Genomic DNA, 57,671 nt, shown 5'->3' with positions numbered 1-57,671 from the left:
CGTTCGCGAAACCTGCGTAGCAGTACAGTCCCAGCGCGGCGCCGAAGAGCGTCTCGCGGAGCGATCCGGTGTCGCCGAGCAGCGGGAGCGCGACGTAGCCGTTCGGCAGCCACATCCGGTTGAGCACGGGCACGGGGCGCAGCGCCTCGGGAGGCCGGGGCACCCATGGCCAGAGCAGGCCGGGCAGCCCGCCGGTCGTGAGGAAGTCGCCGGCGAGGTGCGCCGCGAACCCGAGCGTGACCGCGAGCGGGAACCAGGCGAGCTGCTCGGGCGCGAACACCACGATGAACGCCCCGAGCAGCGCGCCGAGCATCCAGGCGAGCCACCACGTGCGCACGAACCCGCGCGCCTTCAGGCCGAAGCACGTGAGCGCCGCGGTGCCGATGCCCGCGCCGACCGCGAGCGTGCCGAACTGCGCGGTCGTGAGGGTGAGCAGCGTGAGCGCCCACGCGCCGAGTGCCACGAGCGCCGCGCCGACCAGCGAATGCGCGCCGTGGCGATGCCCGCCCGAGAGCGTCTCGACCACCTCGGCGCTCGCGCGACCGAGCAGCGGGACCGACTGCGCGATGGTCGCGCTGTGGTGGTCGGCGTCGGGCAGGAGGGCGGCACCGGCGCACACCGCGGCGCCCGCGAGCACGCCGACGGGATCGAGGGGATACGCCCCGATGGTCAGGTACGGCAGCGTGCCGGTGATGGCGATCCACGCTGCGGCGCCACTCGTGGCGTGGGTCATTCCCATCATCCGGTGCTGGTCTCCTCGCTCGGCCGAGCACCCAGTCTGCCGGTCGCCGGCGACATCGCCCGACGGCCGCGCCGCGGCATCCGCGGGATGCTCAGTCGTCGAAGCCGCGCGCGGTGAGCGCCTCGCCGAGGTGGTCGGCGGTGCGCAGGGCCCGCACGATCACGGGCACCGCGAGGGCCGTGAGCGACCCCTCGGCGCCGCGGGCCCTGCGTGCCTCGAGCACCTCGCGCACGAGGTCGGCGAGCAGCGGCACGCAGCGGATCGTGAGGGCGAGCGCGAGGCCCACCCGGTCGGCGTCGACCCAGCGGCGGAACGGGCGCAGCAGCGCCTGCATGGCGTCGAGCGTCGCGGTCACGGGCGTCGTGAGGGTGTACACCGCGGCGAGGGCGACCGCGAGCACGAGCCGCACGGCCATGACCGCTGCGGCCTCCCAGCCGCCGAAGAGCACCTGCACGGGCACCGCGACGGCGAGCACCCAGAGGATCGGCACGACCTGCGACCAGGCCAGCCGCAGCGGGATGCGGGCGACGGCGACGAGCACGATCACGAGCACGGATGCCGCGCCGAGCACGATCGGCGACGGCGCCATCGCGACCACGGTGACGATCAGGGTGAGGAGCCCGAGCTTGAGGAGCGCGGGAGCGCGGTGCACGAGCGAGGTGCCGGGATGGAAGACGCCGATCATGGGTGCATCCGCCTCCTCATGCGATCAGCGCACGGTAGGCGTCGAGCGCCGGTCGCGGGGCGTCGTCGGCGACGACGCGGCCCGCCTCCATGACGATGACGCGGTCGAACCCCTCGAGCAGCTCGAGGTGGTGGCTCACGACGATGAGCTGCTGCTCGAGCGACGCGAAGTGCTCGGCGATGCGGCGGGCGTTGCGCGCGTCGAGCAGGGTCGTCGGCTCGTCGGCGACGACGATGTCCGGCTCCGCGACGAGGACCGACGCGATCGCGAGCAGCTGCTTCTGCCCGCCCGAGAGGCGGTGCGCCGGGCGGTCGGCGAGCTCGGTGAGCCCGAAGCGGTCGAGGACCGCGTCGACGCGGGCCGCGGCATCCGTCGCAGGCAGCTTGTGGCGGCGCAGCGTGAACGCGACGTCCTCGCGCACCGTGGGCATGACGATCTGGTTGTCGGCGTTCGTGAAGACGAAGCCGACCCGGCGGCGCACCTCGCGGGCGTGCCGCGCGAGGTCGAGGCCGTCGACAGTGACCCGGCCCGCCGTGGGCAGCACGAGGCCGTTGACCATGCGGGCGAGCGTGGACTTGCCCGAGCCGTTCGCGCCGACGATGCCGATGCGGTGCTCGCGCAGCACGAGGGAGACGTCGTCGACGACCGTCTCGGCGTCGAAGCGGTGGCTCACGTGGTCGAAGGCGATCTGGCTCATGCGGCACGCTCCACGATCATCGCGACGCCCTGGCCGCCGCCGATCGAGCACGCGGCGAGCCCGGCGCGGGCGTCGTCGGACGCGAGCATGCGCGCCGCGAGGCGCACGAGCAGCACGGCGCCCGATGCCCCCCACGGGTGACCGAGCGCGATGGCCCCGCCGTCGGCGGAGATGAGCTCCTCATCGAGGCCGAGCTCGTCGCTCACGGCGAGCACCTGCGCCGCGAACGCCTCGGTGATCTCGACGAAGCCGAGGTCGGCCGCGGTCATGCCCGCCCGGGCGAGGGCGGCGCGGGCCGCGGGCGCCGCACCGAGCCCCGGCAGGGCGGGATCGCCGCCGGCGACCGCCGCCGCCCGGATCCGCAGGGCGGGGAGGCCGAGCTCGAGCGCCACCGACTCGGCCGTCACCGCCATGGCGGCGGCGCCGTCGGAGAAGCCGCACGAGTTGCCGGCCGTGACCGTGCCACCGCGCCGGGCGCCGTCGCGTGCGTTCGACGCCGACGCCGGCGTGAACGCGGGTGCGAAGCGGGCGAGCCGCGCGAGGTCCATCGACGCACGGGGGCGGTCGTCGCGTGCGACGCCGTCGACCGGCACGATCTCGGCTTCGAAGACGCCGGATGCCTGCGCCGCGGCGGCGCGCGCGTGCGATCGCGCCGCCCACGCGTCCTGGCGGGCGCGCGAGATGCCGCGCACGGCCGCGAGCCGGTCGGCAGCCGGCCCCATGTCGGGGTCGGGGAACCCGCCGGGCGCGAACGGCGCACGCGTGTACCGCTCGCCCGAGTCGGGCCAATGGCGGTGCGGCGCCGTGGAGGCCGACTCGGCGCCGCCCGCGAGCACGAGCGCCGCATCGCCCGCGCGCACCCGCGAGGCTGCCTGCATGACCGCGTCGAGCCCGGACCCGCACTGGCGGTCGACGGTGACGCCCGGCACCGCCTCGCCGAGCCCGGCGCGGAGCGCGGCGACCCGGGCCACGTCGCCGCCCGGTCCCATGCAGTTCCCGAGCACGACGTCGTCGATGGCGAGCCCCGACGGAGCGACCGCCCGCGCCACGGCGGCGAGCACGGGCGCGGCGAGCGCGTCGACCGTGTGCCGGGCGAAGCCGCGGCCGGCGGTGCCGATCGCGGTGCGCCGCGCGGCGACGATGACGGGTGCCGCGGTCATGCGCCGGTCCGCTCGAACGCGATGGGGAAGGCGGGGCCGAGGGTGCCCGCCGCGAGCCCGTCCCGCAGCACGCCGCGGGCGACCTTGCCCGACCCGGTGCGCGGCAGCGCGTCGGCGACGAACCAGCGCCGCGGCAGCTCGACGGGCGAGAGCGACTCGTGCGCCGCGGTCACGACCCCGTCGAGCGCGGCGCCGGACGCGAGCTCGACGACGGCGACCACGCGCTCGCCGAGCAGCTCGTGCGGCTCGCCGAGCACGGCGGCCGCGGCCACGCCGGGCAGCGCGGCGATGCGCGCCTCCACGTCCTCGGCGAGCACGGTGGCTCCCGCGGTCGTGATCGCGGCGTCGCCGCGGCCGAGCACGCGGTACGCGCCGGACGGCAGGCGCTCGGCCAGGTCACCCACGGTCGCGAAGCCGGCGGCGTCGCGGCGCAGCATCCCACCGCCGAGCACGCCGAGGGCGAGGTACGGCGACCCGGCCCAGAGCTCTGTGCCGGATGCCACCGGGCGCAGCTCGACCTCGACGCCGGGGAACGGGCGCAGGCCATCGGCGTGCCCGGCGAGCACGAACGAGAGCTCGGCGGCCCCGTAGTACTCGGTCAGTCGGATGCCGCGGGCCGCCGCCGCGGATCGCACCCCATCGCTCATCGCCGCCCCCGCCACGACGGCCTTCGGCGGGCACGCGGCATCGCGGAGCGCCCGGGCGAGCCGCGTCGGCGTCGCGTGCATCGCGGTCGCGCCCGTCAGCGAGTCGCCCACGGACGCGCCGAGCCACAGTGCGTGCAGCGCCGCGTAGAGGTGCATCGAGACGTGGAGCGGCCCGGTCACCGCGATGCGGTCGGCGGGCGTGAGCGCGGCGAGCTCGGCGAGCGGGGCGGCCGAGGCGAGCCACGACGCGCTCGTGCGGGCGACCACGCGCGGGCTCCCGTCGGCGCTCGACGACCCGGAGGTGCGCAGCGCGAGCCCGGTGCCCCGCGGGAGCACCGTCGCGGTCCGCTCCGCCTGCTCGGCGGTTCCCCCCACGAGCACCGGGCGGCCGCGGTCGAGGCAGGCGAGCACGGTCGTGAGGAGCGCGACGGGATCGAGGCCCACGTCGCATCCGACGAGCCCGTCGCCTGCGGGGAGGCGCACGGCGTCGACCGATCGCGCGAGCTCGCCGTAGCTCACGACGTCGCCGCCGAACGCGAGGGCGACCCGCTTGCTCGAGTCGTGCAGCCAGTCGCTCATGCCGCGTCGGCGGCCTCCACGGCGCGGCGCCCCGGCCACGGCTTCGGCTCGATGAGCCCGGGCCAGGCGCGGTGCACGCCCTTCGCGACGAGCACGGTCACGACGACCTTGACGAGGTCGCCCGGCAGGAACAGTGCCGAGCCGGCGAGCGCGACCCCGAACGGGGTGCCCGTGATCCACGCGAGCAGCGGCACGCCGACCGCGTACACGACCACGATGCCGCCGAGGGCGGTCGCGAGCAGCGCGGGAAGGACCCGGTAGCGCGGCAGGAGCCGGGCCGTGAACCAGCCGATCACGGCGGCGCCGACGAGCCACCCGATGAGGTAGCCCACCGACGGGCCGACGAACACCGCGATGCCGCCGCGACCGCCCGAGAGCAGGGGCAGCCCCGCCGCGACGAGCGCGAGGAACAGCAGCACCGACAGGAACCCCTTGCGTGCGCCGAGGATCGCCCCGGCGAGCATGACCCCGAGCGTCTGGAACGTGATGGGCACCGCCGTGCCGCCGAGGTAGAGCGCGCCGGGCAGGCCGAGCGCGGCGATGAGCGCCGCGAACACGGCGATCTGGGCGAGGTCGCGGGCGGAGCTCCTGGCGGCGCTGCGGGCGGGCGCGGTGGCGGGCGTCTCGGTCACGGTCATCGTGGTCCCCTCGGTCGGCGGTGCGGGCGAAGTGCCCTGCGTTCACGCTACGAACGGCGGGGGAGCGGCCGCGCGAGGTGGCCGTACAAGATTCGGGGTCCGATTTTGAACGCGCGGCGGCGCGGGGTCAGGCGGCGGCGCGGGGAACGGCGTGCAGCGTGGCCACGGGTGCGATGTCGGCGGCGTCGGCCGCGGCATCCGCCTCATTCAGGTCGTCGGATGCGGCGACGTCGAGCTCGACCGGGTCGGCCCACACCACGAGCGGCGCCGGTGTCCAGCTGAGGGCGAGCGTCTGCTCGTCGGCGGGCACGATGACGGCGACGGTCTCGCGCTCCTCGAGGAGCGTGCGGGTGACCTCGGCGGCGATCTGGTGCGTCAGCATCGCGTGGAAGATGGCGTCGGTGTCGTCGGGCTTGCGTCGCACGAGCGACCACTGCCCGGCGGGGCCGATGAACTGGGAGAGCTTCGCGTTCACGAGCTCGAAGATGTGCTCACCACGGAGGTCGGCCGCGGTAGGGCGCGGCGCGGGTGCAGCGGTGTGGGCGGCGGCTTGGGCGGCGAGCCGTGCGCGGCGCCAGCGGCGGAACATCGGTTCCCCTCTCATCGGGTTCGGGTCTCAGGCGTGGCTGCAGGGTGGTGTGGCTTCCAGTGTCGATCACGCCCGCGCGGAACGGGAAACTGACACGCCGCCGCGCCCGGCTCGGCAGCGGAAGTGCCCGACGGAGGGTGAGCGCTACTCGGTGAGCTCGCGGCGCTTCTCGTCGTCGGCGACGGTGCCGATCGCGATCGCGAGGCTGCACGCCCACGACACCCACATGAGCAGGAGACGCCAGTCCCGCGGGCCCGAGATGGTGGCCTTGACGACCCCGATGGCGCCGAGGATCGATCCGAGCACTGCTCCGCTGAAGAGGTACTTGCGCATGCCGCAACGCTACCGGGTGGTCTGCGGGTCTGGGAGTCATCCGTGAATCTGACCGATCGTGCAGTCCCTGACCGATCGGTCAAGCTACCGTCGATTCCATGCCCACCGACACCACCGCCTCCGCCCGTGCGCGTGCGAGCGACGAGCTGCGCGAGGTCGCGCTCGAGCACTTCGCCACCGTCGGATTCGGGGCGAGCTCCCTGCAGCAGATCGCCGACCACGCCGGCTACTCGAAGTCGAGCGTGCTCTACCACTTCGCCTCGAAGGAGGCCCTGCTCGAGGCCGCGATCGGGCCGTCGATCGACGCGCTCGAGGACCTCCTCGGGGACCTCATCGAGTTCCGGCGCTCGCCCGGCGAACGCGGCGCGTTCATCGACCGGTTCGTCGACTTCCTGCTCGCCAACCGGCTCGCCGTGCACACCTTCGTGAACCAGGGGCAGTCGCTCCGCGGCATCCCCGTGATCGAACGGGCCAACGTCGCCATCAACCGCCTCGCGGAGGCCGTCTGCGCCGACGAGGCGACCGCGGCGGAGCAGGTGCGGTTCGGCGTCGCGCTCGGCGGCGCCGCCTTCATCCTCGCCACGGGCAACCTGTATCGCGGCGACGCCCCCGAACTGCCCGAGGACGAGGTGCGCACCGCCCTCGTCGCCGTGCTCTCCGAACTCCTCCTCCCGGTGCCGGCCGGCCGACCCGATCGGGCGTACTGATGGCCCTCCTGCTCCACCGCATCGGACGCTTCGCCTTCCGGCGGGCGTGGCTCGTCATCGCCGCGTGGGCCGTCGCCCTCGCTGCCCTCCTCGGCGCGGGCATCGGCCTCGGCGGCCAGCTCCAGGAGTCCTACGCGATCCCCGGCACCGAGTCGCAGGACGCGATCGACCAGCTCGCCGCGGTGTTCCCGCAGACGGCCGGCGCATCGGTGAAGGCCGTCGTCGAGGCGCCAGACGGCTCGTCCGTCGAGGACGAGCCCTACCGCACCGCGATCACCTCGATGGAGACCGAGCTCGAGGGCGTCGACGGCGTCGCGAGCGTGCTCGGCCCGTTCGACGAGTACGCCGGCGACCAGGTGTCGAGCGACTCCCGCACGGCCTACATCCAGGTGCAGTTCGACACCCCGACGACGGGGGTGAGCGACGCCTCGATCGAGGCCGTCACCGCGACGGGCGAGATCGCACGCGACGCGGGCCTGAAGGTCGCCTTCGGCGGCGAGGTGTTCCAGGACACCGAGTTCGGGCTCACGATCACCGAGCTGCTCGGCGTGCTGTTCGCCGCCGTGGTGCTCTTCATCACCTTCGGGTCGCTCCTCGCGGCGGGGATGCCGCTCATCACCGCGCTCATCGGCGTCGCGGCCGCGTTCGGCGGCATCTCGATCGTGGCGGCCATCGCACCGGTCTCGAGCACCGCGCCCATGCTCGCCGTGATGATCGGCCTCGCCGTCGGCATCGACTACGCGCTGTTCATCCTGTCGCGGCACCGCACCCAGCTCGCGCGCGGACAGGATCCCGAGGAGAGCGCAGCCGAGGCCGTGGCCACCGCGGGCGGCGCGGTCGTCTTCGCCGGCCTCACCGTGATCATCGCCCTGCTCGGCCTGCTCGTCGTGGGCATCCCCTTCCTCAGCGTCATGGGCGTCGCGGCGGCGTTCGCCGTGTTCATCGCGGTGGTCGGTGCGGTCACGCTCCTGCCGGCGCTCCTCGGCGTGTTCGGCCGGCGCCTCGTGCCCAAGCCCACGAGCCGCGCGCACCGTCGCGCGAACGCCGACGACGACACCGGCCGGCACACGATGGGCCGCCGCTGGGTCGACCTCGTGCTCAAGGCGCCCGTCGTGTTCGTCGTGCTCGTCGTCGGTCTGCTCGGCGCCGCGGCGATCCCCGCGGCGAGCCTCGACCTCAACCTGCCGAGCGGCGGCGCCGACACCTCGGCGGCGAGCGACGCGAACGCGAACGACCTCATCGCGAACGGCTTCGGGCCCGGCTACAACGGCCCGCTCATCGTCACGGTCGACATCACGCAGACGACCGACATCTTCGACGACCTCGACGCGATCGGCGCCCGCCTCGGCGAGCTCGACGACGTCGCCTACGTCGGTGACGGCGTGCCGAACCCCACGGCCGACACGGCCATCATCCAGGTCGTGCCGAGCAGCGCGCCGAACACGCCCGAGACGAAGGCGCTCGTCGAGAAGATCCGCGAGCTCGCGCCCGGCATCGAGGCCGACTACGGCACGCCGATCGCGGTCACCGGCTACACGGCCGTGGCGATCGACATCTCGAACCGGCTGACGAACGCGCTCGTGCCGTTCGCGCTCATCGTCGTGGGGCTCTCGATCGTGCTGCTCCTCATCGTGTTCCGCTCGGTATTCGTGCCGTTCAAGGCGGCCCTGGGCTTCCTCCTCTCGGCGTTCGGGGCGCTCGGCGTGACGGTCGCGATCTTCCAGTGGGGGTGGTTCTCCGACTTCCTGAACGTCGAGCCGGGGCCGATCCTGAGCTTCCTGCCGATCCTGCTCATGGCGGTGCTGTTCGGCCTCGCCATGGACTACGAGGTGTTCCTCGTGTCGGGCATGCGCGAGGAGTTCGTGAAGACGCGCGAGCCGCGCACCTCGATCGTGCACGGCTTCCAGCACGCGTCGCGGGTCGTCACGGCCGCGGCCCTCATCATGTTCTTCGTCTTCTTCGCCTTCGTGCCCGAGGGTTCCGGCGCCATCAAGGGCATCGCGTTCGCCCTCGCGATCGGCGTCGCGTTCGACGCATTCCTCGTGCGCATGACGTTCGTCCCTGCCGCGATGGCGCTCGCGGGCAAGGCGGCCTGGTGGCTGCCCGCGTGGCTCGCCAAGCGCCTCCCCGACGTCGACATCGAGGGCGAGGGGCTGCGCGCCCACCTCGCCCAGGAGGAGTGGGCGGCGTCGCGCCCGGCGGCGCTCAACGCCGACGACACCGTGTTCGGGCTCCCCGAGCGCACGGTCGGGCCGCTCTCGGTCGAGCTGCCGAACGGCGGCGTGCTCGTCGTCCGAGGCGACGCGGTCGAGCGGCAGGTCGTCACCTCGACGTTCGCCGGCCGGCTCGCGCCCGTGTCGGGCCGGCTCGCGGTGCTCGGCTCGCCGCTGCCGTCGGATGCCACGGCGGTCCTGCGCCGGGTCGCGCTGGCCGATGCGTCGGCGGATGCCGCGGGCGGCCTCACCGTCGGCGAGCTCATCGGCGCGCGGCTCGACGCCACCGGCTCGTGGTTCCGGTTCGCGCCGAAGCGCTCCGACGTCGTCGAGTGGGTGCGCCGCGTCGCCGACGCCACCGGGGCGCGGGGAAGCATCACGCCCGAGACGCCCGTCGCGTCGCTCGGCGCCGTCGAGCGCGTCCTCGTCGCCACGGCGGCGGCCCTCGCCGAGCGACCGCGCGCCGTCGTCGTCGACCTGGGCGACGAGCCCGAGGTCGTGGCGACCGCGTGGGCGCCGCTCGCGCGACTCGTTCCCGCCGGCACCGCCCTGCTCGCCGCGATCGGCCCCGACGCGGCGCCTCCCGTGCCGGACTCCGCGCTCGCCGAGCGCGGCATCCGCACCCTCGACGTCACCCTCACGCCGGCCGCCGTGGTCGCCCCGCTCGCCGGGCTCGCCACGACCGCCGCCCCCGCACCGCTTCCCGAGGAGGCCCTCCGATGACCACCCCCGCAACGCCGCCCCGGCCGGCCCGCACCTCGGGCCTCGCCCGGCTGTTCGGGTCGACCCCCGCACAGCGACGCCTGCGCGCGGCCCTGCTCGCGTTCGCCGTGGTCGCGGTGCCGCTCGCGGTGGCCGGCGTCGTCGCCGGGGCGATCGGCGGAGCCGACGACCGGCTCGACGCGATCCCCGCCATCGTCGTGAACGACGACGAGATGGTGACGATCACGAACGCCGACGGCAGCGAGCAGCCCGTGCTCGCGGGGCGCCTGCTCGTGACGGAGCTCACGGGCGGCGGCGAGACCGGCTTCGACTGGTCGATCTCGAACGACGAGGAGGCCGCGCAGAAGCTCGCCGACGGCGAGGTCTACGCCGTGCTCACCATCCCCTCCGACTTCTCGGCCTCGGTCACCTCGCTCTCGGGTGCCGACCCGACGGTGGCGCAGCTCGACATCCGCACCGACGACTCGCACGGCTACCTCGCCGGCACCGTCGCCGACTCGGTCGGGCAGGCCATGTCGACGGCGTTCGGCCGCGAGATCGCGCAGACCTACCTCGCCGGGCTCTACGGCGGCATCGCCCAGATGGCCGGCGCGCTCGCCGACGCGGCCGACGGCGCGGGATCGCTCGCCGACGGCGCCGACTCGCTCGCGGGCGGCCTCGGGCAGCTCTCCGACGGCATGGCCTCGTACGCCGCCGGCGTGGGAGAGCTCTCGTCGGGCGTCGGTGCCTCCGCAGCGGGCGCGCGGGAGGCGGCGAACGGCGCATCGGACTACGCCGACGGCGTGGCGCAGTACACCACCGGCGTCGAGGGGCTCGCGTCGGGCCTCGGCCAGCTGAACGCCGGAGCCGCAGGGCTCGACGGCATCTCCGACGGGTGGGACCAGTACGTCGGCGGCATCACCGCGGGCGTCGACCAGATCGAGACCAACGTCGGCCCGGTCGCCGACCGGCTCGACGCGTTCATCGCCGACCCCGCCAACGCCGACGTCATCGCGCAGTACCCGCAGATCGTCGAGGCCGCCGGCGCCATCGACGCGACCCTGGGACAGCTCGACCAGCTCTCCACGGGCGGGCAGACGCTCGCTGCTGCGACCCGGTCGGGCATCGACGGCATCCAGGGCGGCATCTCCGACGCCGCGGGCGGCGCCGCGCAACTGTCGGCGGGGTCGGCCTCGATCCGCGACGGCGGCTACGGCCTCGCCTCTGGCATCGGCGACCTCGCCACCGGCCTCGAACAGCTCGCGGGCGGTGCCGCCGCGACCGCCGACGGCGCGAACGAGCTCTCGGCGGGAGTGGCGGGCAGCGCCGACGGCGCCTCGCAGCTGGCCGGGGGAGCCGACGCGCTCGCGAGCGGCCTCGCCAAGGGCGCCGACGCCGCGGCGCCGCTCGGCGAGATCGACGCCAACGCGACGGCAGCGGTCGTCGCCCAGCCGGTCACCTCCACGGCGACCCGCGACAACGAGATCGGCTCGATCGGCGAGGTGATCGCGATGCTCTTCGCCCCGATCGGACTCTGGCTCGGCGCGATGGCACTCTTCCTCGTCTACCGGCCCTTCCGGCGCGACGTGCTGGGCAGCACGGCGTCGACCGGCGGGATCGTGGGCCGCTCCCTCACGCGGGCGGGCATCATCGCCCTCGCCCAGGTGGTCGGCGTCGTGGCGCTCATGCACACCGCGCTGGGCGTCGACGTCTCGCTCCTGCCGCAGACGATCGCGTACGCGACGCTGCTCGCGCTCGCGTTCACCGCGGTGCACGCATTCCTCTCCGCGTGGCTCGGCCGGGCGGGCACGATCGTCTCGCTCGTGCTCCTTGTCGTGCAGCTCGTCGCGACGGGCGGCCTCATCCCGATCGAGGTGCTGAGCGCGCCGTTCCAGGCGATCAGCGTGTTCCTTCCGCTCAGTTGGGCGGTGCAGGGGATGCAGGCGATCATCGCCGGCGTGGGCGGTGCCGCCGTCGCCGGTCCGGCCGCGGTGATCGCGCTGTTCGGCGTCGGCGGCGTGCTCGGCACGGCCGTCGTCGTGGGGCGGCGCCGCGGCATCCGCTCGACCGGATTCGCGTCGGCCGCGGTCGCGTAGCGCCGGCGCCCTGACGGGACCGGACGCGACCTGGGGAACCGGGGCGGGCCGATGCGACGCCACCCCCTGACCGAGGGGTGGGGGACTGTTAGCCTGAACTGATCGCCAGGAGGGGACCGACGACGATGCAGGACGCCCGAAAGACCGAGCCCGACGACGCCTCGGCCGCCGCAGCGTACGACATGGTGGTGGTCTCCAACCGGCTCCCCGTCGACTACGTCGCGGGCCCCGGCGGCGCGACCCGCTGGAAGAGCTCGCCGGGCGGCCTCGTCACCGCGCTCGAACCGGTCATGCGCGCCGCCGACGGCGCGTGGATCGGCTGGGCCGGCGTGGCCGACCGCGAGTTCGCGCCGTTCGAGCACGACGGCATCTCGATCATCCCCGTGCCGCTCTCGGAGCAGGAGCTCGAGGAGTACTACGAGGGCTTCTCCAACGACACCCTCTGGCCGCTCTACCACGACGTCATCGCGCCGCCCAGCTTCCACCGCGAGTGGTGGGAGTCGTACGTGCGCGTCAACCGCCGCTTCGCCGACGCGGCCGCCGACGCGGCATCCGAGGGGGCCGTCGTCTGGGTGCAGGACTACCAGCTGCAGCTCGTGCCGCGGATGCTGCGCGAGGCCCGCCCCGACCTCGTGATCGGGTTCTTCAACCACATCCCGTTCCCCGCGTACGGCATCTACTCGCAGCTTCCCTGGCGCCGCCAGGTCATCGACGGCCTGCTCGGCGCCGACGTCATCGGCTTCCAGCGGGCGGCGGATGCGGGGAACTTCGGCCGTGCGGTGCGCCGCCTCTTCGGCTACCCCACCCGGGGGTCGGTCATCGACGTGCCCGAGGCCGACGGCGAGACGCGGCACGTGGTGGCCCGGCACTTCCCGATCTCGATCGACGCCGCCTCCTTCGAGGAGCTGGCCCGGCGCCCCGACGTGCAGGCGCGGGCGAAGGAGATCCGCCACAGCCTGGGCGACCCCGAGATCGTCATGCTCGGCGTCGACCGCCTCGACTACACCAAGGGCATCCGCCACCGACTGAAGGCGTTCGGCGAACTGCTCCGCGACGGCCGGCTCGGCGTCGAGGAGGTGACCCTCGTGCAGGTCGCGAGCCCGTCGCGCGAGCGTGTCGAGACGTACCGCCAGCTGCGCGACGAGATCGAGCTCATGGTCGGGCGGCTGAACGGCGACTACTCCACGCTCGGCCACCAGGCCATCGCCTACCTGCACCACGGGTACCCGCGCGAGGAGATGGTGGCGCTCTACCTCGCCGCAGACGTCATGCTCGTCACGGCGCTGCGCGACGGCATGAACCTCGTCGCCAAGGAGTACGTCGCCTGCCGCTTCGACAACGACGGCGTACTGCTGCTCAGCGAGTTCACGGGCGCGTCCGACGAGCTGCGCCAGGCCGTGCTCGTGAACCCCCACGACATCGAGGGCCTGAAGGACTCGATGATCGAGGCCGTGCGGATGCCGCAGCGCGAGCGCGCGCGTCGCATGCGCTCCCTGCGCAAGCGCGTGCGCGACAACGACGTGGCGAACTGGTCGGCGACGTTCCTCGAGACGCTCACGGGCGTCGGCAAGATCGACCCGGGCGTGCCCGACGGGCTGCGCGTCGCACTCACGCAGCTCGCGGAGTCGGAGCGCCTGCTCGTCGCCCTCGACTTCGACGGCACGCTCGCGCCGATCGTCGACCGCCCGGAGGACGCGCGTTCGACCGACCGCGCACGGTCGGCGATCGACCGGCTCCTCTCCGCCGACGACACGCGCGTCGCGCTGGTCTCGGGCCGCGCCCTCGCGAGCCTGCGCCACGTCGCCTCGCCGCCGGTCGCCGCCCTGCTCAGCGGGTCGCACGGCGTCGAGCTCCAGCTCGACGGCGACGGCGTCACGATCGACCTGCGCGACGCGGAGCTCACCCGCCTGGAGCAGCTCACCGAGGTGCTCGAGCAGGCGGTGTCCGACACCGAGGGCGCCTGGGTGGAGCGCAAGCCCGCCGGCGTCGCGCTGCACACGCGCAAGCTCGGCTCCGTCGCCGGCGCGGCGTTGCAGCGCTCGGCGCGCGACCGCGTCGAGAGCGTCGTGCCCGGACTCAGCATCCGCACGGGGAAGAGCGTGCTCGAGTTCTCGGTGCGCGCGAGCGACAAGGGCGAGGCCGTCACCCGGCTGCGCCAGCACGTCGGCGCGTCTGCGGTGCTGTACGTCGGCGACGACGTCACCGACGAGGACGCGTTCGCGATCCTCGAGACGGGCGACGTCGGCGTGAAGGTGGGCCAGGGCAAGTCGCTCGCGGCGCACCGCGTGCGCTCGCCCGAGGAGGTCGGCGAGCTTCTCGAGATCCTCGCGGGGGCGAGGGAGGCCGCGCGCGGAGCGCACCCCCGCTGGACATAGACTCGACGCATGTCGGAGTTCGATCCCAAACCGCGTAGTCGCACCGTCACCGATGGCATCGAGGCCATGACCAGCCGGGGGATGCTCCGCGCGGTCGGCATGGGCGATGCGGACTGGGACAAGCCCCAGATCGGCATCGCGAGTTCGTGGAACGAGATCACCCCGTGCAACCTCTCGCTGGCCCGCCTCGCGCAGGCGGCGAAGGAGGGCGTGCACGGCGGCGGCGGGTACCCGCTGCAGTTCGGCACCGTCTCGGTCTCCGACGGCATCTCGATGGGCCATGAGGGCATGCACTTCTCGCTCGTGTCGCGCGAGGTCATCGCCGACTCGGTCGAGGTCGTCATGCAGGCCGAGCGACTCGACGGCTCGGTGCTCCTCGCGGGCTGCGACAAGTCGATCCCGGGCATGCTCATGGCCGCCGCGCGCCTGGACCTCGCGTCGGTGTTCCTCTACGCCGGATCGATCGCGCCCGGGTGGGTGCGCCTCTCCGACGGCACCGAGAAGGACATCACGATCATCGACTCGTTCGAGGCCGTCGGCGCGGTGCGCGCCGGCACCATGAGCGAGGCCGACGCCAAGCGCATCGAGTGCGCGTTCGCGCCCGGCGAGGGCGCCTGCGGCGGCATGTACACCGCGAACACCATGGCATCGGTCGCCGAGGCACTCGGGCTCTCGCTCCCGGGGTCGGCGTCACCGGCATCCGCCGACCGTCGCCGCGATTACTACGCCCACCGTTCGGGCGAGGCCGTGGTCAACCTGCTCGAGCACGGCATCACGGCGCGCCAGATCCTCACCAAGCAGGCGTTCGAGAACGCCATCGCCGTCGGCATGGCGCTCGGCGGCTCGACCAACATCGTGCTGCACCTGCTCGCGATCGCGCGCGAGGCCGAGGTGGAGCTCACCCTCGACGACTTCAACCGCATCGGCTCCAAGGTGCCCCACATCGGCGACCTCAAGCCCTTCGGCAAGTACGTCATGAACGACGTCGACCGCCGCGGCGGCCTGCCCGTGCTCATGAAGGCCCTGCTCGACGCGGGGCTCATGCACGGCGACGCGCTCACCGTGACCGGCAAGACCCTCGCCGAGAACCTCGCCGAGATGGACATCCCGCCGCTCGACGGCGAGGTGCTGCGCACGCTCGACAACCCGATCCACGAGACCGGCGGACTCACCATCCTGCACGGCTCGCTCGCGCCCGAGGGCGCGGTCGTGAAGACCGCCGGATTCGACGCCGCGACCTTCGAGGGCCCCGCCCGCGTGTTCGAGCGCGAGCGCGCCGCGATGGATGCCCTCACCGCCGGCGAGATCAAGCACGGCGACGTCGTGGTGATCCGCTACGAGGGCCCCAAGGGCGGCCCCGGAATGCGCGAGATGCTCGCCATCACCGCCGCCATCAAGGGCGCCGGCCTCGGAAAAGATGTACTACTCTTGACGGACGGTCGATTCTCAGGCGGCACAACCGGTCTGTGCATCGGCCATCTGGCACCGGAGGCGGTGGACGCAGGTCCGATCGCCTTCGTGCGCGATGGTGATCTCATACGGGTCGATATCGCAGCTCGCACGATCGACCTACTGGTCGACGACGCCGAGCTGGCCGCCCGCCGTGAAGGCTGGGCTCCGCTTCCCCCGCGCTACACCCGAGGCGTCCTCGCGAAGTACTCCAAGCTCGTGCGCTCCGCAGCCGAAGGCGCGACCACGGGCTGAGTGCTGCGTCCATCCGCACACACACCGTCCACCAGAACAGGAACCGAATGTCCACGGAATCAACTGCCGTGCCATCGCCCGCCAACCTGCCCCACGGCACGCCTGAGCTCCTCACGGGAGCCCAGGCGGTCGTCCGTTCGCTCGAGCTCCTCGGCATCACCGACGTCTTCGGGCTCCCCGGCGGCGCGATCCTGCCCGTCTACGATCCGCTGCTCGACAGCCGCAAGCTCCGCCACATCCTCGTGCGCCACGAGCAGGGCGCCGGCCACGCCGCCGAGGGCTACGCCTCGTCGTCGGGCAAGCTCGGCGTCGCGATCGCGACCTCGGGCCCGGGCGCCACGAACCTCGTGACCGCGATCGCCGACGCCCACATGGACTCCGTGCCGCTGCTCGCGATCACCGGCCAGGTGTTCTCGAACCTCATGGGCACCGACGCCTTCCAGGAGGCCGACATCGTCGGCATCACGATGCCGATCACGAAGCACTCGTTCCTCGTGAAGCGCGCCGACGAGATCCCCGCGGCCATCGCCGCCGCCGTGCACATCGCCACCACCGGACGCCCCGGTCCCGTGCTCGTCGACATCACGAAGGACGCGCAGCAGGCGACGTTCCCCTTCCGCTGGCCGCCGAAGCTCGACCTGCCCGGCTACCGGCCGATCATGAAGGCGCACGGCAAGCAGGTCTCCGCGGCGGCCCAGCTCATCGCGGAGGCGAAGCGCCCCGTGCTCTACGTGGGCGGCGGCATCATCCGCTCGCGCGCCTCCGAAGAGCTGCTCGCGCTCGCCGAGGCCACGAACATCCCCGTCGTCACGACCCTCATGGCCCGCGGCGCGTTCCCCGACTCGCACCGGCAGAACCTGGGCATGCCCGGCATGCACGGCACCGTGCCCGCGGTGCTCGCGCTGCAGGAGTCCGACCTGCTCATCGCGCTCGGCGCCCGCTTCGACGACCGCGTCACGGGCAAGGCGGCGCTCTTCGCCCCCGAGGCGAAGGTCGTGCACGTCGACATCGACCCGGCCGAGATCGGCAAGATCCGCACGGCCGACGTGCCGATCGTGGGCGACGCCAAGGAGGTGCTCGTCGACCTGCTCGCCGCGTACCGCGAGGCCGTCAAGCAGACCACGCCCGACCTCGACGAGTGGTGGGCCACGCTCGAGGGGCTCCGCTCGGAGTTCCCGCTCGGCTACTCGCAGCCGTCCGACGGCCTCCTCGCGCCGCAGTACGTCATCCAGCGCATCGGCGAGCTCACCGGGCCCGAGGGCGTCTACGCCGCGGGCGTCGGCCAGCACCAGATGTGGGCGGCGCAGTTCATCAAGTACGAGCGTCCCAACGCCTGGCTGAACTCGGGCGGCGCCGGCACCATGGGCTACGGCGTCCCCGCGGCCATGGGCGCGAAGGTCGCCGAGCCGCACCGCGTCGTGTGGGCGATCGACGGCGACGGATGCTTCCAGATGACCAACCAGGAGCTCGCGACCTGCACCCTGAACGACATCCCCATCAAGGTCGCGATCATCAACAACTCCTCGCTCGGCATGGTGCGCCAGTGGCAGACGCTGTTCTACGACGGCCGCTACTCGAACACCGACCTGAACACCGGGCACGACTCGGTGCGCGTGCCCGACTTCGTGGCGCTCGCCGAGGCCTACGGCGCGCTCGGCATCCGCGTCACGAAGGAGGAGGAGGTCGACGCCGCGATCAAGCTCGCGCTCGAGACCAACGACCGCCCGGTCGTGATCGACTTCGTCGTGTCGGCCGACGCCATGGTGTGGCCGATGGTGCCGCAGGGCGTCTCGAACAGCTACATCCAGTACGCCCGCGATCACTCGCCGGCATTCAGCGAGGAGGACTGACCATGTCGACGCACGTTCTCTCGCTCCTCGTCGAGGACAAGCCGGGTCTGCTGACACGCGTCGCGGGGCTGTTCGCCCGCCGCGGCTTCAACATCGAGAGCCTCGCCGTGGGCCGCTCCGAGATCGAGGGGCTCTCCCGCATCACGGTCGTGGTCGACGTGGAGGACCTGCCGCTCGAACAGGTCACGAAGCAGCTCAACAAGCTCATCAACGTCATCAAGATCGTCGAGCTCGACCCGGCCCAGTCGGTGCAGCGCGAGCACCTGCTCATCAAGGTGCGCGTCGACAACACCACCCGCTCGCAGGTGCTCGAGGCCGTGAACCTCTTCCGCGCCCGCGTCGTCGACGTGTCGACCGACGCCCTCGTCATCGAGGTCACCGGCGACTCCGGCAAGACCACCGCGCTGCTCAAGGTGCTCGAGCCCTACGGCATCAAGGAGATCGCCCAGTCGGGCCTGCTCGCCATCGGCCGCGGCGGCAAGTCGATCACCGAGCGCGTCTTCAAGAACTGATCCGCGGATGCGGCGGCACGGCGCCGCGGCATCCGTCACCTGAACCGAAACCAAGGAGAAAGAACAGCACATGGCTGAGATCTACTACGACAAGGACGCGGACCTCTCGCTCATCCAGGGCAAGAAGGTCGCCGTCATCGGCTACGGCTCGCAGGGGCACGCGCACGCGCAGAACCTCCGCGACTCCGGCGTCGAGGTCGTCATCGGCCTCAAGGAGGGCTCGAAGTCGGCGCCCAAGGCCGAGGAGGCCGGCTTCGAGGTCAAGAGCGTCGCGGATGCCGCGGCGTGGGCCGACGTCGTCGTCATCCTCGCGCCCGACCAGTTCCAGCGCCACATCTACGCCGAGTCCGTCAAGGACAACCTGTCCGAGGGCAAGACCCTCGTCTTCGGCCACGGCTTCAACGTGCGCTTCGGCTACATCACGGCGCCCGAGGGCGTCGACGTGATCCTCGTCGCCCCCAAGGCGCCGGGCCACACCGTGCGTCGCGAGTTCGTCGCGGGTCGCGGCATCCCCGACATCATCGCGGTCGAGCAGGATGCCTCGGGCACCGCGTGGGACCTCGCGAAGTCGTATGCCAAGGCGATCGGCGGCACCCGCGCCGGCGTCATCAAGACCACCTTCACGGAAGAGACCGAGACCGACCTGTTCGGCGAGCAGGCCGTGCTCTGCGGCGGCGTCTCGCAGCTCGTGCAATACGGCTTCGAGACCCTCACCGAGGCCGGCTACCAGCCCGAGATCGCCTACTTCGAGGTGCTCCACGAGCTCAAGCTCATCGTCGACCTCATGTGGGAGGGCGGCATCTCCAAGCAGCGCTGGTCGGTCTCCGACACGGCCGAGTACGGCGACTACGTCTCGGGCCCCCGCGTCATCGACGCGCACGTCAAGGAGAACATGCAGGGCGTGCTCGCCGACATCCAGTCGGGCGCGTTCGCCAAGCGCTTCATCGACGACCAGGACAACGGCGCGAAGGAGTTCCTCGAGCTCCGCGCCAAGGGCCAGGGCCACCCGATCGAGGCCACCGGCCGCGAGCTGCGCAAGCTCTTCGCGTGGAACACGGCGGAGGACGACGACTATGTGGACGGCGAGGTCGCGCGCTAGCCGCGAACCCACCTGCACTCCTGCGCACCCGCACGGCGGGGTCGGCTTCGGCCGGCCCCGCCGTCGGCGTTCACCCGTCGTCCACCGCCCGTTCTCCCCGTGCGCGAATGAGCACGAACCGATCATGCTCAACCCCTTGTCAGGGGGTGCCCGCGTGTGGTCGCATCGTGTCCCATGACCCTGCACACGCACCGTGACCCCGAACCCACTCCACGCTGGTGCTCCTGCGCCGTCCCCGACGACGAACTGGAGCCCACGACCCCCGGCGTCAGCCGACGCAACGTACTGGTCGGCCTGTCGGCCGCCGGCGTGCTCGCGGCGGCCGGATGGCCCGGCTCCGCCCAGGCCGCGCCCGGCGACGACTCCGTGACCATCACGATCATGGGCACCTCCGACCTGCACAGCAACGCCGTGAACTGGGACTACTACAAGGACGCCACCTTCAGCGACAGCGCCGGCAACGCCGTCGGCCTCGCGCGGGTGTCGAGCGTCGTGAACCAGATCCGGGCCGATCGCGGGCGGGAGCACACGCTGCTGTTCGACGCCGGCGACACCATCCAGGGCTCGCCGCTCGGGTTCTACTACGCGCTCGTCGACCCCGTCACCCAATCCGGCGCGATCCATCCGATGGCCGCGCAGATGAACGCGATCGGCTACGACGCCGTCGCGCTCGGCAACCACGAGTTCAACTACGGCCTGGACTTCCTCGACTACTGGATCTCGCAGATGGACGCCGACGTGCTCGCCGCGAACGCCGTGCACGCCGGCACGAAGGTGCCCGCCTTCACGCCGTACACGATCAAGCGGATGAAGGTGAAGGGGCGTCCGCCGATCCGTGTCGGCGTGCTCGGCCTCACCAACCCCGGTGTCGTGATCTGGGACAAGGCGAACGTGAGCGGCAAGCTCGAAGTGCAGGGCCTCGTGGAGGCGGCGGCCCGGTGGGTGCCGGTCATCCGTGCCGCGGGAGCCGATGTCGTGGTCGTGAGCGCGCATGCGGGCGACAGCGGCACCTCCTCGTACGTCGGCGACCTTCCCATCGAGAACGCCGCCGCGCTGGTCGCCGAGCAGGTGCCCGGCATCGACGCGATCCTGTTCGGGCACGCCCACAAGGACGTGCCGCAGCGCCTGGTCACGAACGCCCAGACCGGTCGGCAGGTGGTGCTCAGCGAGCCGAAGAACTGGGGTCAGCGGGTGAGCGTGTTCGACCTCACGCTCGAGTTCGCCCGCGGCAAGTGGAGCGTCACCACGGGCTCGGCGCTGACCGTGAACACGAACACCGTGGTCGACGACCCCGCGCTCGTCGCCGTCGTCAAGGCCCAGCACGAGGCGGTCGTCGCCTACGTCAACACGCCGGTGGCGGTCTCGACCGAGGCCATGTCGGCGGCCGAGGCGTGCTGGAAGGACACGGCGATCCTCGACTACGTGAACGCCGTGCAGACGGCGACCGTCGCCGCGGCGGTGGCGGGCACGCCCGAGGCGGCGCTGCCCGTCGTCTCGATTGCCGCGCCGTTCAACCGCGCGGCCACGTTCCCGGCCGGCCAGGTCACGATCAAGGACGTCGCGGGACTCTACATCTACGACAACACGCTGCTCGCCTCGATCCTCACGGGAGCCCAGATCAAGGACTACCTCGAGTACTCGGCGAAGTACTTCGTGCAGGTGGATCCCGCGGCACCGGTGGCGCCGGCGACGTGGACCAACGCCGGCAACACGCCCGACTACAACTACGACCAGTTCTCGGGCGTCGAGTACGGCGTCGACATCTCCCAGCCGGTCGGCTCGCGCATCGTGGGCCTCGCCTACAACGGTGCGCCCGTCGCATCCGACCAGCAGTTCCTCGTCGCGGTCAACAACTACCGCCAGTCCGGCGGCGGCGGGTTCCCGCACATCGCGGGCGCCCCGGTGGTCTACAACGCCCAGGTGGCCATCCGGGAGGCGATCGTGTCGTACGCCTCGGCGGCGGGCACGATCGATCCGGCCGACTTCCACGTCGAGAACTGGCGGCTCGTGCGGAACGGCACGCCCGTGTTCTGACCTCCGGTCGCACCCGCACCACGCACCACCACCAGCGCGGCGGGGTCGGCTTCGGCCGGCCCCGCCGCCGGCATGCCGAGGGCCCCGGCGACGAGCAGGCGTCCCCGCCTCACCCGTCAGTGGACCCGAACCCGCACGTCGAGCGGTAGGACGCGATCGCACCGAGGTAGGTGTCCCATTCCGCTCGCGTGAGGTCGCGCCCCGCGATCCGGCAGGCAGCCTCGGCCTGCACATCGGGATCGAGGTCCCAGAGCTGCAGTCCGTCCGTGAGTGCCACCGCGAGCTCACCGCCGTCAGGCCTCAGCGAGGCCGCGAATCCGTCGCCGCCGGCCGAGGGGATCGCGTCGCCCAACTGCACGCCGCCGTCGAGATCGAAGAGGGTCGCCGATCCGTCGGTCCCCGTCGCCAGCACCGTGCTGCCGTCGGTGCTCGCCTGCAGCGAGGTGATGCCGGCAGCGGCGCTCGGCAGCGACCCGGTCACGGAGAGGCCGGCCGGGTCGTAGGTCAGGAGGCGCGTCCCGTAGGCGCCGACGAGGGTGTCGCCCGCCGCCGTCGTGATCGATGGTCCGACGAGTTCCGGCGAGACGGCCTCGCCGTCTGCGGCGTCGAGCACCCGGCTCGTCGAGACACCGCCCAGCAGCGTCGTCACGAGGAGGCGCGAGCCGTCCGCGAGCAGACTCACCGAGGTCGGCCGGGCGCCGAGGTCGAACGGTCCGGCGAGCCGTTCGCCCGTGGCCGGGTCGATCACGCGCAGGTCGTTGCCGCCCGCGGCGACCACGGTGCGTCGACCCGCCGGACCGGTCCACGCGGAATCGGTGAGCGACGGTACGCCGTCGCTCGGCTGGAGCTCGCCGGTCGTGGCATCCAGCAGAACGGGGCCGCCGCCCGGCGTGATCCCCGCGAGGAGCAGGTCGTCGCCGGCCCAGAGAGCGCGTGAGGTGGTCTCGGGGAGCACCAGCCTGCTCTCGTCGGCGCTCGTGTCCCAGACGTGCAGCCGCGAGGAACCGTCGGAGACGAGCACCGCGGACCCCGCGGGGTCGTAGCCCACGGCACCATGTGCCCCGGAGGCGATCACGCGGGTGACCGCGCCGCCGCCGTCGAGGCCCCACCTGGAGAACACCGGTTCCGCGACCCCGACGGCGACGAGCTCGCCGCCGTCCGCGCGTGGGAACACCCCGGCCGCGCGTTGCGGGAACCGCGCCGTCGAGGCTCCGGTCGTGAGGTCGTGTTGCACGATCTCGCCCGCCTCGGTCGTGCACCAGACGGCCTCGTGCACCGGGGAGACCGTGAGCGACGTGCACGCAGCGGCCGCCGAGTCGGCGTCGCGCTTCCACATCGGCCCGCCGGACGCGATGTCGATCAGGGTGATGCCTGCATCGCCGGCTGCGACGACGGTCGATCCGGCGGTCGCGATGGTTCCCCCGGCGAACCCCGGCGGCACGGCGAATCGACGGACGACGGTGCGCTCCGCCGGGTCGAGGATCGTGACGGCGTCGGTGGAGCCGATCACGAGTCCTCCGTCGTCGAGGAAGGCGACCGCGATCCGACCCGCTGGCTCGACGTCCTCGACCGACGCGCTCCACATGGTGTCGAGGTCGACGATGCGGATGCGGCCGTCGAGTCCCACGGCGGCGGCGCGCGAGCCGGCGGCATCCACGGCCAGGCCGGCGGCGCCGATGCTCAGGGTCTCCGGGGGTGCGATCGCCTCGCCGGAGCCGAGGTCCACCGCGACGAGCTCGGACGCGGCCGTGAAGTCGAACACGTCGGATCCGATGGCGACGGGGCGCACGATGACCGCCGTGGCGCCTCCGCTGCTCACTGCGACCAGCGGGGGGCGGGCGAACGCAGCCGGGCTCGGCGGCACCTCGAGATCGCGGACGAGTCGCGCGGTCGCGACGTCGTACACCCCGGCGGTGCCGTCCTCGCGCAGCACGACGGCCTCGTCGCCACCGGGCAGCGGTGCTGCGACGATGCGCTCGGTCCCGCCGACGGTCGACGTGCCGACCAGCGCGGGTGCGGCGGTGAACGTGCCCATCAGGGACGCGCGCGTGCGCGGATCCTCGGGCCAACGGGCGTGCGCCTCGACGGCGAGGAGCGCCGCCACCGCCCGCTGCGACGACCGCAGGGAGAGCGACGTGCCGACGAGCGCGCCGATGTCCGCCGACCGACGTTCCCGCGCGGCGTCCTCGGCGCCGCGCACGGCGAAGGCGGTCGCGGTGACGGATGCCACGAGCAGCACGACCGCGCTCGCGAGCGCGCCGCGCAGCACGCGGTTCTGCCGTCGTTCCCGTCGGGCCCGCGCGGTCGCTCGTCGCTCGTCGGCGAACTCCCGCTCGGCCGACGCGTCGAGGAAGTCGGACTCCGTCCGCGTGAGGTCCGGGGAGGAGGTCCCACGCCATTCGAGGGCGGTGCGGAGCCGGGCCCCGCGGTAGAGCTCGTCGGCCGGGCGGCCGGCTTGGTCCCACGACTCGGCGGCCGCGGCCAGCTGCGCCAGAACGCGTGCACCCTCGGCGTCCTGCTCGAGCCACGCGTGCAGCCGCGGCCATGCCGTCGCGAGCGACTCGTGCGCGACCGTGATCGTGTCGTCCACCACGCTCACGAGCCGCGCGTCCACGAGTCGGGCGATGATCGCGGAGCGGTGCGCGTCCTGCCGGAGCGGGCCGACCGCGACCCGGTGCTGCACGGTGCGTCCGTCGGGCGTCAGCGACACGAGCCGCCGGAGCAACGCCTGGCACTGCGCCCGCTCCTCCGTCGTGAGCCCGAGGTACAGTTCCTCGGCCGACCGGGCGATCGCGCCGCCGATGCCGCCGACCGATTCGTACGCCTCGACCGTGAGCACCGAGCCCTCGCGCTGCCGCCAGGTCTCGGCGAGGGCGTGGGAGAGGTGCGGCAGCACGCCCGGCTGCCCGGCGGCGTCGCGGAGGACGAGCTCGGTCAGGCCGTGCTCCACGCGGAGGCCCGCGAACCTCGCCGGCTCCTCGATCGCGAGGCGCAGCGCGTCCGCCGAGGGGGGAGCGAGCACGACGAGGCCCCTCGTGACGAACGGTCCGAGCCGAGGATCGGCGATGCACCGGTCGAGCGCGTCGGAGCGCAGGTCGAGGATGACGTCGTGACCGGCCTCGACGATCTGCGCGACGGCGTCGCAGTACGCGGCCGAGTCGGCCCCGGTCCAACCGGGGTGGAAGGCGTCCTCGAACTGGTCGATGATCACGACGTCGCCGATGCGAAGCCGGTCCTGCGGTGTGAGGATCACCGGCGCGCGGCCCCGGTCGCGCAGCCGCGGCGCCACGCCGGCGAGCACGAGCGAGGACTTGCCGCTGCCCGACGGGCCGACCACGGCGACGAGGTGCACCTGTTCGAGGCGCTGCAGCACCGCGGCGATCTCGGGTTCGCGTCCGAAGAAGTCGCCGGCGTCCTCGATGCGGAAGGGACGCAGTCCCTTGTACGGATTCCCGGCCCGGGTGGCCCGCGGGGCGGACGGGGGGTCCAGTCGCGGGTCCTGGCGCAGGATGTCGGTCTCGAGGGCCGCGATCCCCGCACCCGGGTCGACGCCGAGTCGCGTCTCGAGCTCCTCGCGCAGCCGCCGCAGGGCCGCGAGCGCGTCGGCCTGGCGACCGCTGCGGTAGAGCGCGATGGCGAGGATCGACCAGCGTCGCTCCGAGAGCGGCTCGGCCCGGACCAACCGCTCCGCCTCGGCGATGACGCTGTGGTGCTCGCCGCAGTCGAGGTGCGCCTGCAGCAGCTCCTCCTCGGCGCCGCGTCGCATCTCGTCGAGGCGGGCGGCCTCCACCGACGCGGGCGGCCAGGCCGCGACATCCGAGAACGCCGGACCGCGCCAGAGCTCGAGCGCGCGTTCGTACCCCGCGATCGCGCGCTCCGGATCGCCGTCGCCCTGATGACGCCGCGCCCGCTCCACGAGGTGCTCGAACCGCACCGAGTCGAGCGTCTCGGGGTCGACGCCGAGCGCGTAGCCCTGCGCGGTCGTCACGATGACGCCGGGGCCGAGTCGGCGACGCACACGCGAGACGAGCGCCTGCACCTGCTTCTGCCAGGTGCGTGGGACGTCCTCGCCCCAGCAGGCCTCCGCGAGGTCGCCCGGGCGCACCTCACGACCCGGATCCACCGCCAGTGCGGCGACCACCGCCCGTTCCTGCGGGCTGAGCGCCGCGTCATCCGTCGAGAGCGTTCCGAGCACGTCGATGCCCATGCCTGCAGTGTGCGAGCGGGAGCGACGGGTGTCAATGGCGGCATCCCGACGCTCATACCGCCCTCATACCGGCGGCGGCGTGCCCTCATACCGCCCCTCGCCATCGTGGAGGCATGGAACACACACAGAACACCCGCACCGCCCTCGCAGGCCTCGTGCTCATCGCCGCGGCCGGCCTCGCGTCCTGCGCGACGGCCCCCGCACCCGAGTGGGGCCAGACCCCCGCGGGGCACCGCCAGCTCGTGCGCGCGAGCGCCGACCGCTATGTCGAGGAGCTCCTCGACCGCGTCGACATGCACCTCCGGATCGTCCGGGCGAGTGCCGACCGGTACGTCGACGAGCTCGTCGACCGCGCTCGCACCGCCTTCTGCGAGCCCTCGACCCCCGAGCCGGCCCCGGTCCCCGCCGACCCGAGCCTGTGCGCCGCGGGATAGCCGCCGCCCGGTCACGCCGTGCATGCCCCCGCCCTCGATAGGGTGAGGGCATGAGCGGCGATCCCGACGACGAAGCCCTGCGCTGGGAGGGCGACGACGACCCCACCCTCGCACCCGGATGGAAGCGAGTGGGCCGCCCCGTCGACGTGCCCGCCGAGGCTCGCGACGCCGGTGCCGGCACTCGCGCCGACGCCGGCACGACGGATGCGGCAGCCTCCGGGCCCGTCGACACCGGCGAGCCGGCCGCGGGGGCGGTCGACGCCGATGAGCCCGTCGAAGCGGAGGCCGAGACCGAAGCGGATGCCGCGACGCAGCCCGGCTCCGCCGAGCTCGTGCTGCTCGGGGTCTTCGGCGGCGTGTACCTGCTGTACACGATCGGATGGATCCTCACCGCCACCGGGTTCGGCGCGCTCGGCGGCGACGACCCGGTCGCGTCGTTCATGTTCTCGGTCGGGCTGTGGCTCGCGGTGCTGGCTCCGGCCCTCTGGTACGCCGTCGCGTTCGCGGCGACGCGAGGCCGCCCGCGGGTGCGCCTCGTCTGGCTGTTGGCGGGCGCCATCGTGCTGGTCCCGCTGCCGTTCGTGATGGGGGTGACGGCATGACCGAGGCGGTGGAGCCCGAGCAGGCAGGCGAGCGGTCCGACGTGGGGGAGCAGGCCACCGCGGCCGGGCCGGCGGCATCCGCTCGCCCCGCGTTCTTCCCCCTGCGCGTCGCGCTCGCGGTGCTCTTCGGCCTCTTCTACGCGTACGACGTGTGGGAGGCCGTGGGCAACCTCGTGGGCCTGTCGCAGTACGCGGCGGCGCTCGACACCAGCATCACCGCGGTCGGCTGGGTGCTGCTCATCGCCGCGGTCGTGCTGCCGATCGGCCTGTTCGCCGCGGCCTTCGTGCTCGGCCGACGCCGATCCCTGCTCCTGCAGGCGGGCTTCTACCTCGCGGGCCTCGCCGTCTCGGCGCTGCTGTACCTCGACATCGTGCTCCTGCTCGGGCCGGGCGCGCTCTTCGCCTGAACGCGTCGCCGATCTCGCACGGCGTCACAGAAATCGGCCGGGGCGACCGCCTGAAGTAGAGTGGCTGCGTCATCCGCGCCTCCGACGACGCCGGCGCATTCCCGTGCATCTCGCACGGTTTCCCCGAGCCCGTGAAGGACCCGTTCGTGTCAAAGCCGGTCGTGCTGATCGCCGAAGAACTCTCGCCCGCCACCGTCGACGCCCTCGGGCCCGACTTCGAGATCCGCAACGTCGACGGCACCGACCGTGCGGCGCTGCTCGCCGCGCTGTCCGACGCGCACGCGATCCTCGTGCGCTCCGCGACCAGGGTCGACGCCGAGGCGATCGCCGCGGCGAAGCAGCTCAAGGTCATCGCCCGCGCGGGCGTGGGTCTCGACAACGTCGACATCAAGGCCGCGACCACGGCCGGCGTCATGGTCGTGAACGCGCCGACGTCGAACATCATCTCGGCCGCCGAGCTCACGGTCGGCCACATCCTGAGCCTCGCCCGTCACATCCCCGCCGCGCACGCGGCCCTCGCCAAGGGGGAGTGGAAGCGCTCGGCCTACACCGGCACCGAGCTCTACGAGAAGACCGTGGGCATCATCGGCCTCGGCCGCATCGGCGCCCTCATCGCCGCGCGCCTGCAGGCGTTCGGCACGCAGGTCATCGCGTACGACCCCTACATCACCGCCACGCGCGCCCAGCAGCTCGGCGTGCAGACCGTGACCCTCGACGAGCTCCTCGAGCGCGCCGACTTCATCACGATCCACATGCCGAAGACCCCCGAGACGACCGGGATGATCGCCGCCGAGCAGCTCGCGAAGATGAAGCCCACCGCCTACATCGTGAACGTCGCCCGCGGCGGACTCATCGACGAGTCCGACCTGCACGACGCGCTCGTCGCCGGAACGATCGCCGGCGCGGGCCTCGACGTGTTCGTGTCCGAGCCGCCGAAGGAGTCGCCGCTGCTCGCCCTGCCGAACGTCGTCGTCACGCCGCACCTCGGTGCCTCGACCGACGAGGCGCAGGAGAAGGCGGGCATCTCGGTCGCGAAGTCGGTGCGCCTCGCGCTCGCCGGCGAGCTCGTGCCCGACGCGGTCAACGTCGCCGGCGGCGTCATCGACCCCTACGTGCGTCCCGGCATCCCGCTCGTCGAGAAGCTGGGCCAGCTGTTCGCGGGCCTCGCGCACGGCCCGCTCACGAGCCTCGACGTCGAGGTGCACGGCGAGCTCGTCGACTACGACGTCAGCGTGCTCAAGCTCGCCGCGCTCAAGGGCGTCTTCACGAACGTCGTGAGCGAGACCGTCTCGTACGTCAACGCGCCGCTCCTCGCCGAGCAGCGCGGCATCGCGGTGCGCCTCATCACCGACGCCGAGAGCCCCGAGTACCGCAACGTCATCACGCTGCGCGGCGCGCTCGCCGACGGCACGCAGCTGTCGGTGTCGGGCACCCTCACGGGCACGAAGCAGATCGAGAAGCTCGTGGGCGTCAACGGCTACGACGTGGAGGTGCCGATCGCCGACCACCACATCGTCATGCTCTACACCGACCGCCCGGGCATCGTCGCCGTGTACGGCAGCGAGTTCGGCGAGGCCGGCATCAACATCGCGGGCATGCAGATCGCCCGCCGCGAGGCCGGTGGCCAGGCGCTCAGCGTGCTCACCGTCGACTCGCCGGTCCCCGCCGACGTCATCGAGCGGGTGCGGCAGGCGATCGACGCCGACGTCATGGTCGAGGTCGACATCACCGAATAGTCGCTGCGGCCAACGGATGCCACGAGGCGGGCGGCTCACGGAGTCGCCCGCCTCGTGGCGTCAGGGCGTCACTCGGCGGCGGCCGGCTGTTCGCCGATCGCGGGCGGCGCCGCCACGAGCCGCTCGAGCAGCGCGACGAGGGCGTCCATCTCGGCGGGGCGCGGCGCGTCGACGCCGAGCTCGGGGTCATGGCCGTGCAGCGACGAGTCGTAGTAGAGCCCGTCGCCGATGAGCGTGATGGCGAGGGCGACGGTCGGGTCGGCGACGTGCCGGCGCACGGAGTCGAGCCAGCGCTGGCGCACCGCCCGGATCGTGCGGACCGCGGCGGTGCTGCCGGCCTGGGCGAGGCGGGTGGCGGCGACGCCGGCCCGGTCGAGCGGGTGGCCGACGGCCACGGAGCTGCGCACGTAGTAGGCGACCGCGCCCTCGGGCGCGTTCTCGAGCTGCTCCACGTCGGCCTCGACGAGCGAGAGGAACCGGGCGAGCACGGCGTCGACGAGCGCTTCGCGCGAGCCGAAGTGGTAGAGGAGCCCGCCCTTCGAGACGCCGGCCGCACGCGCGGTGGCCTCGAGCGTGGCGGCGCGCTCGCCGCCCTCGATGAGGAGGCGCTCGAACGCGTCGAGCACGGCGTCGCGTGCGGCGGGTGGGCGGCTCATGAGGTCGATCGTAGCGAGGATGGCTCGGCGCTTCTCTGATACTATACCGACCAGACGGTACAGTTATAGGACACGATCATGATCGAGACGCAGCACCCCACCCACGACCGCACGACCATCGAACCGGCACCGGTCCCCATCGCCCCCCGCCGCGCGCCGCGCCGCGCCTGGTTCGCACTCGCGGTGCTCATGCTGCCGGTGCTCCTCGTGTCGATCGACAACACCGTGCTGAGCTTCGCCCTTCCCGCCATCTCGCGCGATCTCGCGCCCACGGCGGCCCAGCAGCTCTGGATCATCGACGCCTACCCGCTCGTGCTCGCCGCACTGCTCGTCGCCATGGGCAGTGCCGGCGACCGCTGGGGCCGGCGCCGCATGCTGCTCATCGGCTCGATCGGCTTCGCGCTGCTCTCGGTCGTCGCCGCGTTCGCGCCGACCGCCGAGGCGCTCATCGCCGCGCGCGCCGCGCTCGGCTTCTTCGGGGCGATGCTCATGCCGTCGACCCTGTCGCTCCTGCGCTCGGTCTTCGCCGACCGCGAGCAGCGGCGCATCGCGATCGCGATCTGGGCCACGGGCTTCGCCGCGGGCGCCGCCCTCGGGCCGCTCGTGGGCGGCATCCTGCTCGAGCAGTTCGGGTGGGGCTCGGTGTTCCTGCTCGCCGTGCCCGTGCTCGTGCCGCTCGTCGTGCTCGTGCCGATCCTCATCCCCGAGAGCCGCGACCCCGCCCCGGGCCGCATCGACCCGCTGAGCATCGTGCTCTCGCTCGCGGCGATGGGCGCCGTCGTCTACGGCATCAAGTCGCTCGCGACCGACGGGGTCGACGGCTTCGGCGTGCAGGCCGTCGTGATCGGCGTGTTCGCGGGCGTGTGGTTCGTGCGGCGGCAGTTGCGCAGCGCGTCGCCGATGCTCGACGTGCGGCTCCTGCGCCAGGGGTCCTTCGGCGGCAGCGTCGTGGTCAACCTCCTGAGCGTCATCGCGCTCGTGGGATTCCTCTACTTCGTCTCGCAGCACCTGCAGCTCATCCTCGGGCTCTCGCCCGTCGACGCCGGCCTCGCCCTGCTGCCGGGGCTCGTCGTGATGATCGTCGCGGGCGTCGCCGTCGTCCCGGTGGCCCGGCGGGTGCATCCGCGCGTGCTGGTTCCCGTGGCGCTCCTGCTCTCGGCCGCGGGCTACCTCGTGATCGCGTTGACGTCGGCGTCGCAGGCGCTCGCGCCCGTCGTCCTCGCCTTCGTGCTCCTCGGCCTGGGCATCGGCGCAGCCGAGACGGTCTCGAACGAGCTCATCCTCTCGAGCGCGCCGCCCGCGAAGGCCGGTGCGGCCTCCGCCGTCTCCGAGACCGCCTACGAGCTCGGCGCGGTGCTCGGCACGGCGGTGCTCGGCAGCATCCTGGCCGCCTGGTACCGCGATGCGATCGAGGTGCCCGCGTCGCTCACCGAGGCGCAGGCGGATGCCGCGACCGAGACCCTCGCGGGCGCGGTCACGGTGGCCGAGAAGCTGCCGGCCGCAGTGGGCGACCAGCTCGTCGCGGCGGCGGCCCACGCCTTCGACGGCGGCGTCATGCTCACGTCGCTCATCGGCGTGGGACTCATGGTGGCGGCGGCGATCGTCGCGGCCGCGACCCTCGACGATCCGCGCGGCGCCGCCCGTCGGTGACCGGGGGCGGCGCCGCGCGTCGGGCGATCAGACGACGTCGTCGCCCGACGTGGTGCTCTCGTTCCGCGTCACGCGGCTGCCCGTCGCGGGGTCGATCGTCGTCTGCGTCGTCGACACCGCGCTGCGGCGGCGGGCGATGAGGACGATGCCCAGGATGATGACGACGAGGCCTGCGAGCATCAGGATGTAGCCCACGATGTCGAGGTTGATCCAGTCGAGGCTGACGTCGAGCGCGAACGTGAGGATCGCGCCGACGGCGAACAGGAAGATTCCGAGACCGAGACTCATTGGGGGCCTTCTTTCTCTCGGGCGGCCGAGGGCCGCGCGTCGGCGAGACGGCTGCCTCGCCATGAGGCCGAGCCTAGTGATGACGCCCGCGCCGCGGACAGTACGCTGGGAGGGCTGGCGCACGAAGGAGAGTTCATGGTAGGCACGGTCAGGCTCGCGGTCATCCCGGGCGACGGAATCGGCCCCGAGGTCGTCGACGAGGCGCTGAAGGTGCTCGACGCGGCCACGGCGGGCAGCGACGTCCGCTTCGAGCCGACGCGATTCTCCCTCGGCGCCGCGCGATTCCTCGAGACCGGCGACGTGCTCACCGACGACGATCTCGAGTCGATCAAGCGGCACGACGCGATCCTGCTCGGCGCGGTCGGCGGCGTGCCGGGCGACCCGCGCCTGGCGGGCGCGAACATCGAGCGCGGCCTGCTCCTCAGGCTCCGCTTCGACCTCGACCACTACGTGAACCTGCGCCCGTCGGTGCTCTATCCCGGGGTGGCGAGCCCGCTCTCGAACCCGGGCGAGGTCGACTTCGTCGTCGTCCGCGAGGGCACCGAGGGCCCGTACGTGGGCAACGGCGGTGCGATCCGCGTCGGCACGCCCGCCGAGGTGGCCAACGAGGTCTCGGTCAACACCGCCTTCGGAGTGGAGCGCGTCGTGCGCTATGCGTTCGCGCTGGCGAACGCCCGCCGTCGCAGGAGGCTGACGCTCGTGCACAAGACCAACGTGCTCGTGTTCGCCGGCTCGCTCTGGAAGCGGCAGGTCGACGCGGTCGCGGCCGAGTACCCCGACGTCGAGGTCGACTACCTGCACGTCGACGCCGCGACCATCTTCCTCGTCACGGATCCTGCTAGATTCGACGTCATCGTCACGGACAACCTCTTCGGCGACATCCTCACCGATCTGGCCGGCGCGATCAGCGGCGGCATCGGACTCGCGGCCTCGGGCAACATCAACCCCGACGGCCGGTTCCCGAGCATGTTCGAGCCGGTGCACGGTTCCGCGCCCGACATCGCCGGGAAGGGCATCGCCGACCCGACGGCCGCGATCCTCTCGATCGCGCTGCTGCTCGACCACCTCGGCCACGCGGATGCCGCGACCGCCGTCCGCACGGCGGTCACCGCCGACATCGCCGCACGCGGCGAGGTCCGCCGCTCCACCGCCGAGGTCGGCGACGCGATCGCCGCCCGCATCGCCGCACACTGACCACTCCGTTCCGAAGGAGGACACGATGACCACCACGAACCTCACCCTGCAGGCCCCGTCGCCGGCCGGCCTCACCTGGGCGATCACCCGAAACGAGAACGCGAAGAGCGACGCCGAGCGCGACGCGATCCTCGCCGACCCCGGCTTCGGCAACCACTTCACCGACCACATGGTCGACATCTGCTGGTCGGAGAAGGGCGGGTGGCACCGTCCGCGTGTCTCGCCCTACGGTCCGATCCAGCTCGAGCCGTCGGCCGCGGTGCTGCACTACGCCCAGGAGATCTTCGAGGGGCTCAAGGCCTACCGTCACGCCGACGGCTCCGTCTGGACCTTCCGCCCCTACGAGAACGCCGCGCGCATGCAGCGCTCGGCTGCGCGCCTCGCCCTGCCCGAGCTGCCGAGCGAGTACTTCATCGACTCCATCCGGCAGCTCGTCGCGGTCGACGGCGCGTGGGTGCCCTCGGCGCCCGAGACGAGCCTGTACCTGCGACCGTTCATGTTCGCCAAGGAGGCGTTCCTCGGGGTGCGCCCCGCGAAGAAGGTCGCCTACTACCTCATCGCGAGCCCGGCCGGCGCCTACTTCCACGGCGGCGTGCAGCCCGTGTCGATCTGGCTCTCCACGAAGTACGCGCGCGCCGGCAAGGGCGGCACGGGTGCGGCGAAGACCGGCGGCAACTACGCGTCGAGCCTGCTGCCGCAGGCCGAGGCGGCCCAGCACGGATGCCAGCAGGTGCTGTTCCTCGACGAGGGGAAGTACCTCGAGGAGCTCGGCGGCATGAACCTCGTGCTCGTCTACCGCGACGGCACCCTCGTGACGCCCGAGTCGGACTCGATCCTCGAGGGGATCACGCGCGACTCGGTCCTGCAGCTCGCGAAGGACCGCGGCCACACCGTCGAGAGCCGCAAGGTGACGATCGACGAGTGGCGCGAGGGTGCGGCATCCGGCGAGATCGTCGGCGCGTTCGCGTGCGGCACCGCCGCGGTGATCACGCCCATCGGCCGCCTGCTCGCCGAGGACTTCGAGATCGTGCACGGGGGCCCCGAGGCATCCGAGCTCGCCCTGTCGCTGCGCGAGGAGCTCACGGGCATCCAGTACGGCCGCGTCGAGGACCGGCACGGCTGGTTGCTGCGTCTCGACGCGTGACGCGCATCCGCCCGTTCCACGGGGACGACACCGAGGCCGTCGTCGCGCTCTGGCGTGACGCCGGCCTCGTCGTGCCCTGGAACGATCCGTACCGAGACATCGAGCGCAAGCTCACCGTGCAGCCCGAGCTCTTCCTCGTCGCCGAGCACGAGGCATCCGTCGTCGGCACGGCGATGGTCGGCTACGACGGCCACCGCGGCTGGGTCAACTACCTCGCCGTCGACGAGGCGCGGCGCGGCACGGGTCTCGGGCGCGCGCTCATGCACGAGGCCGAGCGCCTGCTCGCCGAGCGCGGCTGCCCGAAGCTCAACCTGCAGGTACGGTCGACCAATGCCGGCGTCATCGAGTGGTACCGCACGCTCGGCTACGAGCCCGACGACGCGGTGAGCCTGGGCAAGCGGCTCATCCCCGACACCGCGCCGTAGGCTGGCTGCATGAAGATCGCGCGCTTCTCGCACGGCGAGACCATCGCCTACGGCATCGTCGACGAAGAGGAGCACGAGCTCGTCGTGCTGAAGTCCGACCCGCTGTTCGCGGGCTACGACCCCACGGGCGAGCGCGTGCCGTTCACCGATGCGAAGCTCCTCGCTCCGGTGATCCCGCGGTCGAAGGTCGTGGCCGTCGGCAAGAACTACCACGAGCACGCCGCCGAGATGGGCGGCGAGGCGCCGGCCGAGCCGCTGCTCTTCCTCAAGCCCAACACCTCGGTCGTCGGGCCCGGCGACGCGATCGTGCTCCCGCCCGAGAGCGAGCGGGTCGAGTTCGAGGGCGAGCTGGCCGTCGTGATCGGGCGCATCGCGCGCCGGGTGAGCGAGGCGGATGCCGCATCCGTCATCTTCGGCTACACGATCGCCAACGACGTGACGGCCCGCGACCTGCAGCGCCGCGACGGCCAGTGGACGCGCGCGAAGGGCTTCGACACCTTCTGCCCGCTCGGACCCGTGATCGACACCGAGCTCGACCTCGAGCACGGCACGATCGACACGAGCGTGAACGGCGAGCGCCTGCAGCACGGCCGGCTCGCCGACATGGTGCACTCGATCCCGGCGATCGTCGCGTACGCGTCGGCGGTCTTCACGCTGCTCCCGGGCGACGTCATCCTCACCGGCACGCCGGCCGGCGTGGGGCCCATCGTGGCGGGCGACACGGTCGAGGTCACGGTCACGGGCCTCGGCACGCTCTCGAACCCGGTGCGCTCGGCCTAGCGCGGGGCGCGGTCGCCGACCCGCCGGTGGCGACCTCGGTTGTCAGCGCCCCAGCGCGCGGGCGGCGAGCTCCACGTCCTCGTCGTCGTTCCACGTGTGGAAGGCGACCCGTGCGCGTCCGGCCCGCCCCGACGCGGTGAGCCCCGCCGCGGTGAGGGCGGCGAGGTCGCTCCCGTCGGCGTCGGGCCAGGTGACGATGGCGCTGTCGGATGCCGCGAGCCCGAGCCGGGCCCGGAACGCGTTCGCGAGCCCGACGTCGTGCCGTCGCACCGCCTCGATGTCGAGCGACGCCGCGAGCGCGAGCGCGGGCTCGGCGCCGACCCACGCCGGCCAGGCGGGGGAGACCTCGAAGCGCCGGGCGCCGCGTGCGAGGTGCAGTTCGGGCCCGTAGCACGACGCCCACGGGTCCTCGCCCGAGTACCAGCCGGCCGTGAGCGGCGTGAGCTCGTCGACGGCGCGGTCGGACGCGGCCAGGAACGCCGCCCCGCGCGGGGCGGAGAGCCACTTGTAGGCGTGGCACACGACGAGGTCGGCCCCGAGGTCGTCGGTGCGGAGCCATCCGGTGGCCTGGGTCGTGTCGACGAGCGTGAGCGCCCCGGCCGTGCGGGCTGCGGCGATGGCGGATGCCGCGTCGGCGACCTCGCCCGTCGCGGACTGCACGAGCGAGAACGCCACGAGCCAGGTCGACGGGCCGATCGCCACGGCGAGCTCGTCGAGCGGCACGTGCCGGACGCGCAGGTCGCCGCGGGCGAGGAACGGGGCCACGACCGAGCTGAAGTCGCCGTCGACGCACACCACCTCCGCGCCGGCGGGGGCGGATGCCGCAGCGAGCGCCGTGAAGACCGAGACCTGGGACCCGAGCGCGACGTGCTCGGCGTCGGTGCCGAGGAGGGCGGCCGCGTGCCCGCGGGCGCGCTCGACGATGCCCGTGTACTCGGCCGCGCTCGCACGGCCGTCGCGCCAGGTTCGGAGGTCGCGCTCGAGCGCGTCGACGGTGGCGAGCGACGGGATGCCGAGGGTGCACGCCGCGAGGTAGCCGCGGGCACCCGGGAAGCGCGGGTCGGGGAGCAGGGTCCCCGTGTGCGGAGGAGTCGCCGTGGTCTGCATGCCTCCAGCGTCCTCGCGACGGAGCGATTCGTCGAGGCCCACTTTCGCATCCATTCCATAAGGGGTGCTTATGATCGAGCATGACCGTCGACGAACCCGCCCTCCAGCACGAGCTCGACGCCGCGAGCCTGGGCGCGATGCGGGCCATCGCCGACCACGGGTCGATCACGGCGGCGGCGGCCGCGCTCGGCTACAGCCAGCCCGCGATGAGCCAACAGCTCCGCCGCGCCGAGGCGCGCGCGGGCATGGCGCTCGTCGAGCGCACCGGCCGCGGCATCCGCCTCACTGCCGCCGGCCGCGTGCTCGCACGGCACGGCGCTGCAGTGGCGACGGCCATCGAGGCGGCAGGTGGCGAGCTCGCGGCGCTCCGAGGACTCCGATCGGGTCGGGTGCGGCTCACGGCGTTCCCGTCGGCGTCGCCCACGATCGTGCCGGAGTTCATGGCGGTGATGGCGTCGCGGCATCCGGGGGTCGTCGTGAGCTTCGTCGAGGCCGAGCCGCCCGAGGCCGTCGCCGCCGTGCGCGAGGACCGCGCCGACCTCGCCCTCACCTTCAGCTACCCCGGCGACCGGGGCGACCCGCACGGAGAGAGCGCGCGCGGCCTCGAGGTGCGCACGCTCGGCAGCGACCGCATGCACGTCGTGCTGCCGCAGGGGCATCCGCTCGCCGCCGGTGGCCGGGTCGAGCTCGCGGGCCTCGCCGAGGAGCGCTGGATCGCCGGATGCCCCCGCTGTCGCGGCCACCTGCTGGAGCTGTGCGACGCCGCGGGCTTCGCCCCGCGCATCGCCGTCGAGACCGACAACTTCGTGGCCGTCGAGGAGATGGTGGCGAGCGGCCTCGGGGTCGCGGTGCTGCCCGGGCTCGCGATCCAGTCGGCCGGCGCGCGGGCGGGCGTCGTCGTGCGGGAGACCGCAGGCGAGGACCGCCGCACCGTGCACCTCGTCGCCGCACGCGGCGCCACGGGCGTGCCCGCCGTCGCCGTGGCCGCCGAGGTGCTCGCCCGCCTCGTCGCGCAGCGCGAGCACGGACGCGACCGCGACCTGATCTCGAGCGATCGCGACGCGGCCGGCGCTCCCACGCGGGCCCCAGCCGCGGGCCCTACGATTGGAACCGATGTCTGACACGATCCCCCCCACCACGACCGCGAGCGGCAGCGACATCCGCGTGCGCTTCTGCCCTTCACCCACCGGCACGCCCCACGTGGGCCTCGTGCGCACCGCCCTCTTCAACTGGGCGTACGCGCGGCACACGGGCGGCACGTTCGTCTTCCGCATCGAGGACACGGATGCCGCGCGCGACACCGAGGAGAGCTACGAGCAGATCGTCGAGGCGCTCACCTGGCTCGGTCTCGAGTGGGACGAGGGCATCGGCGTGGGCGGACCCCACGCCCCGTACCGGCAGTCGCAGCGGTACGACATCTACGCCGACATCATCGCGCGGCTGAAGGAGGCGGGGCACCTCTACGAGAGCTTCTCGACCGCCGAGGAGATCGACGCGCGCAACGAGGCGGCCGGGCGCCCGAAGCAGTTCGGCTACGACAACTTCGACCGCGACCTCACCGACGAGCAGCGTGCCGCCTACCGCGCCGAGGGCCGCGAGCCGGCGCTGCGGCTGCGAGTGCCCGACGTCGACTTCGGCTTCGACGACCTCGTGCGCGGCGAGATCAACTTCCCGGCCGGCAACACGACCGACTTCGTGCTCGTGCGACCCAACGGCGCGCCGCTCTACACGTTCGTGAACCCGGTCGACGACGCGCTCATGGGCATCACGCACGTGCTGCGCGGCGAGGACCTGCTCTCGTCGACCCCGCGCCAGATCGCGCTGTACCACGCGCTCATCGACATCGGCGTGGCGCAGTACATCCCGCGGTTCGGCCACCTGCCCTACGTCATGGGCGAGGGCAACAAGAAGCTCTCGAAGCGCGACCCCGAGTCGAACCTGTTCCACCACCGCGACCGCGGCTTCATCCCCGAGGGCCTCGTGAACTACCTCGCGCTCCTCGGCTGGGGCTTCTCGGCCGACCGCGACGTGTTCTCGCGGGAGGAGCTCGTCGAGGCGTTCGACGTCGCGGACGTCAACCCCAACCCCGCGCGCTTCGACCTCAAGAAGGCCGAGGCGATCAACGGCGACCACATCCGTCGCCTGCCCGTCGAGGACTTCACAGCGCGCACGGTGCCCTACCTGCAGGCCGCCGGCGCGGTGTCGACGCCGATCGAACCGGCGCACGAGGCGGTGCTCGTCGAGGCGGCCCCCCTCGTGCAGGAGCGCATCGGCCTGCTGGGAGAGGCGCCCGGCATGCTCGGCTTCCTGTTCACGGATGCCGCGGGCCTCGAGTACGACGAGGCCGCCGTCGCCGCCCTGCCCGCCGACGCGCCGGCGGTGCTCGCCGCCGCGCGCGAGGCGCTCGACCGGCTGCCCGCCGAGTCGTGGACGCACGCCGAGATCGAGGAGGCGTTGCGCGACGCCCTCGTCGACGGCCTGGGGCTCAAGCCGCGCGTCGCCTTCGGCCCGGTGCGCACGGCGATCTCGGGTCGGCGCGTGTCGCCCCCGCTCTTCGAGTCGATGCAGATCCTCGGCAAGATCGAGTCGCTCGACCGCATCGACCGCCTCGCGTCGATGCGCTGAGCAGCCGTCGCAGGACAGCCTGCGGGCGCACGGCGTCGAGGTCGCCTCAGTTTGGACGGCGTGCGCCCGTAGGCTAGAGTTACATGTCGGCCCGGGACTTCGGTCTGGGGCCATTGGGGTATGGTGTAATTGGCAACACGGCTGATTCTGGTTCAGTTGTTCTTGGTTCGAGTCCAGGTACCCCAGCAGTAGATGAAGTGAGAAGCGGCCCGGTTTTCCGGGCCTTTCCCATGTCCGGGGCAGGCTCGTCTCCTGCCGCGTCCCGTGCCCGCACGCGCTCGTCGGCGATCCGCTCGGGCGCGCCGCCCGCGACGCTGGACATCCGTCCGGCGCTGCGGTTGCATTGAGGTGGACGACACCGAGCGGAGCTCCTCCGGTCGGGTACCGGCGGCATCGGATCGGTCGCAGGCGGGAGGTGATCGATGGCGCAGCCGCGCAACAAGCGAAGCCGCGACTTCGCGGAGACCCGAACCCCGGCCGGCGTCATCGGCGGGTTCGTGGGCCTCATCGCCGCGAGCGCGAGCGCGGCCATGCTCCTCACGGTCGCGGTCACCCCGGCGCTCGCCACCGTGGGACTCGCGACATCCAGCACGGTCTCGATGTTCGAGAACCTCCCGGGATACCTCCAGATCGGCGAGCTCTCGGAGAAGAGCGACATCTACGCCACGCGGACCGACGGCTCGGTCGCGCTGCTCGCGTCGTTCTACGACCAGAACCGCATCGAGGTCGGGTGGGACCAGGTCAACCAGTACGTGAAGGACGCCGCGGTCGCGGGCGAGGATCCGCGCTTCTACGAGCACGGCGGCGTCGACCTGCAGGGCACCGTGCGGGCCGCCGTCACCACTGCCACCGGCCGCGAGACGCAGGGCGGGTCCTCGATCGCGCAGCAGTACGTCAAGAACGTGCGCGTGCAGGAGTGCGAGCGCGACGCCGGCACCACCGCACTCGTGGGGCTGACCGACGACGAGAAGTCCGCGCTCACCGGCGACGAGCGCGCGGCCCTCATCGAGCAGGCCAAGCTCGACTGCTACGACACCGCCACCGAGACCACCATCGACCGCAAGCTGAAGGAGATGCGCCTCGCCATCGGAGTCGAGAAGCGCTACAGCAAGAGCGAGATCCTGCTCGGCTACCTCAACATCGCGGGATTCGGCGGCACGGTCTACGGCATCGAGGCCGCGGCGAACTACTACTACAGCACGACGGCGGCGAACCTCACGCTGGCACAGGCGGCCTCGCTCATGGCGATCGTCAACAACCCGGCGAAGTTCCGGCTCGACCGGCCCGACGACCCCGAGAACGGCACGGCGAACGGCTACGCCGCGAACACCGACCGCCGGAACTACATCCTCAAGAACATGCGCGACGACCGCAAGATCACGCAGGCGGAGTACGACGAGGCGATCGCGACACCCGTGCAGCCGGCCATCACGGAGCCGAGCACCGGGTGCCAGACCGCCGCAGGCAGCGCGTACTTCTGCGACTACGTGAAGAACATCCTGCAGACCGATCCGATCTTCGGCGACGACGAGGAGTCGCGGATGCTCAACTTCCGTCGCGGCGGCTACCAGATCTACACCACCCTCGACCTCGACCTGCAGAACGCCGCCGAGACCGCGATCGCCAACAACGTGCCGCAGACCTATCCCGGCTGGGACGTCGGCGCGGTCATCTCGACCGTCCAGGTGGGCACCGGCCGCGTGCTCGCCATGGCGCAGAACCGCACCTACAGCCAGGACCCCGAGGTGCTCGCCCAAGGACCGCAGTACACGGGCATCAACTACAACACCGACTACTCGCAGGGCGGGTCGAGCGGATTCCAGCCCGGCTCCTCGTACAAGGTGTTCACGCTCGCGGAATGGCTGAACGAGGGCCACGCCCTGTCGGAGCGGGTCGACTCGCGGCCGAAGAGCAACTGGGGCATCTTCCAGGACACGTGCCTCGGGCCGCAGGACGCGGGCAACTGGAACCCCAGGAACGACGCGAACGAATCGGGCGGCAACTACACCGCCCTCGAGTCGACCGTCGGGTCGATCAACACGGGCTACATCGGCATGGCGAAGCGGCTCGACCTCTGCGGCATCCGCAAGACCGCCGAGGCGTTCGGCGTGCATCGCGCCGACGGCGATCCGCTCTTCGAGGGGCCCTCCGCGGTCATCGGGATCAACGAGGTCGCACCCCTCAGCATGGCGGTGGCGTTCGCCGGCATCGCGAACAACGGCGTCACCTGCTCGCCCATCGCGATCGACCGGATCGTGGGGCGCGACGGCCAGGAGATCCCGCCGCCCAAATCGACGTGCACGAAGTCCGTGTCGCCCGAGGTGGCCGCGGCCATGCACACCGCGATGGGGCAGGTGATGACGCGCGGCACGGCGATCGCGTCGAACGAGGCGGTGTCGCCCCATGTGCCGCTCATCGGCAAGACCGGCACCACCGACGGCGCGAAGGACACGTGGATGGTCGGCGCCAGCACGAAGGTGGCGACCGTCGCCGCGGTCGTCAGCGTGAACGGCGAGGCGAACCAGCGCGGCATCGACTTCGCTTCCGGGCAGGCTGCGACAGCGCGACATCGCATGTGGCCGGCGGTCATGTCGGTGGCCGCGGCGAAGTACGGCGGCGACGCGTTCACGGAGGGTCCGCTCGGGCCGGTGGCGCCGCAGTCGGGACCGGGCCCGTGGGGCGGCACGTTCTCTCCTCAGCCCCCCTCGCCGACCGATTCGGGGCAGACCGGCGGCAACGGCACGGGCAACGGGAACGGCGGCAACAACGGGAACGGGAACGGGAACGGTCCCGGCAAGCCCCAGTAGGCATCGGTGCCCGCACTGGTGACACGGCCGCCCGGCAGGGTGGAGAATGTGGCCACGATCCGGATGCCGCGCCGCGGTGCCGGACCGCACGGAGCAACCCCGTGGACACCCGCGCCCGCACATCCGCACCATCCACCGAACTCCCCGCCGAGGGGTCCGGCCCACTCGCCGACGCCGATGAGCCGCTGACCGCCGGTGCAGTCCCGCCGCCGGCGGCCGACGCGCCGGCGGAGACCGCGCGCTCCGGTCCGGCGGAGCCCGAGTCGTCGTACGCCGACCTGTCGCAGTCCGACACCGCCCAGCCCGGCACGGCGCGGATCGTGCTCGAGTGGGTCGGCGTGCTCGTGCCGTTCACGACGATCCTCACGGCGCTCGCCTTCTGGTTCGGCTGGACGCTCACGAACGCCCGCAGCCGGTACCTCGGCGTCGATGCGAGCGTGTTCGAGTTCTCGCCCACGGACTACATGCTGCGCAGCGCCGACGCCGTGATCGTGCCGATCATCGTCGTGTGCCTCGTCGGCATCGCCTGGCTCGGCGTGCTCGCCCTCGTGCTCAACCTGATGCGCAGCGGACGCCGCATCGCCGGAGTGCGCCTCGGGGCGCAGATCGGGCTCGTGGTCGCGACGATGGGACTCGTCATCGCGGTGCGTGCGATGTTCGTGCCGATGCCGGCGGGCACCTGGTACCTGCTCGCGCCGCTCCTGCTCGGCGGGAGCGCCGCGCTCGCCGCGACCGCCATCGCCGTGCTGCGGCGCAGCTCGTCCCGGCCGCCCACGAAGGACACGCGGATGTGGGCGCGGTCGTCGGCGGTGCTCTCCGCCACCCTCGTCGTGATCAGCCTGTTCTGGGCGGCCACCCTGTACGCCGACGCGCTCGGGCGCGGCCGGGGCATGGACGTGGAGCGGCAGCTCGACCAGCTGCCGGCGACCACCGTCTTCAGTGCGATGTCGCTCGGCCTCGGCGACCCGGTGACCGAGACGGTGATCGAGGGCGCCGACGCGCAGTACCGGTACCGCTACGACGGGCTGCGGCTGCTGCTGCGTTCGGCCGACACCTACTTCCTCCTGCCCGAGGGCTGGCGGCACGGCTCGGGCGCCGTGATCGTGCTGCACGACACCTCGGACATCCGCATGGAGTTCACCGCAGGGAGGTGATGGGCATGTCCAGCCGGACCAGGCCCGCGAGGGCGGCCCGATCGGCCGCGGCAGTGGCCGCGGCGCTCGCCGGAGCCCTCGTGCTGGTCGCTGCGCTCGCCGGGTGCGGAACGCCCGACCCGCTCGAGACCGTGGCCGACGCGTCGTCGTCGCCGCCGGAGACGCGTACGGGGGCAGACGCGACGGCGACCGCCGATCCCTCGGCGGGCTCGGCCGACGACGGAGCCTCCGACGCCGACGCCGACGCCGGAGGCGATGACGGCGGATCCGAGCCGGTGGAGACGAACGAGGTGCGCCTCACCTGGGTGGAAACGGGCGGCGCGTCGAGCGTGAGCCTCGTGCTCGGGGAGGACACGCCGTACCAGGCGATCTTCGAGATCGCGACGGACGCAACCGCGGCCGTGCTCGTCGAATCGGTCGGGGTCGAGCCGGGCGGCGACGGCGTCTACTCCATCGCCTCCGACGGATGCACGGGCGTCGCGGTGACGGCCGGGGCTCCCTGCATCGTCACGGTGGGCTTCGACCCGCCGGCCGCCGGGTCGTACGCGACCACGCTCGTCGTCACGTACGCCGGAGGCGGGCGCGCCGAGCTGCCCGTGCCGATCGAGGTGGTCGATCCCGACGGCGCCGACACCGGCACCGGCACGGGCGGCGACACCGGCGGCGACAGCGGCACCGGCACGGGCGGCGAGACGGTGCAGTCGACCGAGTCGGCACCGCCGGGATAGCGGGCGCGGATGCCTCAGAAGTCGACGGTGTCGCCCGGCTCGAGCGGCAGGTACGTGCCGCCCCCCTGTTCGGTCGCCCAGCCGAGCCGGGCGTTCGAGAGGTCCTTGCCGGCCCGCGAGAGCAGCATCTCGTGCGTCGGGAACGCCCGGCGGGGAGCGACCTCCATCACGTAGTCCATCGCCTCGGCGATCTTCATCCACGGGGCGCCGGCGGGCGCGGCCAGCACGTCGACCGTCACGCCCTCCGGCACGGCGAACGAGTCGCCGGCGTAGTACAGCGACTCGTTCACGAGCACGCCGAGGTTGTCGATCACGGGGATCGAGGAGTGGATCTGCGCGTGGCGGCCGCCGAAGAAGCGCAGCCGGAACGGCCCCACCTCGACCTCGTCGCCCGCGGCGACCTCCTCGACGTCGATGCCCGCCTCGGCGGCGGCGCGCACCACGCCGGCAGGTCCGAACCGGCGCACGTCGGGGCTGTCCGCCGCGATGCGTGCGAGCTGATCGGGGGTCCAGTGGTCGTCGTGCAGGTGGGTGATCACGACGGCGACCGTGCCCGCGGCATCCGTGATCGGGGTCGTGAACTTGCCGGGATCGATGATGAGCCGCTCGCCGGAGTGCTCGACGATCAGGGCGGCGTGCTCGAGCTTCGTGAGGCGCATGCATCGAGCCAACACCGTGTCCGTTCGGTGTGCAACCGTCGCGACTGCCACAATCACTCCATGACCCGTGCCCCCCGGAGACTGCTCGTCGCGGTGAACCCGTCGGCATCGTTCGGGCGGAACCGCGCGGTGGGACCCGCGGTGACCGAGCGTCTCGTGGCCGAGGGCTACGAGGTGTCGGAGCTCCGCGAGGCGAACTTCGAGCTGCTACGGCGCGAGACCCAGTCCGCGTTCGAGCAGGGCACCGACGGGCTCATCGTCGTCGGCGGCGACGGCATGGTCTCCCTCGGGCTGAACCTCGTGGCCCAGACCGGCGTGCCGCTCGGCATCGTCGCGGCGGGCACGGGCAACGACCTGGCGCGCGGCCTCGGGCTTCCCCACGACGACCCCGCCGCGGCCACCGAAGCGCTCGTGGAGGCGCTGCGCCGGCCGCCGCAGGTGATCGACGCGGCCATCGTGCAGCACGGCGAGCTGCGCACCTGGTTCGCCTGCGTGCTCTCGGCGGGCTTCGACGCGGTCGTCAACGAACGCGCGAACCGGATGACGCGCCCCCGCGGTCCGAGCCGCTACACCATCGCGCTCCTGCGCGAGCTCGCGACGTTCAAGCCGCTCCCGTACGTGCTCACCATCGACGGGGTGCGACGCGAGCAGAAGGCGATGCTCGTCTCGGTCGCGAACAGCCCATCGCTCGGCGGCGGCATGCGCATCGTGCCGCACGCCGACCTCTCCGACGGGCTCCTCGACGTCTTCATCGTGCATCCGCTCTCGCGCATCGGCCTGCTCGCGGTGTTCCCCCGGGTCTTCGCGGGCGAGCACGTGGACCACCCCGCCGTCGAGTTCGTGCAGGCCAGGCGGGTGCGCATCGAGGGCGCCGACGTCGTCGCATACGCCGACGGCGAGCGGGTCGGGCCCCTTCCGGTCGAGGTCGAGGTGGTGCCGGGCGCGCTCTCCGTCTTCGCATGAGCCGAGCGGGGGATGCCGCGTGGCGCCGATTTGGAATGTGCCGGAAACCTGTGACATACTCTTCCAGTTGCCAAAACGGCCCCATCGTTTAGCGGCCTAGGACACCGCCCTCTCACGGCGGCAGCGCGGGTTCAAATCCCGCTGGGGTCACCAATCGGAACAACACGAAGAACGCCTCCGCATGCTGCGGAGGCGTTCTTCGTTTCCGCCCGGAACGCGATCGTCGGGCCCGCCCGATCGACGGCTCGCTGCGCGGCATCCGGATGCCGGTAGACTCGTGCGAGCGAAGGGGAGTATCCCGCGGGGCGAAGGCTCCGGGCCACGATCGTCAATACGAGCGCCGAAGGTGCCGCTCCGGGCGTGGCGCGTGCTACGGCGCGACCGGGAGAGACTTTCGGGTTCTGCCGACCCTCCAACCCCGAAAGGCCACCCTGTGACCGAACTCCCCATCTGGTTCGAAGTGGGATCGCTCGTCGTGCTCACCCTGATCCTCGTCGGCGACCTGCTGCTCGTCATCAAGCGCCCGCACGTGCCGTCGTTCCGGGAGTCGGCGCTCTGGGTGGTGTTCTACGTCGCCCTCGCGCTCGTCTTCGCGGGACTCATGTTCCTCATCGGCGACGCGGAGCACGGTGCGCAGTTCCTCGCCGGATGGCTCACCGAGTACAGCCTCTCGATCGACAACCTGTTCGTGTTCGTCATCATCATGGCGAGGTTCGCGGTGCCGAGGAAGTACCAGCAGGAGGTGCTCATGGTGGGCATCGTGATCGCGCTGATCCTGCGCGGGATCTTCATCCTGCTCGGCGCCCAGCTCATCGAGAACTTCAGCTGGATCTTCTACATCTTCGGCGCCTTCCTGCTCTACACGGCGGCGAACCAGGCGTTCGGCAACCACGAGGACGAGGGCAAGGACTCCGCGCTCATCAAGCTCCTGCGGCGTCGCCTCCCGATCACGAACGACTACGACGGCATCAAGCTCCGCACGGTGATCAGCGGCAAGCGGTTCTTCACGCCGATGCTCATCGTGTTCGTCGCGATCGGCACGACCGACCTCATCTTCGCGCTCGACTCGATCCCCGCGATCTTCGGCATCACGTCGAGCCCCTTCATCGTGTTCACGGCGAACGTGTTCGCGCTCATGGGCCTGCGCCAGCTCTACTTCCTGCTCGGCGGCCTGCTGGAGCGCCTCGAGTACCTGAAGTACGGCATCGCCTTCATCCTCGCGTTCATCGGCGTGAAGCTCGTCGCGCACGCCGCCCACGTGAACGAGCTGCCGTTCATCAACGGTGGGCAGCCCATCGAGTGGGCCCCCGAGATCTCGACCTGGACCTCGCTCGCCGTCATCGTGGCGTCGATGGCGGTCGCCACCGTCGCGAGCCTCGTGAAGGCGAACGTGGACGCGAAGCGCCGCGGCCACACGCTCATGGAAGAGGTGCCCCACTTCACGGAGGAGGAGCGCCCCGCCGAGCGCGACGCCGCCGGAACCGAGCGCTGAGATCTCCACAGGAGTCCGCGTCGGCCGCGGCGGCTTGCTAGCGTAGGTCACCGCGGCGCCCGGGTGGAGGCGCGTGCGCGACGAGCATCGAGGAGTACCGTGGCGGCTGATGGCAGCGGCGTCGTCGCCATGCAGGGCGGAAGCGCACGCATCTCGCACAGCGCCCGCACCGACGTCGGGCGCGTGCGATCCGTGAACGAAGACGCGCTGCTCGCCGAGGCGCCCGTCTACCTCGTCGCCGACGGCATGGGCGGCCACGCCCGTGGCGACGCCGCGAGCCGCGCGGTGGTCGACACCTTCCGGCGCCATCTCGTGCCGGGGGCGGTGTCCACGCCCGAGCAGGTGCTCGACGCCATCCACAGTTCGAACGAGGCCGTCCGCGCGCTCTCGCAGCACGGCGAGGAGGGCACCGCCGTCGCGGGCACCACGCTGGCCGGCGTCGCCCTCGTCGACGCGGGCGACGGGCGGGGCGCGCACTGGATGGTCTTCAACATCGGCGACTCGCGGGTGTACACGTGGGACGGGCGCAGCCTCCGCCAGCTCTCGGTCGACCATTCGGCGGTGCAGGAGCTCGTCGACGCCGGGCTCATCAGCGCGGACGACGCGGAGCGGCATCCCGACCGCAACGTCATCACGCGGGCGATCGGCGCCGACGAGTACGCCGAGCCCGACGTGTGGCTCATCCCCGCGGCCGGTCGCCAGGTGTTCCTGATCTGCTCCGACGGCCTCTCCAAGGAGGTCGACGGCGAGGGCATCGCGCGCATCCTCGCGGGCGACACCGGGCACGCGGCGGGGCTCGCCGGCGAGCTCGTCGACGCGGCGCTCGAGCACGGCGGGCGGGACAACGTGACGGCGGTGATCGTCGAGTCCGAACTCGACGATTGGGAGCACGGCGACGACGACGGCGCGACGCGCGACCGGCCCCCGGGGCTCGAGCCCCAGGCCGAGCAGACGCGCCCGCGCGACGGGGGAGCCACCGTTGGCGACGTACCTTCCTGACGCAGGCGGCGAGTGGATCGCGGCCGTGCGCGGCACGACGATCCTGTTCGCGCGAGCCGCATCCGTGGGCGACGTGCTCGCCCTGTGGCCCGAGCTGCTCGACCCCGACCCCGCCGCGGCGGTGCTCGACCACGTCACGGCGAGCGGCGTCTCCGCGACGCCCCCGTTCGCGCTCGTCGTGCGCGACCCGGAATCCTCGTCGACCCGGGTCGTCGTGCGGGGGCCCATCCACGTGCGGGTCGGCGAGGTCGAGGTCGACGGCGACGGCGTGACGACCTGGACCGAGCGGGTCCTGCCTGGCGGAGAGGTCGCGGTGGCGAGTGCCCGCACAGCCTCGGGCGTCGATGCGAGCCCGCTGCCGATCGTCGAGGGCATCGTGACCGCGCGCGAGGTGCGCTCCGGCGGCGTCGAGCCGACGGCGCCGGGATCGGTCGAGGCTGCGGCGGTCGGGGCATCCGCAGTGTCGGTGGGCGCGGCTCCGGCGGCGGCGGCCCCGCCGTCGTCCGTCGACGAGCGCACGGTCGTGCGCGACGGCGCTGCCGAGCAGACGATCGTGCCCGACGAGGACACGATCGTGGGCGTGTCGGTGCCCGTGCGACCCTTCGCGCCCTCGGCCGATCGACCGGCGACGCCCCCCGCCGGTCCGGCACCGACGCCCCCCGCCGGTCGAGTAGCGACGCCCCCCGCCGGTCGAGTAGCGACGCAGGAGCGTATCGAGGCCCCCGCCGCCGCCCCCCACACCGAGCCGGTCGCGGCCTCCACGATCACCATCGGCACGCCGCCGCCATCGAGCCCGGCGGCGCCCGGCAGTCCCGCGGGCCCCGATTCGTCCGCGGCGCCCGAAGGCGACCACGACGGCCTCACGATCGCGAGCGACGACATCCGGCGCCTCCGCGAGGCGCGCGGCGCGGCTGCCGCCACCGCGGCGGAGGGGGCAGCGGCATCCGACCCGCCCCTGATCGAACAGGTCGGCCTGCGCATGCCCGACGGCACGATCGAACCGGTCGTCGACGCGGTCGTGCTCGGCCGCGCCCCGACCATCGGCAAGCTCTCGGGCGGGCGGGTGCCGCGCCTCGTCGTGATCGGCGCGGGCGACCCCGACATCTCGCGCAGTCACCTGCGCGTCGCGCTCGAGGGGGGCACGGTGGTCGTCACCGACCTCGACTCGCGCAACGGCACCCACGTCGTGGCCCCGGGCCGGCTGCCCGTGAAGCTGCGGCCCGCAGAGCCGACCCCCGTGCTCACCGAGACCGTCATCGACCTCGGCGGCGGCTGGACCATCCAGGTGGTGACGCGCTGATGCGCCGCGCGCCCTCGTCCCCGCCCGAGCTGCCCGGCTACACGGCCCTCGGCCTGCTCGGCTCCGGCGGGTTCGCCGACGTCTTCCTCTACGAGCAGAAGCTCCCGCGACGCAAGGTCGCCGTGAAGGTGCTGCTCACCGAGCAGCTCGGTCCCGGCACCCGGGCGCAGTTCGTCGCCGAGGCGAACCTCATGGCCCAGCTGTCGGCGCACCCCTACATCGTCACGATCTTCCACGCGGATGTCTCAGCCGACGGCCGGCCCTACTTCGTCATGGAGTACTGCTCCGGCCCGAGCCTCTCCGAGCGCTACAAGCGGCAGCCCTTCGCGGTGGAGGACGCGCTCCGCACCGGCGTGCGGCTCGCGGGTGCGGTGGCCACGGCGCACGCCGCCGGCATCCTGCACCGTGACATCAAGCCCGCGAACGTGCTCACCAACGACTACGGCTGGCCGGCGCTCACCGACTTCGGCATCTCCTCGAACCTCGAGGGCGAGCTGCCGGTGCACACGATCACCGCGGCCCCCGACGCGCAGGCGACGGGATCGGGCGGAGCCGGGCAGTCGGCGGTGGGCATGAGCGTGCCGTGGTCGCCGCCCGAGATGTTCGCCGACGAGCCGCGCCCCGACACCCGCAGCGACGTCTTCGCCCTCGCGGCGACCGTGCACACGCTGCTCGCGGGGCGTACGCCGTTCGAGGTGCCCGGGCGCCCGAACGGCTCGCTCGACCTCATCGGCCGCATCGAGCGCGGACAGGTCACCCCGATCGGCCGGACCGACGTGCCCCGCACGCTCGAGGCCGTGCTCGCGAAGGGCATGGCCGTGCGCCGGGAGGACCGCTACCCGAGCGCCGTCGAGTTCGGCAGGGCGCTGCAGCGCGTCGAGCTCGAACTCGGCTACGCGCCGACCGGCATCGAGGTGCCCAACCTCGTCGCCGCCGAGGCGGATGCGGCAGCCACGGGCGACGACGTCGATGCGACGCGCGCCCGGTCCGTGCGCACGATCGAGGCGCAGGTCGCGGCCGGCACGGCGCCGGCCGCGGCGGATGCCACGCGCGCCCGGTCGGTGCGCGAGATCGCGGCGCAACTGCCCGCGGCGCAGACGGAGGCACCGGTGCCTGCGGATCCCGGGGCCGGCGTCGCCGACGAGGGGACCGTCGTCCGCCCGGTCGCGGGTCCCTCGCGCCGCGATGCCGGCGGCTCGCCCGCGCCGGCAGGCGAACCGCCGCTCGCGCCCGTCGACCAGACGGTCATGCGCGTGCCGTCAGGTGCATCCGTCGGGCTCGCGACGCAGGCGACGAGCGGAACCCGGGCGCCCCACGGCCGTCGGCGCGTCGCGGGCATCGTCGTCGGTGCGGCGGCCGCGCTCGTCGTCGTGATCGCCGTGGGCCTCGCCCTCGCGTTCGGCGGCACCGTCGGCGATCCGGCAGCCGAACCGAGCGCGCCCGCGAGCGACCAGGATGCCGTCGTCGCCGCGACCGTGCCCGCGCCCGAGATCGCCCCCGCGGTGCGGTCGGCCGACGGCGCGAGCGTCGTCTTCACGGTGAGCCACGAGGCCGCGCAGGAGGGCGATCGGTACCGCTGGCGCCCCGCCGACGGATCGGGCGAGCTGGCCGTGGCATCCGGCCCGGAGATCGTCGTCGCGAACGTCGCGGCGGGCCAGCGGGTCTGCATCGAGGTGCAGGTGCAGCGCGGCAGCAAGACGTCGGAACCCGTGACGGGATGCAGCGGATGAGGCCGCTCAGCGTCGAGTACTGCGGCGAGTGGTACACGGTCGAGGAGGGCACCCCCTTCACGATCGGCCGCGAGTCGGACCTCACGATCGACGACAATCCCTACCTGCACCGCACCTTCCTGACGCTCTCGAGCGAGTTCGGGCTCTGGTGGCTCTCGAACGTCGGGCAGCTGTTGTCGGCGACCGTGTCGGATGCCACGGGCAGCGTGCAGGCGTGGGTGGCGCCGGGGGCGAAGCTGCCGCTCGTATTCCAGACCGTGCACGTGATGTTCAGCGCCGGGTCGACGACGTACGACTTCACGATCCACGCCGAGGAGGACTTCTACAACACCTCGCTCACCGCGCGGCCCGCCGACGGTGGCACGACGATCCTCCCCGTCACCCTCACCTCGAGCCAACGGCTGCTCGTCGTCGCGCTCGCCGAGCATGTGCTCGCGCAGCCCACGGCGGGCCGCGCCGCCGTGCCGAGCTCCGCCGAGGCTGCCGCCCGCCTGGGCTGGAACATGACGACGTTCAATCGCAAGCTCGACAACGTGTGCGAGAAGCTCGACAAGATCGGCGTCGACGGGCTCCGCGGAGGGCGCGGCAAGCTCGCCACGAACCGTCGTGCGCGCCTCGTGGAGTACGCCGTGGCCACCCGCCTCGTGAGCGTCGACGACCTCGCGCTGCTCGACCAGGCGGCCCTCGCGGCCGAGGCGAAGCCCGACGCATGACCCGCGCGGCATGGGCACCGCTGCCCATTTGGGGGACATCCCGCTGCGTGCTACGTTGATGCCCGTTCGCCGCGAGCCGGCGCGACGATTCCGACGCACCCTACCGACGGAACACCCGGGGAGATGACTGTGGGCACGTTCACCTCCTGGGTGCGTACGCGCAGGGGAGTGGCGTCGGGGGTCGCCCTCGCGGTGCTCGCGGGCGTGCCGATCGGCATCGCCGTGCTGCACCAGGGGTTCCCGGTCACCGATCCCGACCTGCGCGCCCGCGAGGTGTGGGTGACCAATGCGCAGGACCTCCTCGCCGGCCGGCTGAACCGCCAGATCGAGGAGCTCGACGCCGCTGTCGCGACCGCCACGAACGAGATCGACGTGTTCCAGCACGGCGAGGACGCGTTCCTCTTCGACCCGGGCGTCGGGACGGTCGAGCGGATCGACCCGTCGTTCACGACGCTCGTGCAGCGCATCGACGTGCCACCCGCGTCGTCGATCGCGTACGGCGGCGACGTGCTCGCGGTGCTCTCGCCCGAGGGTGAGCTGTGGCGTGTTCCGGCCGCGGGCGAGCTCTCGTTCGACTACCGCGGCACCGACCCGATCGCCGAGCTCGGCGACGACGCCGAGGTCGCGGTCAGCGGCGCCGGCACGATCTTCGCGACGGCGCCGTCGGACGGCGAGCTGCTCGCGCTGCGGCGCGACGCGACCGAGCCCGAGCGACGCGAGATGCCGAGGCTCGGCGACCACCAGCTCGCCGCAGTGGGCGAGCGTCCGGTCGTCTTCGACGTCGAGGGCGACGCGGTCGTGGTGGACGGCCGGGAGATCCCCCTTCCCGAGCCGGCACTGCGGATCCAGCAGTCGGGGCCCGAGCGCGACCGCGTGGTGCTCGCGACCGCGACCGGGCTGCTCGACGTGCCGCTCGGCGGCGGCGACATCCGCACGATCCCCAGCGGCGCCGAGGTCGCGGCGGCGAACGCCGGCGAGGTGGCCGCTCCCGTGCGGCTCGGCTCGTGCATCCACGGCGCCTGGGCGGCGGGCCAGCGCTACGTCGCGGCGTGCGACGGGCGTGAGCCCCAGTCGGTGGCGATCGAGCAGCCGACCGCGGGCTCGCGGCTGGAGTTCCGCGTCAACCGCGACGTGATCGTGCTCAACAACCTCACCAACGGCAACTCCTGGCTCGTCGACTCCGACCTGCGACTCGTCGACAACTGGGACGAGGTCACGCCGCCCGAGGAGAGCGACGAGCTCGAAGGCGACGAGAAGTCCGCCCAGCAGACCTTCGAGGACACCCTCGCCGAGCGCACCGACGTGAACCGCCCGCCGGTCGCGCGCGACGACGACTACGGCGTTCGCCCGGGCCGCACCACCGTGCTGGAGGTGCTCGAGAACGACACCGACCCCGACGGAGACGTGCTCACGATCGCGTCGACTTCCGAGGTGTCCGAGGCGGCGGGCCGACTCGAGCTGATCGACGGCGGTCGCGCACTGCAGTTCTCCCCGGCGGAGGGCGCCGCGGGAAGCGTCTCGTTCCGGTACGGCGTGGCCGACGGCCGCGGCGGGGTGGCCGAGGCATCCGTGAACGTGCGGATCGTGCCCGAGACCGAGAACACCGCGCCGACGTCGATGCGCAGCGGTGCGATCAGCGTGGAGCAGGGCCAGCAGCTGTCGTACAACGTGCTCGCCGACTGGAACGACCCCGACGGCGACGACCTCTACCTCGTGAACGCCTCGCCGACGGGCGGCGACGCCGTGCGCTCGAGCCCCGACGGATTCGTGACCTTCGAGCACCGATCGGCCGAGCTCGGCACGAAGGAGGTGCAGTTCACCGTCTCCGACGGGCAGACGACCGCGGCCGGCACACTCACCGTCGAGGTGAAGCCCACGGGCACGCTGAACCCCGTCGGCACGCCCGACTTCGCCCGGGTGTTCGCGGGCGAGACGGAGCTGATCGAGCCGCTCGCGAACGACCTCTCGCCGTCGGGCGCCGGCCTCGAGCTGCTCGGCGTCGACGAGGTGCCCGACGGCGCGTCGGTCACGCCCAACGTGGAGCGCGGCACGCTCGCGTTCTCGGCCGGCGCGCCGGGAGAGTACGTGTTCCTCTACAGCCTCGGCGCGGGCGCGGCGGTGAGCAAGGGCCTCATCCGCGTGCAGGTGGTCGAGCAGCCGGGGGAGGCGCCGCCGCCGATCGCCGTGAAGGACACGGCCTACCTGCGAGCGGGGGAGCCGCTCACCGTGCCGGTGCTCGCGAACGACGTGTCGCCGTCGGGCCGGGTGCTCGCGGTGCAGTCGATCGACGACTCGGCCGCCGAGGGGCTCGTCTCGGTCGAGATCCTCACCAACACGGTCCTGCGCATCACCGCCTCGCAGGCCGTCGATACCCAGCTCCAGGTCGCCTACACCGTCTCCGACGGAGTGAACTCCTCGACGGCGACCGTCACGGTCGTGCCCGTGCCGCCCCTCGTGAAGCACCAGCCGCCGGTCGCGGTCGACGACGGGGCGATCGTGCGCGCGGGCGACATCGTCACCGTTCCGGTGCTCGAGAACGACTACCACCCGGATGCCGCGACGCTCCACGTGCAGCCCGAGCTCGTCGAGGTCGACGCGCCAGAGGGTCTCGCCTTCGTCGACGGCGACTCGGTGCGCTTCCAGGCGCCGGAGGCGGCAGGCGTCTACAGCGCCGTGTACACGATCGGCGACGACTTCGAGCAGACCGCCCGAGCCGCCGTGCGCTTCACCGTCGTCCCGAAGGACGCGGGCGAGAACCGCGCGCCCCTGCCGACCCCGCTGACCTCGCGCACCTTCGCCGGCTCCGCGGTGAAGATCGACGTGCCGCTCGACCAGCTCGACCCCGACGGCGACTCGGTCGCGCTCACCGGCATCGCCGCGGCGCCGAACCTGGGCCGCGTGATCGAGCGCACGAGCACCTCGATCACCTACGAGGCGTTCGCGGGCTCCGCCGGCACCGATTCCTTCACGTACGAGGTGCGCGACACCTTCGGCGCGACCGCGACCGGCACCATCCGCATCGGAGTCGTCCCGCGGCCAGCGGTGCAGCTGCCGCCGAAGGCCGTCGACGACGCGATCGAGATGAAGCCCGGCCGAACCGCATCGGTCGAGGTGCTGCTCAACGACTCCGACCCGAGCGGCTACCGACTGCACGTCGCCGACCTCCCGCAGGTCGACGATGGCATCGAGGCGGAGATCCGCGATCGCCGCCGCATCGTCGTGACCGCACCCGAGCAGGAGGCGGCCTACACGATCCGGTACGAGATCTCGAACGGGCACGGCGGCGCGGACACCGCCTTCCTGCAGGTGGCCGTCACCGATGACGCCGTGATCGATCCGCCGACAGCGGAGGACCAGGTGATCGAGCCCGAGCAGGTGATCGACGGCGAAGCCGTGACGGTCGATCCGCTCGCCGATGCGACGAACCCGGGTGGCCTCGTCGAGGACCTCTCGGTCGCCGTCGACGGTCCGAATGCCGGTCGTGCCGAGGTCGCCACCGACGGCACCATCCGGGTCACGCCCGGTCGCGAGCGATACGCGGTGGCGTACCGGCTCACGAACGAGCTCGACGACCTCTCGGCGATGGCGTTCGTGATCGTGCCGCCGGTCCCGTCGGGCGACGACACCGTCGAGGAGACCCAGCGCCCGAAGACGCCCGAGGAGCTGCTGGCCGAGGAGAAGGCGAAGTTCCCCGCGCCGTACCTGAAGGACCTCGGCGAGATCGTCGTGCCCATGAACGGCCAGATCAGCTGGAACGTCGACGACCTCGTGGTCGTCCCCTCCGGCAATCCGGCGCTCATCCTCTCCGCGACGGCGACCAACTCGGGCGAGGCGCCCTTCGTGAGCGGCACGGCGCTGCAGTTCGTGCCCGCGACGGACTACCGCGGCGCGGCATCCGTCACCTTCGAGGTCACCGACGGCGAGAGTGCCGACGACCCGGTGGGACGCACGGCGATCCTGACGCTGCCCATCACGGTGGGCGACCCGGACTTCAACGACGCACCGCCCACGTTCACCCCGCGCAGCGAGACGATCGAGGCCGGCGAGGCGCCGCTCGCGATCGACCTGCGATCGTCGACCGACCAACCGAACCCCGACAACATCCAGCGCGTCGACTACCGCAACCTCAGCGGCGCGACCGCCGACGTGCAGGCCGAGATCGTCGACGGGTCGATGCTGCGCGTGTCCGCGCCGCTCGGCGTGCAGCCCGGCACCGAGGCGCGCATCGCGTTCGACGTGGTGTTCAACGAGTTCACCGTGCCGGGCTACGTCGACGTGAAGGTGGTGTCGTCGACCCGTGCGCTGCCGAAGGCGAACGACGACGGGCCCGTCGAGATGCTCCGCAGCGGCACGCAGACCGTCGACGTGCTCGCGAACGACTTCAACCCGTTCGCCCCGGATGCGCCGTTGCGGGTCATCGACGCGCAGATCGACCAGAAGAGCGTCGGTGCCGAGGCCGCCGTGAGCTTCACCGACGCGGATGTCACCGTGCGCACGGGCGCGGCCTTCACCGGCACGCTGAGCGTCGTCTACCGGATCCAGGACGGCACCCGCGACCCGGCCCGCGAGACGCAGGGACGCATCATGGTGGTGGTGCGCGACGCGCCCGACCAGCCCGCCGCGCCCACGATCGTGAGCTCGGGCGACAGCACCGTGACGATCCGGTGGGCCGCGCCCGCGAACAACAACTCGGCGATCGCGGGATACGAGGTGCAGTTCAACGGGCAGGTCAGGTCGTTCGGCGCCTCGGCGGCGGGCGTGGACCAGCAGTTCGGCGGGCTGGCCAACGGCACCGCCTACACGTTCCGCGTGCGCGCCCAGAACGGCATCGGCTGGGGCGAGTGGTCGAGCCCGTCCGCCTCGGCGACCCCGTACGGCACCCCGAGCGCCCCGATCGGCGTGAAGGCGCAACCCAACGGCTACGCGCCGACGAGCGTCGACGTCACGTGGGCCGCGCCGTCCGTCACGGGCGGGGGCGGCGTGCGCTACGACGTCCGACTCGACGGGGGCGGCTGGCAGAACGCCGGAACGTCGCGGAGCTACCGCTTCACCGGCGTCGGGGCGGGCTCGCACTCGGTGGCGGTGCGCGCCGTGAACCTCGGCAGCGGCAGCGCCGGCCCCGCGGCATCCGACCCCTTCAGCGTGCAGAACCAGCCGAAGGTGGTCACGCTCACCAAGGGGGCCCGCGTCGGGTACTACAGCGGCACGTACGGCTACTGCGGGGGCGACTGCTGGCACTACGACGTGACCGTCTCCGGTTTCCCCGACGGCACCGCGTCGGGCTACGCGTACTGCAACGGCAGCCGGCTGAACACCAACATCCGCATCGACGTCCGCGGCGGCACGGGCAGTTACACCGGAAAGTTCCCCGACTCGTGGTGCGGCTACCCGGACGCCTACGTGATCATCGACGGGGTCCAGAGCAACAACTGGTGACGCCGCATCGCCGCCACGACGCCCACACAGGAAGAGACGAACCCAGCATGACCGTGACCCAAGACCAGGCCCTCTGGTTCCAGGACGCCTTCTCCAAGCTCGTCGACAACGTCGACCGCGCGATCCTCGGCAAGCGCCACATCATCGAGCTCGTCGTGGCCGCGATGCTCTCCGAGGGGCACGTGCTGCTCGAGGACTTCCCCGGCACCGGCAAGACCGTGCTCGCCAAGGCGCTCGCGAACACCCTCGACGGCACGCACTCGCGCATCCAGTTCACGCCCGACCTGCTGCCGTCGGATGTCACGGGCGTGACCATCTACGACCAGGGCAAGGGGCGGTTCGAGTTCCACCGCGGCCCGATCTTCGCCTCGGTCGTGCTCGCCGACGAGATCAACCGCGCGAGCCCGAAGACCCAGTCGGCGCTGCTCGAGGTCATGGAGGAGGGCCGCGTCACGGTCGACGGCGTGGGCTACGAGGTCGGCAGCCCGTTCATGGTCATCGCGACGCAGAACCCGGTCGAGCAGGCCGGCACGTACTCGCTGCCCGAGGCCCAGCTCGACCGGTTCCTCATCAAGACCTCGCTCGGCTACCCCGACCACGACACCGCGGTGACGCTGCTGCTCGACTCCGCGAACCGGGCGCGCGCCTCGAAGGTGTCGCCCATCATCGCGTCGAGCTCGGTCACCACGATGGCGCGGCTCGCGGCCGAGGTGCACGTGGATGCCGCGGTGCTGTCGTACCTCAACCACATCGTCTCGGCGACCCGCGACCACGGCGACTCCGCTCTCGGCGTGAGCATGCGCGGCGCACTCGCGCTCGCCCGGGCGGCGAAGACGTGGGCGATCTCCCGCGGACGCACCTACGTCACGCCCGACGACGTGCGCGACCTCGCCGTGCCCGTGCTCGCGCACCGCATCATCGTCGACCCCGAGTCCGAGTTCGCGGGCGTGACCGCCGAGGACATCGTGTCGAGGATCCTCGTCGACGTCGCGCCGCCGGCGTACCGGGCGGCATGACGGCCGAGACCGGCGCACCCCCGGCCGCACCGACGCGGGGGGCGCCCGACGCTCCCG

The 57,671-nt window shown here is 72.5% G+C and carries 44 protein-coding genes and 2 tRNA genes (1 of these 46 running past the window's edge); 33 read left to right on the top strand and 13 right to left on the bottom strand.

Annotated features, from left to right (window positions below; all coding sequences use genetic code 11):
- From EDM22_RS19830 to EDM22_RS09075, 8 genes are all read right to left on the bottom strand, one after another.
- Positions 1 to 733: the 5' portion of a metal-dependent hydrolase gene (locus EDM22_RS19830; RefSeq protein WP_212591920.1), read on the bottom strand. Its footprint begins 44 nt before the window's first position; 733 of the gene's 777 nt are visible here — the first part of the coding sequence; the start codon lies at positions 731 to 733; the stop codon falls past the left edge of the window.
- Positions 734 to 833: 100 nt separating this feature from the next.
- Positions 834 to 1,427, bottom strand: a complete 594-nt coding sequence (locus tag EDM22_RS09105; RefSeq protein ID WP_122936748.1) for an energy-coupling factor transporter transmembrane component T family protein — start codon at positions 1,425 to 1,427, stop codon at positions 834 to 836.
- Positions 1,428 to 1,443: 16 nt separating this feature from the next.
- Complete coding sequence (locus EDM22_RS09100) at positions 1,444 to 2,124, bottom strand: energy-coupling factor ABC transporter ATP-binding protein (protein WP_122936747.1); 681 nt, start codon at positions 2,122 to 2,124, stop codon at positions 1,444 to 1,446.
- The gene (locus EDM22_RS09095; RefSeq protein WP_122936746.1) at positions 2,121 to 3,284 is read right to left on the bottom strand and encodes a thiolase family protein; all 1,164 of its coding nucleotides are present in this window, start codon (positions 3,282 to 3,284) and stop codon (positions 2,121 to 2,123) included. Before EDM22_RS09095 ends, EDM22_RS09100 begins: the two co-directional genes overlap by 4 nt.
- Positions 3,281 to 4,510: an AMP-binding enzyme gene (locus EDM22_RS09090; RefSeq protein ID WP_138708056.1), complete on the bottom strand. Its 1,230-nt coding sequence runs from the start codon at positions 4,508 to 4,510 to the stop codon at positions 3,281 to 3,283. Before EDM22_RS09090 ends, EDM22_RS09095 begins: the two co-directional genes overlap by 4 nt.
- Positions 4,507 to 5,148, bottom strand: a complete 642-nt coding sequence (locus tag EDM22_RS09085; RefSeq protein ID WP_122936744.1) for a biotin transporter BioY — start codon at positions 5,146 to 5,148, stop codon at positions 4,507 to 4,509. The genes EDM22_RS09090 and EDM22_RS09085 overlap by 4 nt, the downstream gene beginning before the upstream one ends.
- Before the next feature lie 127 nt (positions 5,149 to 5,275).
- Positions 5,276 to 5,737 carry a hypothetical protein gene (locus tag EDM22_RS09080; RefSeq protein WP_122936743.1) on the bottom strand — a complete coding sequence of 154 codons (462 nt, stop codon included), beginning with the start codon at positions 5,735 to 5,737 and terminating at the stop codon, positions 5,276 to 5,278.
- A gap of 144 nt (positions 5,738 to 5,881) precedes the next feature.
- A complete protein-coding gene (locus tag EDM22_RS09075; RefSeq protein ID WP_122936742.1) occupies positions 5,882 to 6,070 on the bottom strand; it encodes a hypothetical protein in 189 nt (62 codons plus the stop codon).
- 98 nt (positions 6,071 to 6,168) lie between these two features.
- Here EDM22_RS09075 and EDM22_RS09070 point away from each other — a divergent pair, with 98 nt between their 5' ends.
- From EDM22_RS09070 to EDM22_RS09030, 9 genes are all read left to right on the top strand, one after another.
- The gene (locus EDM22_RS09070; protein WP_122936741.1) at positions 6,169 to 6,777 is read left to right on the top strand and encodes a TetR/AcrR family transcriptional regulator; all 609 of its coding nucleotides are present in this window, start codon (positions 6,169 to 6,171) and stop codon (positions 6,775 to 6,777) included.
- Positions 6,777 to 9,713, top strand: coding sequence for an MMPL family transporter (locus EDM22_RS09065; protein ID WP_122936740.1), 2,937 nt, complete (start codon positions 6,777 to 6,779; stop codon positions 9,711 to 9,713). Before EDM22_RS09070 ends, EDM22_RS09065 begins: the two co-directional genes overlap by 1 nt.
- Positions 9,710 to 11,788, top strand: coding sequence for a YhgE/Pip family protein (locus EDM22_RS09060; protein WP_122936739.1), 2,079 nt, complete (start codon positions 9,710 to 9,712; stop codon positions 11,786 to 11,788). Before EDM22_RS09065 ends, EDM22_RS09060 begins: the two co-directional genes overlap by 4 nt.
- Positions 11,789 to 11,913: 125 nt before the next feature.
- Positions 11,914 to 14,163, top strand: a complete 2,250-nt coding sequence (locus EDM22_RS09055) for a bifunctional alpha,alpha-trehalose-phosphate synthase (UDP-forming)/trehalose-phosphatase (protein WP_122936738.1) — start codon at positions 11,914 to 11,916, stop codon at positions 14,161 to 14,163.
- 9 nt (positions 14,164 to 14,172) lie between these two features.
- Complete coding sequence (gene ilvD / locus EDM22_RS09050; RefSeq protein ID WP_122936737.1) at positions 14,173 to 15,867, top strand: dihydroxy-acid dehydratase; 1,695 nt, start codon at positions 14,173 to 14,175, stop codon at positions 15,865 to 15,867.
- 47 nt (positions 15,868 to 15,914) lie between these two features.
- On the top strand, positions 15,915 to 17,717 hold the full coding sequence (locus EDM22_RS09045; RefSeq protein ID WP_122936736.1) for an acetolactate synthase large subunit: 1,803 nt from the start codon (positions 15,915 to 15,917) through the stop codon (positions 17,715 to 17,717).
- Positions 17,718 to 17,719: 2 nt separating this feature from the next.
- Positions 17,720 to 18,229, top strand: coding sequence for an acetolactate synthase small subunit (gene ilvN / locus EDM22_RS09040; protein ID WP_122936735.1), 510 nt, complete (start codon positions 17,720 to 17,722; stop codon positions 18,227 to 18,229).
- Positions 18,230 to 18,299: 70 nt separating this feature from the next.
- Complete coding sequence (gene ilvC, locus EDM22_RS09035; RefSeq protein WP_122936734.1) at positions 18,300 to 19,328, top strand: ketol-acid reductoisomerase; 1,029 nt, start codon at positions 18,300 to 18,302, stop codon at positions 19,326 to 19,328.
- A gap of 174 nt (positions 19,329 to 19,502) precedes the next feature.
- Positions 19,503 to 21,362 (top strand): bifunctional metallophosphatase/5'-nucleotidase, encoded by a 1,860-nt coding sequence (locus EDM22_RS09030; RefSeq protein ID WP_122936733.1) that lies wholly within the window; start codon positions 19,503 to 19,505, stop codon positions 21,360 to 21,362.
- 109 nt (positions 21,363 to 21,471) lie between these two features.
- Here EDM22_RS09030 and EDM22_RS09025 read toward each other — a convergent pair whose 3' ends face one another.
- Complete coding sequence (locus tag EDM22_RS09025; protein WP_122936732.1) at positions 21,472 to 25,569, bottom strand: nSTAND1 domain-containing NTPase; 4,098 nt, start codon at positions 25,567 to 25,569, stop codon at positions 21,472 to 21,474.
- A gap of 113 nt (positions 25,570 to 25,682) precedes the next feature.
- On the opposite strand from EDM22_RS09025, the gene EDM22_RS09020 reads away from it, so the two are divergent.
- The 4 genes from EDM22_RS09020 (at position 25,683) to serA (ending at position 28,748) form a co-directional block, all read left to right on the top strand.
- Complete coding sequence (locus tag EDM22_RS09020; protein ID WP_122936731.1) at positions 25,683 to 26,003, top strand: hypothetical protein; 321 nt, start codon at positions 25,683 to 25,685, stop codon at positions 26,001 to 26,003.
- Between the two features lie 50 nt (positions 26,004 to 26,053).
- Positions 26,054 to 26,605: a DNA polymerase III subunit gamma/tau gene (locus EDM22_RS09015; protein ID WP_122936730.1), complete on the top strand. Its 552-nt coding sequence runs from the start codon at positions 26,054 to 26,056 to the stop codon at positions 26,603 to 26,605.
- Positions 26,602 to 27,012 (top strand): hypothetical protein, encoded by a 411-nt coding sequence (locus EDM22_RS09010; RefSeq protein WP_122936729.1) that lies wholly within the window; start codon positions 26,602 to 26,604, stop codon positions 27,010 to 27,012. Before EDM22_RS09015 ends, EDM22_RS09010 begins: the two co-directional genes overlap by 4 nt.
- 146 nt (positions 27,013 to 27,158) lie before the next feature.
- Complete coding sequence (serA, locus tag EDM22_RS09005; RefSeq protein WP_122936768.1) at positions 27,159 to 28,748, top strand: phosphoglycerate dehydrogenase; 1,590 nt, start codon at positions 27,159 to 27,161, stop codon at positions 28,746 to 28,748.
- A gap of 68 nt (positions 28,749 to 28,816) precedes the next feature.
- Here the strand turns inward: serA and EDM22_RS20165 are convergent, their stop codons facing one another.
- The gene (locus EDM22_RS20165; protein WP_122936728.1) at positions 28,817 to 29,404 is read right to left on the bottom strand and encodes a TetR/AcrR family transcriptional regulator; all 588 of its coding nucleotides are present in this window, start codon (positions 29,402 to 29,404) and stop codon (positions 28,817 to 28,819) included.
- A gap of 78 nt (positions 29,405 to 29,482) precedes the next feature.
- On the opposite strand from EDM22_RS20165, the gene EDM22_RS08995 reads away from it, so the two are divergent.
- Entirely contained in the window at positions 29,483 to 31,054 is a 1,572-nt protein-coding gene (locus EDM22_RS08995; protein ID WP_122936727.1) for an MFS transporter, read from the top strand.
- Positions 31,055 to 31,081: 27 nt separating this feature from the next.
- Here the strand turns inward: EDM22_RS08995 and EDM22_RS08990 are convergent, their stop codons facing one another.
- Positions 31,082 to 31,342, bottom strand: a complete 261-nt coding sequence (locus EDM22_RS08990) for a DUF6458 family protein (RefSeq protein ID WP_122936726.1) — start codon at positions 31,340 to 31,342, stop codon at positions 31,082 to 31,084.
- 135 nt (positions 31,343 to 31,477) lie between these two features.
- On the opposite strand from EDM22_RS08990, the gene EDM22_RS08985 reads away from it, so the two are divergent.
- From EDM22_RS08985 to EDM22_RS08970, 4 genes are read left to right on the top strand one after another with little or no spacing between them, the layout of a single operon-like run.
- Positions 31,478 to 32,536, top strand: coding sequence for a 3-isopropylmalate dehydrogenase (locus EDM22_RS08985; RefSeq protein WP_122936725.1), 1,059 nt, complete (start codon positions 31,478 to 31,480; stop codon positions 32,534 to 32,536).
- Positions 32,537 to 32,561: 25 nt separating this feature from the next.
- Positions 32,562 to 33,680 carry a branched-chain amino acid aminotransferase gene (locus tag EDM22_RS08980; RefSeq protein ID WP_122936724.1) on the top strand — a complete coding sequence of 373 codons (1,119 nt, stop codon included), beginning with the start codon at positions 32,562 to 32,564 and terminating at the stop codon, positions 33,678 to 33,680.
- Positions 33,677 to 34,105, top strand: a complete 429-nt coding sequence (locus tag EDM22_RS08975) for a GNAT family acetyltransferase (protein ID WP_122936723.1) — start codon at positions 33,677 to 33,679, stop codon at positions 34,103 to 34,105. The genes EDM22_RS08980 and EDM22_RS08975 overlap by 4 nt, the downstream gene beginning before the upstream one ends.
- Before the next feature lie 9 nt (positions 34,106 to 34,114).
- Entirely contained in the window at positions 34,115 to 34,885 is a 771-nt protein-coding gene (locus EDM22_RS08970; protein WP_122936722.1) for a fumarylacetoacetate hydrolase family protein, read from the top strand.
- Positions 34,886 to 34,927: 42 nt separating this feature from the next.
- Here the strand turns inward: EDM22_RS08970 and EDM22_RS08965 are convergent, their stop codons facing one another.
- Complete coding sequence (locus EDM22_RS08965; RefSeq protein WP_122936767.1) at positions 34,928 to 35,992, bottom strand: aminotransferase class V-fold PLP-dependent enzyme; 1,065 nt, start codon at positions 35,990 to 35,992, stop codon at positions 34,928 to 34,930.
- An 80-nt stretch (positions 35,993 to 36,072) separates the two neighbouring features.
- On the opposite strand from EDM22_RS08965, the gene EDM22_RS08960 reads away from it, so the two are divergent.
- From EDM22_RS08960 to EDM22_RS08935, 6 genes are all read left to right on the top strand, one after another.
- Positions 36,073 to 37,113, top strand: coding sequence for a LysR family transcriptional regulator (locus EDM22_RS08960; protein WP_122936721.1), 1,041 nt, complete (start codon positions 36,073 to 36,075; stop codon positions 37,111 to 37,113).
- Positions 37,106 to 38,617, top strand: coding sequence for a glutamate--tRNA ligase (gltX, locus tag EDM22_RS08955; protein ID WP_122936720.1), 1,512 nt, complete (start codon positions 37,106 to 37,108; stop codon positions 38,615 to 38,617). The genes EDM22_RS08960 and gltX overlap by 8 nt, the downstream gene beginning before the upstream one ends.
- 114 nt (positions 38,618 to 38,731) lie before the next feature.
- Positions 38,732 to 38,803: transfer RNA gene (locus EDM22_RS08950), tRNA-Gln, on the top strand.
- 236 nt (positions 38,804 to 39,039) lie between these two features.
- Positions 39,040 to 41,424, top strand: a complete 2,385-nt coding sequence (locus tag EDM22_RS08945) for a transglycosylase domain-containing protein (protein ID WP_122936719.1) — start codon at positions 39,040 to 39,042, stop codon at positions 41,422 to 41,424.
- A 101-nt stretch (positions 41,425 to 41,525) separates the two neighbouring features.
- Positions 41,526 to 42,578: a hypothetical protein gene (locus EDM22_RS08940; RefSeq protein ID WP_122936718.1), complete on the top strand. Its 1,053-nt coding sequence runs from the start codon at positions 41,526 to 41,528 to the stop codon at positions 42,576 to 42,578.
- Between the two features lie 5 nt (positions 42,579 to 42,583).
- Complete coding sequence (locus tag EDM22_RS08935; protein WP_138708055.1) at positions 42,584 to 43,306, top strand: hypothetical protein; 723 nt, start codon at positions 42,584 to 42,586, stop codon at positions 43,304 to 43,306.
- Positions 43,307 to 43,320: 14 nt separating this feature from the next.
- On the opposite strand, the gene EDM22_RS08930 is transcribed toward EDM22_RS08935, so the two are convergent.
- Positions 43,321 to 43,965, bottom strand: a complete 645-nt coding sequence (locus tag EDM22_RS08930; protein ID WP_122936716.1) for an MBL fold metallo-hydrolase — start codon at positions 43,963 to 43,965, stop codon at positions 43,321 to 43,323.
- Positions 43,966 to 44,025: 60 nt separating this feature from the next.
- Between EDM22_RS08930 and EDM22_RS08925 the strand changes: the two genes are divergently transcribed.
- From EDM22_RS08925 to EDM22_RS08885, 9 genes are all read left to right on the top strand, one after another.
- Positions 44,026 to 44,928, top strand: a complete 903-nt coding sequence (locus EDM22_RS08925; protein WP_122936715.1) for a diacylglycerol/lipid kinase family protein — start codon at positions 44,026 to 44,028, stop codon at positions 44,926 to 44,928.
- A 77-nt stretch (positions 44,929 to 45,005) separates the two neighbouring features.
- A tRNA-Glu gene (locus tag EDM22_RS08920) sits at positions 45,006 to 45,081 on the top strand.
- Positions 45,082 to 45,361: 280 nt separating this feature from the next.
- On the top strand, positions 45,362 to 46,420 hold the full coding sequence (locus EDM22_RS08915; RefSeq protein WP_245989290.1) for a TerC family protein: 1,059 nt from the start codon (positions 45,362 to 45,364) through the stop codon (positions 46,418 to 46,420).
- Between the two features lie 99 nt (positions 46,421 to 46,519).
- Positions 46,520 to 47,419, top strand: coding sequence for a PP2C family protein-serine/threonine phosphatase (locus tag EDM22_RS08910; protein ID WP_245989289.1), 900 nt, complete (start codon positions 46,520 to 46,522; stop codon positions 47,417 to 47,419).
- On the top strand, positions 47,400 to 48,719 hold the full coding sequence (locus tag EDM22_RS08905; RefSeq protein ID WP_138708054.1) for an FHA domain-containing protein: 1,320 nt from the start codon (positions 47,400 to 47,402) through the stop codon (positions 48,717 to 48,719). Before EDM22_RS08910 ends, EDM22_RS08905 begins: the two co-directional genes overlap by 20 nt.
- Positions 48,719 to 50,449: a serine/threonine-protein kinase gene (locus tag EDM22_RS08900; RefSeq protein WP_122936712.1), complete on the top strand. Its 1,731-nt coding sequence runs from the start codon at positions 48,719 to 48,721 to the stop codon at positions 50,447 to 50,449. Before EDM22_RS08905 ends, EDM22_RS08900 begins: the two co-directional genes overlap by 1 nt.
- Positions 50,446 to 51,162: an FHA domain-containing protein gene (locus EDM22_RS08895; protein WP_122936765.1), complete on the top strand. Its 717-nt coding sequence runs from the start codon at positions 50,446 to 50,448 to the stop codon at positions 51,160 to 51,162. Before EDM22_RS08900 ends, EDM22_RS08895 begins: the two co-directional genes overlap by 4 nt.
- A gap of 123 nt (positions 51,163 to 51,285) precedes the next feature.
- The gene (locus tag EDM22_RS08890; RefSeq protein WP_122936711.1) at positions 51,286 to 56,598 is read left to right on the top strand and encodes an Ig-like domain-containing protein; all 5,313 of its coding nucleotides are present in this window, start codon (positions 51,286 to 51,288) and stop codon (positions 56,596 to 56,598) included.
- Between the two features lie 47 nt (positions 56,599 to 56,645).
- A complete protein-coding gene (locus EDM22_RS08885) occupies positions 56,646 to 57,614 on the top strand; it encodes an AAA family ATPase (RefSeq protein WP_170964072.1) in 969 nt (322 codons plus the stop codon).
- The last annotated feature ends 57 nt before the right edge of the window (positions 57,615 to 57,671 follow it).

This window comes from Agromyces tardus (genome assembly GCF_003710805.1).
In the GTDB taxonomy this organism is placed as follows: Bacteria; Actinomycetota; Actinomycetes; order Actinomycetales; family Microbacteriaceae; genus Agromyces; species Agromyces tardus.
This window is presented reverse-complemented; position numbering and strand designations above follow the sequence as displayed.

Bases quoted from the DNA above. Each gene is read 5' to 3' on its own strand.
- ilvN (WP_122936735.1), top strand. From the start codon at position 17,720: ATGTCGACGCACGTTCTCTCGCTCCTCGTCGAGGACAAGCCGGGTCTG.
- EDM22_RS08965 (WP_122936767.1), bottom strand. From the start codon at position 35,992: ATGCAGACCACGGCGACTCCTCCGCACACGGGGACCCTGCTCCCCGAC.
- EDM22_RS08925 (WP_122936715.1), top strand. From the start codon at position 44,026: ATGACCCGTGCCCCCCGGAGACTGCTCGTCGCGGTGAACCCGTCGGCA.
- EDM22_RS09085 (WP_122936744.1), bottom strand. From the start codon at position 5,148: ATGACCGTGACCGAGACGCCCGCCACCGCGCCCGCCCGCAGCGCCGCC.
- EDM22_RS08970 (WP_122936722.1), top strand. From the start codon at position 34,115: ATGAAGATCGCGCGCTTCTCGCACGGCGAGACCATCGCCTACGGCATC.
- gltX (WP_122936720.1), top strand. From the start codon at position 37,106: ATGTCTGACACGATCCCCCCCACCACGACCGCGAGCGGCAGCGACATC.
- EDM22_RS09075 (WP_122936742.1), bottom strand. From the start codon at position 6,070: ATGCGCAAGTACCTCTTCAGCGGAGCAGTGCTCGGATCGATCCTCGGC.
- EDM22_RS08895 (WP_122936765.1), top strand. From the start codon at position 50,446: ATGAGGCCGCTCAGCGTCGAGTACTGCGGCGAGTGGTACACGGTCGAG.
- EDM22_RS09055 (WP_122936738.1), top strand. From the start codon at position 11,914: ATGCAGGACGCCCGAAAGACCGAGCCCGACGACGCCTCGGCCGCCGCA.
- EDM22_RS08890 (WP_122936711.1), top strand. From the start codon at position 51,286: ATGACTGTGGGCACGTTCACCTCCTGGGTGCGTACGCGCAGGGGAGTG.
- EDM22_RS08960 (WP_122936721.1), top strand. From the start codon at position 36,073: ATGACCGTCGACGAACCCGCCCTCCAGCACGAGCTCGACGCCGCGAGC.
- EDM22_RS20165 (WP_122936728.1), bottom strand. From the start codon at position 29,404: ATGAGCCGCCCACCCGCCGCACGCGACGCCGTGCTCGACGCGTTCGAG.
- EDM22_RS08995 (WP_122936727.1), top strand. From the start codon at position 29,483: ATGATCGAGACGCAGCACCCCACCCACGACCGCACGACCATCGAACCG.
- EDM22_RS09030 (WP_122936733.1), top strand. From the start codon at position 19,503: ATGACCCTGCACACGCACCGTGACCCCGAACCCACTCCACGCTGGTGC.
- EDM22_RS08930 (WP_122936716.1), bottom strand. From the start codon at position 43,965: ATGCGCCTCACGAAGCTCGAGCACGCCGCCCTGATCGTCGAGCACTCC.
- EDM22_RS09060 (WP_122936739.1), top strand. From the start codon at position 9,710: ATGACCACCCCCGCAACGCCGCCCCGGCCGGCCCGCACCTCGGGCCTC.
- EDM22_RS09100 (WP_122936747.1), bottom strand. From the start codon at position 2,124: ATGAGCCAGATCGCCTTCGACCACGTGAGCCACCGCTTCGACGCCGAG.
- EDM22_RS09045 (WP_122936736.1), top strand. From the start codon at position 15,915: ATGTCCACGGAATCAACTGCCGTGCCATCGCCCGCCAACCTGCCCCAC.
- EDM22_RS08945 (WP_122936719.1), top strand. From the start codon at position 39,040: ATGGCGCAGCCGCGCAACAAGCGAAGCCGCGACTTCGCGGAGACCCGA.
- EDM22_RS08885 (WP_170964072.1), top strand. From the start codon at position 56,646: ATGACCGTGACCCAAGACCAGGCCCTCTGGTTCCAGGACGCCTTCTCC.
- EDM22_RS08980 (WP_122936724.1), top strand. From the start codon at position 32,562: ATGACCACCACGAACCTCACCCTGCAGGCCCCGTCGCCGGCCGGCCTC.
- EDM22_RS08985 (WP_122936725.1), top strand. From the start codon at position 31,478: ATGGTAGGCACGGTCAGGCTCGCGGTCATCCCGGGCGACGGAATCGGC.
- EDM22_RS08900 (WP_122936712.1), top strand. From the start codon at position 48,719: ATGCGCCGCGCGCCCTCGTCCCCGCCCGAGCTGCCCGGCTACACGGCC.
- EDM22_RS09095 (WP_122936746.1), bottom strand. From the start codon at position 3,284: ATGACCGCGGCACCCGTCATCGTCGCCGCGCGGCGCACCGCGATCGGC.
- EDM22_RS09105 (WP_122936748.1), bottom strand. From the start codon at position 1,427: ATGATCGGCGTCTTCCATCCCGGCACCTCGCTCGTGCACCGCGCTCCC.
- EDM22_RS09020 (WP_122936731.1), top strand. From the start codon at position 25,683: ATGGAACACACACAGAACACCCGCACCGCCCTCGCAGGCCTCGTGCTC.
- ilvC (WP_122936734.1), top strand. From the start codon at position 18,300: ATGGCTGAGATCTACTACGACAAGGACGCGGACCTCTCGCTCATCCAG.
- EDM22_RS08990 (WP_122936726.1), bottom strand. From the start codon at position 31,342: ATGAGTCTCGGTCTCGGAATCTTCCTGTTCGCCGTCGGCGCGATCCTC.
- EDM22_RS09070 (WP_122936741.1), top strand. From the start codon at position 6,169: ATGCCCACCGACACCACCGCCTCCGCCCGTGCGCGTGCGAGCGACGAG.
- EDM22_RS09065 (WP_122936740.1), top strand. From the start codon at position 6,777: ATGGCCCTCCTGCTCCACCGCATCGGACGCTTCGCCTTCCGGCGGGCG.
- EDM22_RS09090 (WP_138708056.1), bottom strand. From the start codon at position 4,510: ATGAGCGACTGGCTGCACGACTCGAGCAAGCGGGTCGCCCTCGCGTTC.
- EDM22_RS09080 (WP_122936743.1), bottom strand. From the start codon at position 5,737: ATGTTCCGCCGCTGGCGCCGCGCACGGCTCGCCGCCCAAGCCGCCGCC.
- EDM22_RS08935 (WP_138708055.1), top strand. From the start codon at position 42,584: ATGTCCAGCCGGACCAGGCCCGCGAGGGCGGCCCGATCGGCCGCGGCA.
- EDM22_RS09025 (WP_122936732.1), bottom strand. From the start codon at position 25,569: ATGGGCATCGACGTGCTCGGAACGCTCTCGACGGATGACGCGGCGCTC.
- EDM22_RS09015 (WP_122936730.1), top strand. From the start codon at position 26,054: ATGAGCGGCGATCCCGACGACGAAGCCCTGCGCTGGGAGGGCGACGAC.
- ilvD (WP_122936737.1), top strand. From the start codon at position 14,173: ATGTCGGAGTTCGATCCCAAACCGCGTAGTCGCACCGTCACCGATGGC.
- EDM22_RS09010 (WP_122936729.1), top strand. From the start codon at position 26,602: ATGACCGAGGCGGTGGAGCCCGAGCAGGCAGGCGAGCGGTCCGACGTG.